This window comes from Pseudomonas sp. GOM6 (assembly GCF_029537485.1).
Classification (GTDB): Bacteria; Pseudomonadota; Gammaproteobacteria; order Pseudomonadales; family Pseudomonadaceae; genus Aquipseudomonas.
Genome location: NZ_JARPUS010000005.1, coordinates 111,862 through 167,446 on the forward strand (window position 1 = coordinate 111,862; position 55,585 = coordinate 167,446).

A 55,585-nucleotide genomic window follows, 5' to 3' on the forward strand; every position below is an offset into this window, starting at 1 on the left:
TTCCACACCGTAAAGACTGAAACCCCCGGCATCTTCCATGTCTCGTTCAAGGGCGACAAGCGCTTCCGGCATAAGCTGGAGGTTCATACCCTGGCCGACTTGGGAAATGACGCCCTCGACTATGTCGAGCTGTATGGGATCTGGTTCTACCTCATGGGTATCGAGTACGCCGGCAAGATGCGGTCGTCGAAGAATCTTCGTCTCGTCGTTTCCCGGGGCGCCATCAAGCGCCTACTGCGTGAAACCAGCTCCAAAGCTCATCTCTTTCAGTTCACCAATGCCATCAGAACTCAGTTTTTCGGAATGACCGACATCGAGGTCGACAAGAACCCAGACTGGGCTTCTGACCTGGAGCTGAACGCGTGTGTGAAGTGGGATGGCTTGCCGCCGGCGTACCCAACTGAGGTAAACCCAGTTGCTGGCCCGGTCGAGATCACCTACCACGCGCTGGAGCGTTACTACGAGAACACCAACAAGGAAGGGCGGGCTGACCTGATATTCCAAAAGGTTTGCAGGCTCGTGCGTGAGGCCTCGATCCAGACAACGCTGCCAGACAGCGTGCTACGACATAAGTCGCAAAAGTATGGCGCTCGAAACAAGAATGATTTATACCTGAACACCCGGTCAGGATGGCAGGCCGTGGTTTCTGAGTCAGAGCGTGGGGCGAAATTCGTCGCTACGGTGTATATGAGGCAGTAATGGGCTCACTGTTCAAGTACGTCGAGAAAAACCGAAGGGAGATGCTGGCCTTGATCCGGGCGGTTGATCGGCCTGCCTGGGAGGTGTTTTCGACTCTTAGTAAGACTAGCCAGGTCGCTGCGATTTCAACTCACCCGAAAGTTCGCGAATCTGCTGTAAACCATGTTCTACGGGAGATGGGCTTTGGTCCCATGGACAGCGTGCAGCACAGGTTCACTCGCAAGATGTACGTCGTAGATTACCCGTTGGTCGGGTTTTCAGATGACGGTGTTCCTTTGAGGGTAGTGTTATTTGGTCATGAGTTCACAGCCACTCATGAGGCACAGTCTCCAGGATTCATTGGTCACCTTGGTGACTTCAGTAGCCTGAGTACTGGCGCAAGCATTACGGCAGAAGAGCTGCTGATGGTGGGGTGACCCACTACAGGCTGACGCGTGTGTAATATCCGATAAACCCCAGACCCGGATATTGCGCAGAGCCCCTGCGGGGGAGCATGATATTCCCACTTTTCAATAATCATCCCGTTTTGAATCTGTAGTTCAAAAAAGGAAAAGTGGACTGCTTATGGCTCGTGTGCCCCAGCCTCTGTTTGATACGTTCAGCCGATTCCACGAGCTCAATTTCCTCAACCTTAGTGCAGAGCTCCCGTCTGTGCGCGAGTTTCTGGCCCAGTTTCCGACAGAGTGCCAAGCGGTCGACGGGTACCTGGCTGTTCGCAGCTTTCTGAAGTCCTACGGCGGCAACGAAGCAACCTTCAACTCCTACCGTACGCACGTCGAGCGCTTGCTTTTGTGGTCGTTGATGGTCGCCAAGATCCCGCTGCTTGAGATGCGCCGCAGTCACGGCGAGGCCTTCATCGAGTTCTGCCATAGCCCTGACCAAAACTGGATCGGCCCTGTCGTGAAATCCCGCTTTGTCCGGATTGGTGGCCGCAAGAAGCTTGACACGGATACCTACCAGGTAAACCCCGACTGGCGACCGTTCAACGTGACTGTTTCAAAGAGCGAACGTAAGGCCGCGACTGAGTCCGGCGCAGAGCTCCATGTTGCACCCTACAGCATGTCCCAGGGCTCGAAGAGCCAGGTATTTGCCGTTTGCGGAAGCTTCTTCCAGTACTGCATCCAAGAAGGCCTTACCGAGGTCAATCCGATCCAGTCGATCAAGCAGAAATCCAAGTACATCCAGCGAACCATTGCCGATGCCAGTGGACGTTCACTGACCCAGCTGCAGTGGGACTATGTGATTGAGACTGCCGAGCTGATGGCGGCTGAAGATCCCGGGCATGAGAGAACCCTGTTTATCCTGGTGACCATGTTCAGCATGTACCTTCGCGTGTCCGACATGGTAGGCCGTGATAACTGGGTGCCCACCATGGGCGATATTCGCCGGGACTCCAATGGGGACTGGTTTTTCCATGTGGTTGGCAAGGGCAACAAGGCCGCCAAAATCAGCGTGAAGGACGAATACATCCAGGTTTACTTGTCTCGGTACCGGCAGCACCTGAACCTGTCTCCCCTGCCCGCTCCCTTCGAGAAAACGCCTCTTGTGGCAACACTGAAGGGTCGAGCTGGCCTCTCCGATCGTCACATCCGACTTATCCTGCAGGAGGTCTTCGATCGCGCCCTGGAGCGAATGAAAGAAGAGCGTCGGACTGTGGATGAGATTGCTCAACTCCGGGCTGCATCGCTGCACTGGCTCAGGCACACTTCTGCGACCTTTGACGCCCCGTTCCGTGACATGAAAGACCTGCAGGCCGATCTCCGGCATGAGCAGATGAGCACTACGCAAAACGTCTACTACAACAGCCTCGATGAGCAGCGAGCAGGTTCGATGAAGGGCTTGAAAATCAGGAGGTAACCCTGCCTCCGGCGTCACCTGAAAGACATACCCACACAGTCTGTGGATAAGTCTGTTGACTGCTCCGTAGCGCCGGCGCCCCACCCCGCCCTCGTTAGAATGACTGTTTTTTGTACAGTTGATCTGAACCCATTTTGGGGCTGGATTAACCCCCTTTGAGGGGGTTGCATCCCTAGGATATCGCTAACAGGAAATTCACGATTAGCGATTCCGATATGACCCTAGCACTCAAAGTTCAAGACTCGGAGCCCGTTCATGCGGACATCAACAACGACACTCCAAATGGTCGTGGGGATGAGCCGCGGTGCCTGGTCACCGAGTACGGGGGCCGGATGTCGGCCAAGGACGTGGCTGGTGAGCTCGGCTACAGCTACACCTACTTCACAAAGAAGATCGGCAATGCAAAGTACCGGCACCTGGACTGGGTAAAGGTGTTGCTGCCTGCGCGAATTAAGAATGGGGCCGCTTTCGACTACAAGACTTCTGCTGTCGAAGGCCTGATGAAGGTGCGTGGCCTCCTATGAGCACCATAGCGCAGAAGTTACTTCTGTCAGCTGCAATTGCTGCTTCTGGCATGGCCATCGCTGAGCAATCGACCACTCAAGTCGCCGAAGCGCCTTCTGTCATGGCAGGCGGCTCTCAGTTCTACAAGGACAAAGCCGAAGGCTGGTTCTGGTACAAGGATCCGCCCAAGGAAGTCAAAAAGAAGGTCGAGAAGAAAAAGGAGCTTCCTCCTCCTCCACCGCCTCCTGCAGAAAAGCCTGTCGAGGTTAAAGCTGAGCCGGTGAAGCCCAAGGGCCCGCCCGTGGGAAGTGTCGCCTGGATCAAGGTGAACCTTCCCTTGTACAGGGACCGCGCTATCGATGACCCATCGGATGAGAACGTACAGGCCTACTACTACCTGCAGCGTCTGATGATGGATAAGGCGAACAAGTTCGCTGAAAGGTCTACCAGCGTAATCATGCGCGATCCGTTCCTGGATGAAGACAGCCGCCGGCCAGTAGCAACCTACGCCGCCAATACCATGAACCGTGAGTCGTCCAAGCGGAAGGAGACGGTACTCAAGGATCTGGCTGACAGGGTCGGCCTGTTCTACTTCTTCAAATCCGACTGCGCCCTCTGCGTTGAACAGGCAGGAGTGCTCCAGGGCCTGAGCTTCAAAACCGGGATACCGATCCTCCCAGTGTCTCTGGACGGGAAGCCTTTAGACCAGAACATCTATTCGGAATACCGCATTGATGATGGCCAGGCGAAGAAGCTCAAGATCTACAACGCCCCTGCCCTCGCCTTGGCGATCCCCCCGGACAAAACGGAAATTGTTGGCTACGGCGCCGTGACACAGGACGTGCTTGAGAACCGAATCCTGATGGTTGCTCGGGACAACGGGATCATCAGTCACCAGATGTTCGCCTCAACCCAGCCCTTTACGGATAACGGCCTGCTCACCATGGACGATGCCAAAGACCTGTCCGAAGAAGATTTGAAAGATCCAAACGTACTTGTCGAACATCTGCGCAACCAGCTTGCGCAAAAGACTGCGCTAGAGGGGATGTAAATGCTCAAGGTCAAATTCAAAGCTCTCGCCCTCGGTGTTGCGATCGCATGTGCTTCGCAAGTGGCGAATGCCAATATCCAATCCCAGATGGACTCGATGTTCGACGGCATGTCGAATTCCACCGATGCTGGTGCGTACGAGACTGCGACCCGGGGCGTAATTTCCGGTGGCTCGATGCGTTTCCGCAACAAAATCGTGAACGCCCCAGTAGTCGCCTTTCGTCCGCCGTCCTTCCAGGCCGGTTGCGGTGGCATCGACATGTTTGCTGGCTCGTTCAGCTTCATCAACGCTCAGCAGTTCGTGCAGTCCCTGCGTTCCATCGCTTCCAACGCGGTAGGTGTCGCCTCCGGCTATGCCTTCAAGCTGGCTCTCCAGGCAATGGGGCCAACGGTCGCAAACGTCATCAAGGACCTGCAGGAGGCCATGCAGCACATCAACGGCTTGATGTCGAACTCGTGCCAACTGGCAACGGGCCTGGTTACCGACACGTTCATGGCATTCGGTGCGAAGCTTGATGCCGCTGACAAGCAGAAGTCCTTTACCAAGGGCATCAAGGATAACTTCGGCTCCTGGTTCAATACCGAAGGCAAGTCGGCCGGCGAAGAAGTTGAGTCGAACGGCTATGCCGAGATGTGTAAGGACAAGGGCAACGTCGTCTGGTGCAACCTGCGCAGAAGCAACGCCAAAAATGCTTTCCTCTACGGCTCGCTAGAGACTGACGAGATCATGATGTCCTTCACGGGATCAATCATCCTCGGTGAGTTTGGCGACTCGGATGACGGCAAGGGGCGTCAGCGCCAAACCATCGTTCTTCCGCCCCTCAAGATTGACCTTGAGACGATGATCGAGGGCAAGAAAGGCGAGAAGGTCAGCATCTATGACTGTGGTGGCGATGAAGATACCTGCTATCCGGACAACGGCAGCAGCCTCGGTACCAAGGAGATCGAGTTCGACGGTGTTGCTGAAAAGATCGTGAAGGCCTTTATCGGCAGCCCGAACAGCATCGGCATCGTTCAAAAGTGGGCAACTAACACCGGGTCCTTCACTGAGGAAGAAAAATCGTTGCTGGCCGGCCTGCAAGCAACCGGTTTCTCCGCAATGATCCAGCGACTCTCGAAGAGCTCCCCATACCAGGCAAAGGGCTTTGTTCAAGAGCATTCCAAAATGCTGGCGCGTGACATGACCTACGTGCTCGCCCGTGGATACATCGAGGCAGTCCGTAACTCCTTGGTTGGCAACGAAATGGAAGGCGCCTTGGGCACATCGCCCAATGAATTCCTGCGCGATGCCTACACGCGACTCGACAACCAGTACCAGGCAGCAATTGCTAAGTACGGGACCCCGTCCGAAATGAACATGGCTTACAAGACGGCTATGGAGCTGTTGCCGGCTCCGGCACTCACCACCGCCTTCAGCACCAAAGTCACCACCACTGGGACCAATTAAGAATGGAATTCTCTATCTACAGCCTCGGCAGTGCTGTGTTCATGGAGGACATCCTGAACGCAGTGGCCATGATCAGCGGCAGCGGGACCATCGAAAGTCTTGCGATGATTGGGCTCCTGGTTGGTGCGTTCATTCTCGGCTTCAAAGCCGTTTATTCGAACACCGGCATCCAGTTCCAGCAGCTGCTTGTCTGCTTTGTTCTGTACCTGGCCATGTACGGTCCGACTGCAACTGCCGTGGTTGAAGACATCTACACCGGGGAAGTCGCCGTCGTCGACGGTGTTCCGATCGGGCCTCTGGCAGTAGGTTCGATTGTTTCGAACATCGGCTACCAAATCACCCAGGCAATGGAGCAAGGCTTTTCGACGCCCAGCATGACTTCCTATGGTTTTGCCGATCCGTTGAACACGCTGATTCACGTTCGGCAGATCGCATACAACGTCATCAGCCTGAGCTCGATGACCGGAAATGGCGGCAACTCTAACCTTCTCGCGTCTTGGTCCAACTACATCAAGGAATGCACGCTGGTCTCAGCAAGCAGTGATGACCGCGCTCTTCAGAACATCCTGAAGGATCCGAACGGTATCGATGCACTGGCATTCGAGTCTGACGTTTACTACACCAAGATTTACGATGGCCCTGCTGATGGCAGCACAAAGTCTTGCACGGATGCCTTTGTGAGCCTGAAGGCAATGACAGAAAGTGCCGAGTCAGACCTCCTTGGCGATATCGCAAAGGGTATGACGACTGCTGGCTCTAAGCCGGATTCGTTTGCTATTGAAGCCCGCCTAGACGACGCGCTGTCCAATATCGCAGCCGGCGCCATCGATGCCCGTAATTTCGCGATTATGTCTGCTGTGATGCCAATCCTTGAGGGGGCGCCTTCCGCTCTTGCCATTCAGGATATGCAGGGAGCTGCGGCCATCATGATGAACCAAGCCATGGCGCAGCAGGCGACGCAGTGGGCTGCTGAAGGATCGATGTTCACCCGCTACATCCGGCCCTTCATGACGTTCTTCGAAGGTTTCATCTATGCCATTACCCCGATCATGGCGTTTGTGATCGTGCTGGGTGGTTTCGGTATCAGCCTCGTCAGCAAGTACCTGATGATCTTGATCTGGATGACTCTCTGGATGCCGGTTCTGGCGATCATCAACCTTTACGCGCTCTCGACTACCCAAGCGAAGATCGAGGCGATTCTTGGAGGTTCTTTCGCCGTTGGCACCGGGCTGTCCTTCAACCAAATGCGCGACATGATGCCAATTCTTGAGGCTCAAATTGGCATTGCCGGCATGCTGGCTTCAGCTGTGCCTGCGCTGTGTATGTTCCTAGTGTACGGCACCTCCGTAGCAGCCTCCGGCCTCGCTACGAAGCTGGGCGGATCAGACACCATCAACGAGAAAATTGCTTCGCCGGATGTCGTTACACCTGGTGCTGGCCTGCAGATGACTTCGCAGGCAGTCAATGACTTCAACGGTACCCGTGCCTCTGGTTCGGAAGCCAACCTTGGCGACATGAGCATGAGCAGTGCCATGAGCAAGGCTGTCAAATCCGCTGACTCCAAAATGCACAGCGAGTCGGCAACCATGCAATCGCAGGCAATGTCCGCGTTCAGTACTGCTTACAGCAATTCGAAGTCAATCGGGGAGCAAGCCTCGGTTGGTCAAGGTGTTCAGGCTGCATTTGGCATGTCTAATGACGCGTCCATTCAGAGTGCTCTGCAGGACATGAAAAATGCTGGTTTTACCCAGACCCAGCGCGACGCTCAAATTGCTTCTTTGACTGCAGGTTGGAATGCCTCAGGCGGTGTTTCAGCCAGTAAAGGCGGCGCCTCGGCATCAGCAGGTGCCAGTGTAGGCGGCACCACTACCTCTCAGCAGACCCATGATAACGCCCAGAGTGGTGGCCGAACTGCGCAGGAAACCGCGCAAGCGAAACTGGCCGAGGCCGTTAACAACAAACTGGCGAGGACCAGCGGACGCGAAATTGCGCAGAACGTTCAATCAGGCCAAAGCCTGGGGCTCTCCTCGACGGATACAAATTCTCTGATGCAGCAGGCTGCACGAACCGAACAGTCAGCGCAGACTTATGAAAGTGCCTCGGCATTCCAGCAGCAGTACGGATACGGTGAAAACCTCAAACTACACGCCTTTGCCTCGAATTTGATGAACCAGGGGCGGGGTCAAGATGTGGTCAATACAGCTCAGAGCGTTAATGGGGAGCAGTACGACCAGAACTACAAAACCCTCGGGAATATGATGTATGACGACAGCCAGCGATCCGTTGCAGCTGCTGCTTTGACACTGGCTCAGACAAACAACTTCGATAAGATCTTTGGTGACGGCGCGATCGATGATTCTGGCCGGAATGCTGGCCTTGTTGGAGCCGATGCTAGCGGCGTTGATGCGAGTGGTGCCGGTCGAATGGTTGATGCAGGGGCGTTCAACTCCGAGTTTAATAATCAGAACGCTTCAATTCGAGGTGATCGATCTGCTGAAGGCTTGTACACGGACAAGGCAGGCACCGTACGGAACGACGCAGATGTATATCGTGGCCGTGTTGGTGCTGCGTCGGCCGGCGATGCAGAAGCTCGTATTCGTGGTAGAGAGAGGGAGGTTTCTGACGATAACGAGAGCTACAACAATTGGGTAAAAGGGGGCATGAACTACTTGGGCTCCTCAATTGGAACTCGTGGCTCTGCTTCGGATTATGAAGCTATGGGCCAGCAGATGGGGCTTAACGAGCCTCAGGCCCAACTGTTTGGCGCAATGAGCACCGGTGATATTAGCAATGGCCGTATGGCCTGGAATGAATACGCCAATAGCGTAGGCATGGACAACGAACTTCGCGATGGCATGTATAACACCATCAAGAACGCAGCATTTAATGATGAAGGTGCTGCAGCTGGGGTTCAGGACATTGTGCGTATGAATCAGGCTGGTGAGGGCTTCAACCTTTCACTCCAGTCCGACTCACTGACAGGGCGTTGATGCTCCATGAAAAAGCCCGGCAATCGCCGGGCTTTTTCTTGCTCGAACGTTAAAGAAGCTTGATCGAGCCGCCTACGTCTATCGAGTTGAACTCAAGAGTCAAAGGGTCCAGGTAGTTTCCAATAGCTGGAGGTGCTTTGTACTCATCCATTGCTGTGGCCACGTTATCCTCCGACTCGCAGAAGGTGGTGATGACAGATGCAATTGCGATCACGGTGGTGACAACCCACACGCCAGCTGCGCCACCCATGACGGTCTGTCCTTCTTGCGCTAACACCGCACCGACACCATAGCCAACCATACATGCAATGTAGCCTGCCGCCATGCCTTGGCCAGGGGACTTCTTCGAAAGGCGGCCCCCTGCAAGGCCTGCTGACAACATGGCGATGAACGTTACTACCTGGGCAACCATGGATGGCATTTGGATGGCGGCGAATGCCAATGCGACCATCATTACGTGACGCAGGAATGTGGTGAATACGCTGTCACTGAGGAAGTCCTCGATGTCGCGTGCTAACAGCAGACATTTATGCATACGAGGCTTCGAGACCGCTACGCCTAGGCTATCTGCCAAGTTCATATAGCGTGCAGCGAGCTCCTGGCTTGCGTTAGCAGGTACTGGCAAAACTTGAAGCGCCAGAACAATCCGCTTCACGTCGGCGTTGACGTTGCTGTACGACTCCGGGCGGAAAGTATCCAGCTCCAGTGCGCCATGCGGCTGGCCCACATAGTTGGCCAGCATGTTCTCTGCTCGTTGGATCTCGTCGTACATGATCTGGGTGAAGGTGTTCATCTGTAATCTCCTGGCTTCTTGATTACAGATTACCCCTCACTCCAGATATGCAACCCTTCTAAATTAAGAGCGGTTATTCCCACGGGGATGAGCTTGGGGGGGAGGCAGTAGCTCTACGTATCCGCCTGGATTGAAACTGCTGAAGTCCCCTGTGTGTGGGTCTAAATATGCACCGAGAGGGCTTTGGTACTCCGCCCCATAGTCATCGTCGTCCTGGTCACCAGCGCAATCCTTGCGATAGTCAACGAATGACCGTACCACTGTCAGAGCTGCCACCAGCATCGTATAGATCCAGAGCATTGCGATGCCGCCACGGTACGGCTCACTGGTCGCAATCACTAAGCCCACTGCAAACGCTGCGATACCGGCGCCGGCGCCGGCCAGCATGCCTAGTCCTGGCCGCGACTTCCAAAGTGACGCCCCCGACAAAGTCCCCGACGCGATTACGACTGCAGCGATCGGAAGTGCTATCGCCGGCGGGAGATTGATCCCGGCAACAGTTCCGCCGATCAGCGCCAGGTGACGCAAGCCATTGAGGAGGAAGTTCCGGTGCAAGAACCCAGCTGCTCTCACAAGCGGGTTGGTAATTGTGGCGTGAGTACTTGCAGTAACCTCGATGGCCAGCTGGTTGACCAGGCCGGTGTAGCGCTCCAGAAGTTGCTTCTGTCCATCGGCCGGCAGCACTTGGAGCGTCTTGATGATCTGCTTGGCCTTCAGGCTCAGCCGAGCATTGGCATCGGCATCGGCATTGAAGTCGTCCAGATCAATGCTGCCCATGGCCACGCCGCAGGCTTTCGCCAGTAGCGATTCAGCACGGGCAATCTGCTGGTGGATACCTTCGGAGATAGTGGTCATCTCAAACTCCTCGACGCTGCGCCTAGGTTACTACGGCGCCGGCCCATTGCTACCCGAATTACGACCCGTCGTCGGGTGGAACACCGCCCAGGTACGTTGACGGCACGGCGAGCTTGCGCCCTACCCTCGCTTTTCTCTCTGTTGGCAGGTACAGACTTTTCCTGGGCACGGCCTCTGAGGCCTTCGAACAGTCCGGTCGCTCGGCCGTCCGGTTGCTGCGGTCAAAGTCCTTCAGGTCACGCACCTCACATCCGTCCTCACTGTCGAGCACGAATACCGGCAAGTTGGCGTGGATCATCGCGTCGTAGGTGGTGGATTCGCTCAGGTAGAGCATGGCGCGTGGATGCGGCGCCACTAGCTTGCGCTTAACCAAGGACTCATCATCCGCCATACGCACGATGGACCGTAGCTCCTGGTACTCGACGGTCTGCTTGACCGGCACGCCTTCTCGGTCAGCCCGTGCGGCTGCTTCCAGTTCGAGTTGCTCGCGGACCTGGGCCACAACTTTGTACTCGGTACCGCCGGTGTGTCCCGCCCAGGTGAAGACGATAAGCCGCGGCGCTGCGTCGAAGCTTTGGATGCTGCGCAGGAGCTGGTTGGTGTTGAATTCCTTGCCCAGGGCGCGGCGCATGATCCGCGGCCGAATGGCGGGCTGTACGTTCTGCTCGATGCGGGTTTGCTCGATGGCGTCCTTCACAGCCTGCTTCAGGGCGTTGATCTGCTCGACACGCCCCAGCACGCCAGAGCTCACGAAGATCACCCCAGGCAGGCGCATGACGGTACCCGGCGCCTGGCCGACCTCGCGCTCAAACTGCAGGAAGGCCGCCTTGGCAGCCGCTATGGCCACATGGCCATCGAGGCGCTCCACGGGGATGGTGTCCGGCGTCTTGTTCTCCTGCAGCACCGGCAGGCGCCATACGACGCACCTGGTGGCCAGCTGTGGCCAATCCTCGTTGAAGTGGACGATCGCCTGGCGCAACGCTTGGTAGGCCTTCTGGATGTCTTCCTGCACGGTCTTTCCCCTTGGGATACCTGATTACGCTCTAATAATACCACCCCTGCACGGTTTGTCATTTTTGCAAGAACCCTCTCCTCCCTGCCCTACCACACCCTCTGAGTCGCCTCATCGAATCTTTCCTCTATTTTCCTCTGCTTTTCCCTCTCTTTTTCCTCACATCGCGCAAGCGCGGGTCGATCAATAGATGGGTCGCGGTATAGGGCTTTTTCGAGCTCACAGGGCCCCGCCAGGGCCAAGCGGGCACGGTCCGGGTGGGGGTTGCACGGAGGGGAGTTGGGATTAGGGCCGGTTAATAGTGCAGGGGTGGTATTATGAGCATGCAGATCGGTGCTGGTTGAGGTGCCTGTGAGGTGCACTTTTATGCACTTCTGATCGGGCTTCGTTTAGGTTCACTTTTGTGCACCTTGCCGCCGGCATTCTGGAGCGTGTTGCTACGCGAAATCTGATGCGCTTTTCGGGTTATGCCCCGTGCATTTTGCTCAGCACGCGCCCTGCCCTTGCCTGACTATTCCCTCCTGGCGGATTACCCGGCTGCTTCGAGCGGCTTCACCTGTCCGCTACCAACCTGGTCGGATCTCTTGCCGGTGCTGTCCCGATTCTCAGCGAGACTTCCTGGGTGAACGCCGACCGTTGGATCTGGCCTGCAGGTAACGCAAAACCCCCAGTGTCATCACCGAATCGGCCAGGGCACGATGGCCATCCGGGTTGGCAACGCCGCTCTCGCCGGCGGCCTCGATCAACTTGCACCAGCGCCAGGACCCTCGGCGTTTATCCCACTCGCCGTTCCAGACCGCATACATCAGCATCAAGCAGTCGGCGTCCAGTACCGGCGCGGCCAGGCCATACACCTGGTGCGTCTGCCTGATCAGCCTCGAATCGAATGTCGCGTTGTAGGCAACGACCCGGCGACCTTCAACTATCGAGGCGTATCGTTCTGCGATTTCCGGCCAGGTCGGTGCGGTGGCCACCATGTCGTTGCTGATCCCATTCACGGAACTGGCTTCAGCTGGGATTTCGCGGCTCGGTCGCACCAGGGTGTCGAGCAAGACTTGGCCGGCCGCGTCGACGATGGCGATCTCACACACCTCATCATCCCTGCCGGTACCAGTCGTTTCGACATCGAGCACCAGGCAGTCGCCGGTGATCAGCTCTGCTGCTTGCCTGGATATCTCCTGCCTACGCAGCTGAGCATCACATGGTTCCCAAACCCAAGGGACGCACTGACTGCGGTCGTAGACAAAGTACTCCCCGCGACCTTGCCAAACACTGCCGGAAGGCCGGGCACCTGGTGCAGGCATGAGGTTCTCTTTCCTCAGGTGCGTTCGGCATCGCCAGCCCTTCGATTCAGCTTCACCTGGGGTTAGGTGGATCCTCACCTTGCTCAAAGTTCTGCATCTCCTGGGTGCGAGTGAAGCTGTACACCTAGCTCGAAAAGATCCTGGATTCGCGCCGCACTGGTCTTCCCCCATGCGACCGCCCGATCTGAAGCATCGAGCACTAGAAGGTCTCCATGCCTGAACCTGAGCCCCACGGTATTGGCGACATACGCCACTGCTCCCATCAGTGAGCTCGATCGCTGAGATTCGATTTCCAGTGTTGGCCAAAGGTCGTCTGTCAGCAGCGTCTCGCTGAGTCCTCTCCCATTCACAGCGTTTCCTCGCTGTGGAAGTTGCCCGTTGCGAGCTTAGACGCCCTTCCCTTGCCCAGCATGTTTAGCCGCGGTTCGCCCTAGCGGCTATTTGCCGTCCCCAGCTGGCAGAGCCATGTCCCCGCATTGTCGCTTGTGGTGTCTTCGGCTAAACTTACAAACTAACTAACTAACTAACTAACTAACTAACTTTCCCTGCTCACCAACTGGAGTGGCCCATGCGAACCGCTGATTACACTGATGAGATGATTCTTTCGGCAGGTGCTCGTCTTCAGGAGCAGGGAGTCGAAGTGAACGGGTGGCAACTGCGCGAGGCGCTCGGTGGAGGCAATACCAAACGCCTCTTTGCCATCTGGCAGCGGCATAACCCGGTCGAAAAGGTTGTTCTGTCTGTTGCCCTCCCCGAGTCTGTCAAAGAGTCGGTAAAGGGCTTGATTACAGGCCTTGAATCACAGCTGCTGACGATGGTTGGCACCCTTTATGGTGAAATGGCTGACAAGGCCAATGCGAAGGTGGTCGAGGCGCAGAAGCTGATCGACAAGGTTCAGTCGACCGCGAACGACGAAAGTGAGCGTGCCGGCAATGAGATTGATCGCCTGGATGCGCTGCTCGAAGAGCGTGATGAGCAGATCTCTACCCTGCAGGCCAAGCAAGTCGATACTTCCCAGTCTCTCCAGGCAGCGTTGGTGGAGTTAGCCCATTTCAAAGAGAAGGCATCTTCTTCTGAGCAAGCCCTTGCCGAAGTACGCCGTGAAGCTGAAACGCTTCAGGTCGAGGTTGATAGGCTGACAGAAGTAACTTCTGAACAAGCGCGTGCCCTTTCTGCATCTCAGCAGGAAGCCACTGACCTTCGATCATTTCTGGAAACCCGCACCGCTGAACTGAACGATGCCCGGCGTGCTGAGCAAGCTGCTCGTGAGCGCGAGGCCAATGCATCTACGCAGGCTGCGACCCTTGAGAGGCTTCGCAATGAGGACCAGGTGTTGATTTCCCGGTTGCGGCTGGACTACAGCAATTCGGAGAAAGTATGCGGTGGTCTGGAGGCCAGGCTCGAAGCTGCCCTTCTGCAGGTCGACTCAACGAATGCTGCCCTGGAGCAGGTCTCCAGCGAGTTGGATTCGTACAAGGCTGCAGTGTCTGAGCTTGAGTCGCAGGGCGTAGAGGTCAAGCTCAAACCATCGGCTGCTGCATCCGGTGCCGTTCCGGGTCAATCAGTTAAATCAGGTGCGAAGCCAGCTCCTTCTAAGAAACCGTCTAAACCCTGATTCACTGAGATCCTTATCCGATGCAAAGCAAGATTGATGGCTTTCATGTCTTCGGCCGATCGTCAGCTTTCAAGTTCGAACAGATCGCTAACGCTGGAGGGACACCTGTGCTCTCCATCGATGGGGCGCCTTTGGCGAACAGTTCGGCTGATTGGCAGTTGAAGACTACCTTCCAGATCACCCCAGCAGAGCACGTCGAGTTCCTCTGTTTTCTCCTCGGGCTCACTCGATCATTCAAGGTGGGGTTTCATGGGCCCAAAAAGGACAAGTCGATCGAACTGGTCAATCAGCCTGAGCGCGGTTCGTTGTTCCTGAAGGTCTGGGAATCTGGTCGCTCCCTTGGTATCGAGCTTAAGCCTGGTGACGCTTTCCAGCTTGGGGCTTTGGCGCTCCGTGTTTTGTCCCTTCAAACGGGTTTCGACTCGCAGACAGCCCTGGCTGTCCTTCGCGGAACCGCTGGTAGGCTTTTCGCTTTTCCATCAAAAGAAAATTGAGTTTTTCTTGGTTAAAAGATGGTTAAAGAATGGTTATATATGGTTAGCGCCTGTGGATACATTGCTGCAGGCCCCGCCAGCCCTGTCTCTTAGCATTTACCCCTTCACCTCAACATGAGGTATTTCAACCTGAACATGAGGTATTGCTACCTCAACTAGAGGTATTGCCACCTGAAGTTGAGGTTGACTACCTCATAGCTAGGTCCCTGATTTCGGCCCTGAGCTTTTCCCTATGGCATTCGGACTCTTTCAGCCAGTAACCTATTGTTTCTAAACGATTTTTGTTCATTTTCTCTACCTCAAAACTAGGTCACATTACCTATTTATGAGGTAGATCCGGCCGGATTATCCGCTGATACCCACAGATGCTTGGCTTTTACTCTAGAAAAGCTGCCTAACGTCATGTTTTATAAGGGTTTAGCGCTTCGAAAATCTGTGGATAGAACCAGGCTTAGATCTTCGTTGCTCGTGAGGTTTCTACCTCAAAGCTAGGTCAAAAAAATGGACTCAGCTTAGCGTCCTGCCTTGCCCTATCTAGCTCAGTTCCGCCCCTTTTCGGGGTCACCCCCTCGTCGGATAGGCCAATTTCTTCCGCAATTTGTGCCCTTACAAGGGCCAAATCCAGTTGTTTTTCATATAGAAGCCTGATCGGAGCCCGGCGAATTCCGGCCATCTACCTCAAAGTCAGGTCACGCGCTACCTCAAAAATAGGTGCTACCTACCTCAAAGCTAGGTCAGGCTCTACCTCAAAAATAGGTGCCACCTACCTCAAAGCTAGGTCAGGCGCTACCTCAAAATAGGTGCCGCCTACCTCAAGGCTAGGTCTCGCTCTACCTCATAAATAGCTGGCAGCCTTGTTCTATGCGTGATCCTCGTGGCCACCCATGCACTGGTCTCAACTTCATAAGCAGGCCAAATAAACCGTCGTGACCTGGTTGGAAGTGGTGTTCGGACACCCCATCGCCCATGTGGCCCGGGCAAGGGTTAATAGCGAAACTGCCTCTCCCCTCCCCTGCCTCTGTTCCCTGTGGGCATAAAAAAACCGGATTACTCCGGTTTTGGGATGGCCTTTCTTGGGCGCTTAACCCTGAACTTGCCGTCTTCCGTCATCTGGTATTCCTTCAGGAATCCAACCCTGATCAGCTCCTCGTGTGCAGCGATCAGCAGCTGTTTTGCCTTGTGTTTGTTCGATACCTTGCTACCGCTGGTGGACAGCAGAAGATCTACGCTGATGTCATGAGGCTCACGATGCGATGAGTAAAATCCGTGAAGCCACTTTGCGAGCTCGCCATTAATTTCCAGGCGTTGCTCCCACTCCAACCTGGTCGAGTAGATCCCGCCTCCAAATAGCTTGGCTATGTCTGGATCGATCTCAATTACCCAGTCGTTTGAGGGTTCATTGGCATCAGAATTGCTGAACTCGAACTTGTTGATTAGGGACAGGGAAACACCCTTCCCTAGCCTTTCTGACTCGAATTTGACGGCGTTTGCCTGCAACCTCGTGAGGTTGGTCTTGAGGCGCTCCGTTGTTTTAGCGCCATAGTTCCATTTCAGAGCCTTTTTCATCTCGTTCGCACTGAAGCGAATCGGCTCGCCTAGAGGGTGTTCCCTGGCCATGTGCAATACTTGAAGCCAGACATCAAGGTCGTCCTGGCGCAACTCCTCACCGGTGTACAGGACGCGTGCATTCCCATACGCAGCTACCGAGTGGTTCTTAAAGGACTCCCGTGGTGTCTTCCTATTTCTAGGGGTGAATAAGGCGCACCGGAGAGCTTCGTTCGGTGCCTCACGCTGGTCATTGGCCCAAGGCTTTAGAGAAAGAATCAGGGTGCTTTCAACTTCGGCGTTGTCTTCTGAGTAGAAGTCAGTTTCACCCAGTTCCCGCTGAGCCTTCTTTTCCTGAGCTCGCCTGGTGAGACGCTCTAACTTGCCTTGAACAGTTTTGCTGCTCTTAGCCGCATTCGGTGTTTCACCATTGGACTCTGGCTCTGACTCAGGTTTGCTTCCCACCCCGAACAGATCGGCAATCTGGTCTTTCTTGTTAGTCATGTGCTGCTTCTCCAGGTACAGCAAGCTTGCCTATCAGGGTAGCTTTCTGAATGTTTCAGGCCAGTCGATCAGCCCAACGTAGGTCTAGAACCTAAATACTGTGAAAAACATACTCCAGAAATGGCTTTTTGCCAAACATAGGGTATAGTTTTTTCACAAATCGACCCTTGGGGGCTGCTATGAACGATGTTGTGCCTGGTTACGCTAACTTTGATGAGATTTTGTTCTCTCCAGCTTACGCTGCTGAGTGCCTTGAAATCTCCACAAGGGCATTGCGTTCCTTTGAGGATGAAGAGGGTGTCGAGGTTCGTCGTAAGAGCCGCGGTACTGTTTCCGCCCGGGTATACACTCCGGCCGATCTCTTCAAGATTGCCTCGATCCGGCGTTCGAAGGGCTTAACCAGGACTCTTCACCGTCCGTTGATCCTGAGCACCTTTATTCAGAAAGGCGGTACTGCGAAGACCACCACCTCGGTGAATTTTGCTATGTACCTTGGCTTTAAAGGGTTGCGTGTTCTTGTCGTGGACAACGACCCGCAGGGCGATGCTACTAGCATGTTTGGCTATGACCCTGACCTCACCGAAGAAGAAGTGATCGAGGCTGGCTTGTCGGCAGATCGCTTCGTAAAAGGGAGCCTGGGTAACGTCATAGGTATCTCGTCTCTGTTTCCCGCGATGCCTTTGGCCGACGTTGTCAAAAAGCCCTTTGGTGAGTTTGGCCCTCATTTGTTGCCTGCTGAGATCGGTCTGGAAGACATGGAGATTGCTCTGTCTGCAGCTAACAATGCTGACTTCCGCTATGCCCATTTCTTCAACAAGGGCCGTAAAGGGGAGCTCAAACAGGCTGACCTTTCCTGCTATGACGTAATCCTCATTGACAACGCCCCTAGCGGTTCCCTGATGACCCGTAACTCGATGGTTGCCAGTGATATGGTTCTTTGCCCGATCCGGATGGACAAGTTCTCTTGTCGTGCCCTGGAACGCCTTGCTGGTCGCTTGAACACCTTTGCCGAGGAATATCAGCGCTGCCCCCAGGTTGCCGCCATTCCGACCATGTTCGTAAAGAATCGTCCTCGGGCAATCGCTCATATCGCGAAAATCTCGGAGATGTTCCCGGGTAACGTCACCGACTCCAAACTTTTCCAGTCTGAGGATTACGGCAAAGCCCTGGAGGTAGGTCTCCCCCTCCTGGCTTGGCAGTCTGCTTCCGAAAACTCTGCAGGGGCTTTGCGCCAGGTTTTCGGTGAGCTTCTCGATCGCCTGCTTGAGATTCGTTGATTTATTTTTTTCGTGCTGGATACTCGCCAATTACGGATACCAGTTATGCCTAAAGAAGCCCGCCCTCTCGGCCAGGATCGACCATTAGCGAAAAGTAATTTTCCTGGCGTGACGCACCACAACCAGTTTCCCAAAGCCGATCTTTCTGTCGGTTTAGATCATTTGCTTTCCGGGATGGACGAGGAGGAATCCCCGTCCTCTGTGGCGCCTGCCGTCGTTGTCAGTAAAGCTCTACCCGAAGAGCCTTTAATCCCCGAAGAAGGCTTTGCTGAGCTGCCGGTTTCCTTGATCGACGCCGCTCCATGGCAGCCTCGGATCTATTTTTCCCAGGATGCTCTTGATCGATTGGTTGCTTCGATTCGCTCGGCCAACCAGGTGAACCGCCCTCTTCTTGTCCGTCGTAAAGACGATGGACGCTTCGAGCTGATTGGTGGTGAGCGTCGTTGGCGTGCGGTCCAGATCCTTGGCTGGGAGTCGCTCCATTGCCGGATTGTCTCTGCTAGCGACCTGGAAGCTAGACTCCTTGCGCTCTCTGACAATGAAGGTCAGGAAGGCCTCACCGATTATGAGCGTGGGCGTGCCTTCAAAGAGCTGCTTGCTGATGGCACTGCTGAATCTGAGCGTAAGCTGGCTGTCAAAGTCGGTGTTGGTCACATGATTGTGAATCGCTGCTTGGCACTGACGAAGCTCCCTGAAGCCTGTCTTGAGCTCCTGGAGAAGGACCCTACCCTTCTCGGCAATACTGTGGCTCCGGAGTTCTATAAGCTTTCGCAAACTTATCCAGAGCTGGCTTACCAGGCACTCCTGAAGATTGATCAGGAAGGCATGAAACAGGACCATGCTCTCAAGTGGTTTAAGGATGAAGCAAGTAAGTTGGCTGGTGTTAGCCCTAAGAAACGCACTGTTCCTGAGCGCTCCTTTAGCTTTGGTAAGGGCCTTGCCGGATCGATGGTCGTTACTAAGAAGAGCATCAAGTTGTCTGTCCCGGATGGTGTAGACATCTCAGATCTTGAAAGTCACCTGCTATCTCTCCTCCAGATAGCTGAGTAAATCCGGGCCCTCAGGGGCCCTTTTTTTTTCTTTACTTCCTGTCCTGCCCTGCCCTGCCCTGCCTCATTCTGCAAACAGGTCCCGGTTCTTCGCGCTGTCACAGCCTGTGACATGCCTTTTTTTGTCTGCTGTCACAGCCTGTGACACCCCTTTCACCGTCATCCTGTATTGCGCAGACCATTCCATTGTTGGCAGCTGTCACAGGCTGTGACACGCATACGTTATAACATGACGCACATCATCTAAATGATTTGTTGTTTGTAGATTACTCGCCCGCTATCCGCCCCTTAGCTGTACAAGGCATAGTACAAATAGCCGCCGACCTTCCGTCCTGCCTCTCATCTATTGGCTGCTGGCCTCCGATCTGACTCCTACTCCTGGGTACTCTGATTTCCTTTCCTCCGGTACTGACACACGTCATTGGCACAGGCAGTGGCATTTCTTAGGCTTCATTTCGAATGTCTGCTGTTAGCAGCATTGTGGCCACTCAAGAAGCTCTTTCGGGTTAGATGCGACCAGTGCCATTAGGTGTACCTGGCCAATATGATTAGCGCAATCCCATGTCCAACTGATCTTGTATTTAGGTTGGTTTGTTATGGCTGATGCTTGTCACAGCCTGTGACAGCAAAAGATCCATCGTGATTGTGTTGATTGTTTGAGGCTCTGCTGCACGCCAATTACACGTTCCCTTCAGTTCTTTGATTCGACTGTCACAGGCTGTGACACGGTTCTTTGAGTACGACCCGAGTCATTGTTTTAGATGGCAACAGGTCGAGGTTGTAGCAGGCGTGTAATAGCAGAGGTCCTGTCACAGGCTGTGACACCAACAGGCGGCTTGTGAAGTTGAGATGGGTTCAGGTGTTGCTGAAGCCAATTACACGTGCCGGTCAGGTTTTAGATTCGACTGTCACAGGCTGTGACACGGCTCGTTCAGTACGACCCACGTCATTGTTAATAGATGGCAACAGGTCGAGGTAGTAGCCGGCGTGTAATAACAGAGGTCCTGTCACAGGCTGTGACACCAACAGGCGGCTTATGATTTTGTTGAGAGTATTCGTGCGTTGCTGTACTGCGAATTTCACACGCACGTTAGGCCATTGATTCGCGAGTCACATCCTGTGACTCGTATCGTTCCTGATCGCCGGGTCTATCAGTTCACCAGGGGGTAAGACCCGATACTGCGCTAGTGGGGGAACTGGGAAGGTCTTGTCACAGGCTGTGACACAGAAAGGCATTCGGGGTGCGGGCGCCGCTAATTCCATATAGCAGTACGCCTCAATGCACGGGCCTGCATCTGGCGTGGATGCTACTGCCAGAAGGCATAGTGGCGGTGGAATGAAGCACAAAGCCCAAGAGGTTGATGAAACCAAAGACCCTTGGGGCTCGATAAAGAAATCCGACCATTAACGCTTTGTTAAGGCGTCTGACCCGGAAGGTGCAAGAGAGATTTCGAAGTAAAACTGGTGGGCGCGAGACCTATTTATGAGGTAGCGCCAACCTAACTTTGAGGTTGAAACAGAGGAGTGGGAAATGGTTAGAAAGCTAGCTTAAGATCCCGAATGCATCCGACCACGCATGGAAAGTTGAGTAAGTGGATCAAAAGCTGGGCTAAACAGCGTCAAGAATTGCAGCTCAGGCCATATTTAGACCGAAAACCAGCCAGTCAGTCATAAAACCCAGGGTGCAAATGTTAGGTTGTAACAAATGATCAGGGGCCTAACTTTGAGGTAGAACGCACTTTCTATCAGACGGGACCGACCTGACTTTGAGGTAGATATCCTGAAGTAACTGCCTCCGCACGATGCGTATATGCTTGATTTCTAAGGACTTTACTTCCGATAGGGCTAACACCCCACGAGCTGGCTTGGGCCGAGTCATTTCCTAACCTGAGTCGGATAGAGCCGGGTTTAAAGACTGAAAATAGGGGAGAACCACGCAGGGCAAGGTTGGAAAATGTGAACCTATTGCAAAGCTGGAGGGTGGAAAGTGCATAAAAGTGAACCTGCCGATCTACTAGGCGCAAACGAGGCTTCGAGGAGGTGCACAAATGTGAACCTAAAGCCATTGAGGCCATGGGGCACAGAAAAAAAGGTGCAAAAAAGTGAACCGCCCCGTCGATGACGCACTTGATCTAAAGAGCAAAAAAACCGCCATGGGGTACCCAGTGGCGGCCTAGGAAAAAGGGAAGGGTGGTCAACGAATGATGTCGTTGAGCGATTCTGACTGAGACTCAAGCTTGAACATTGTGCGAGTTGTAGCGACGTAGAGAAGGTTCAGCTCTTCGTCCCCTTGTGGACTCATGGACTGGCCATTGATAAGAAGGCCATCAAGCCGAGAGTCGAAGTCGTTCGAGATAAGCACGTTCCGCCATTCGCAGCCTTTTGCTCTATGGGCTGTGATAAGCGTAATGAGGCCCCGCGGATTCTTGGCCTTACAGAGCCTTACCAGGCTGTCGACCCTGCGAGCATTGTTCTTCACCAGGCTTCCGATCTGAGACACCTCTGAGTCCTGGTTCCGATACATCCACCCTTCAAACTCATCCCAGCTACGGAACTGTTGATAGGCCGGATGCCGAATGTCACGTGTAGCCCCGCGAAGTAGGGCATAGGCACCCTCAATCTTAGATTGCAGCTCAGCCATGTCTCCAACAATGTCGATAGAAGCCCCTAAATCGCTCAATGTGAGGGCTCCAGCAAGAAGGCCGGCATTGGTACGGAAAATTCGCGTATGAGGCTCCTGCTTCGAAATAGGGCCTATAGAGGCGGGGTTGCTAGATAGGCCCTTGAGGCCTAACTCGGCCTTGGAGGCTTTTGATCGAATGATGCTGTTGGCGGCATCAGCTATTTCCTGGCCAAACCTGAATGAAAGGGACAATGGAAAAGCCTGCCCAGGCACCTTCAGCATGGCGTCCTGAGCGCCCTTAAAGCCAAAGATCTGCTGAGCTGCATCACCTACGTAGCACGCACGTTTTGCGTACGCCAAACAGCCAAAAAGAACGCCGGATAAGTCTTGAGCTTCGTCCAGGAAAACGAAGTCGTATGCACTCAACCCCGGGCATCCTCGTAAAGCCCAGCTCTTAAGATACAGGTCGTGCGGGAGCGGTAGGGAAGTGTTCACGCCCGGTAAGAGACCTTTGAAGAGCACCTCGGCGTACTTCAAAGCTAGGCCGGCTGTAACAGGGTCCTTTACCCAGGATGGAATGTGACTTGGCCCCATCTCTACTGAACTGCTTTGGCAGTAAGAAGTGACAATGGCCAAGATAATCCTGGCGAAGGTTGTTGCCTGGGTGGGCAATCGCTTGGCATTGAGGCCGAAGGCGTCGATTACCTGGGCGGGGTAGACCTGGGTTGTAGGCCTTCCTGTAGCGCCTGCAGCCGTGCCCTCATACGCCATAGCGTTGAACGTACGAACTGCAGCTATGTTACGGAATGAAGCTTCGCCGGCCTGCACAAGGGGCTTGCTGAAGGCCAAATACAAAAGCCGGCTTCCGCCGGCTTTCTTGCATTCAGAGGCTGATCCTACAAGTGTCGTCGTCTTGCCGCATCCGGCGCCTGCTACGACCTTAATGATGCCTCGGGGCTTCGAGAGCAGATCTACAGAAGCCTTATGGACAACAGCTTGTTCTGAGGTTGGCGTATGCATTTACGCGACCATGAACTGTAGGGAGCCATGCTCCTGCAAGGCTTGGATTGCCGCTGAGGTGCTGGCTTCGCTGGCAACAAGGGCACGGAGCTCACGCGGGGACAGGGTAGTAAGAGCCTTGGCAACGGTGAGCTCTGAAAGGCTGATCCCCATTTCAGAACACAGCTCCTCGTCGTTGCTACCCCAGTTAAGGGCTTTGCTAACTGAGCTGCTCAGTTCGGCCAGCTCGGAGAGAGGCCTAGGTTCCCCTTCAGTGGGGATTTCAACCGTAATGCCACTGCAGAGAGGGCAATTGAAACGACGGCAAACAGAGCTCGCCACAAACTCTGTATGGCAGCTATTACAGGATCTCATGCTGACATTCATTGCCCGATAGTCCCGGGCAATTACCCAGGCGCGATCGAGGTCAAGGTAGACATCCTGGTCAACAGCACCCCCACGAAGGGACCCATGACACTCAAGGTAATGAGCGTGCGCCGATATGACTGCCAGATTGTCGATGGCTTCGGCAGGATTTTGGGCAATAAGCAGGTAGGCGTTCATGAAGAGCGTCGCTTCCAGGATCATCTCGCGACTGCTCAAAATCGTTTCGGAGTGGGGGAGGGGGCCTGAATCTGCGCTGCCCCTCAAGCCAAGTTGCTTGCGTATTGCTGTGATCTGCTTACGTTTCATGCTCGTTTGGCTGACGAGTATGATCGTGCGAAGTCCTGATTTGACGAGCTTTTCGTTGATGCTTTTCTCGTCCATGTCGTAAGTCATCATATTGGTCAGCTCGCTTTCCGTGGGCTTGAGATAACACGGAGCAGTGCAGCCATTTTCGCGGTTGGGTTTTGGACCCCAGCGCTCAGATGCTTGGTTTCACAACGCAGACTAAAGGAGATGGAACCCTTCATTGCAAGACGTAGCCGCTCTTGAATGGAGCTTTCCGCCAGCCACATGGCCTTGTCATAGCTGGTGATACCCCAGTTGATCATGCCAATTCGCAGATCCTGCTTTAGGTCGTCTGCGATTGAAGTGAGGATGGTGGTCACAAGTCCTACGCTGGCCGAAGGAATCGTCTTGGAAACGGCATCCAACCCGCCCTGGAGAATTTCAAATGAAATCTGGAAGGGAGAGGTAGCCATCTCGCAAAGGTCAGAGACAAGCTCTTCTGACGCGGCCACGAGCCATTTCTGGTCATTCAGACTCAGATCGAAGAAACGAGAAAAGCTGACCTGGTCATTGGCGGCCCACTCTCGGGCGGCGCGGACAGCAATGGAAAGTCCAAACGTATTCATCACACATCCCCCAGCAAAATAAGCCGACGCCAAATCTTGATTACGTTTTCCCCGTACCCGCGAGCGATGTGCTCAAGCTTTGGGTTTGGGGTGTGATACCGACCGATAGCAAGGGGCAAGTCGCCCTCGTTGCCGGCGATCATCTCGCAAAGAATCTGTGTTCCAATCAGGACGTTCTTCCGCAGATCGAGGAGATCGCGAGGGTTGTTCACTCGTGACCCGTTCCAACGAATGGAAACCTGCATAGCGCCGACAGCAATGTGCTTTGTGTTGGCCAGTCCCTCCTTCAGCAGCTGCTCAGCTGCATGGCGCGTGGAGGGGTGGTATCCCTTATCCGAGATGTTCAGTGCATAAGGGTTTGGAGCCACCATGCGCCCACCTGCGTACTTCTTCGACTCCTGCAGTGCCACTGCATAGAGGAGCTTCGGATCAACGTGGCAGGTTTGCGCTGACGCCTCTTCCCAGACAGTCCCCTTTAGGCTGAAGGCATGGGCCTGGTCAGCGAAAGCGGAGCTTGCAAGAACAGTAAGACCAAAAAGTAGGGGGGTGGCTCGGTTCATGGGTCACACTGCTGTGGTGTAATTTCTTCCGTGTTGGCCCGGCGCATTCTATAGATGTTTCGCCATGGTTCAATATGTTTCAGGTGTGAAATACACGATTACAGTGTAAAAAATGGCCAAATCCGACCAGTGGGAGCTGAGGTTTGGGTGATTTTTGACATCTGTTTGTGATTCTTTACACGTTTTAAAGGCTCTATGTGTCTTGATTCAAACAGGGCAGTGTAGGAAAAGGCTTGCGCGGAGTAAGTGTGGTTGTGGTGCTGACATGGTCGGTCGCTACCCTTCGGCAGTGTAAAATCCGGTTAGTAAGCTATATTTCTCTGGAAGGGATCGAACTAGCAGTCGCTGCCGCTAGCTTCCATTACACTGTAGGAAAAGGACGCTTTGGGCGTCCCATGGTTTTACGCAGTGGGGTTCTCGCTGCGCTGAAGGCAGATATGTATTACCAAAAAGACCTGACAACCCACGCCTCTTTTGTTGAGCGGGTTACCGAGAGAATGAAAGTACTCGGGCTTTCAATTCCTCAGGTAGCTCAGCTATCAGACATCAAAGAGGCGACCCTTAAGAACATCCTCTACAAGGACGTAGAGATCAGCCGGACTGCGCTTGTTAGTCTGGCTTTCGCTCTCGAAACCACTGTTGAGTATCTGGCAGCAGGTGCCCGTACTGCGGATGCTGCAGACGCTTCTGACTCAGTCACCCTCGCGGTTCAAGCCCCTGAATGCCTAGGGTTCGTGGAGGGCTTCATTAATACAGAGCCGAGGTCCTCTGACCTGGTGAAGGCTGCCAGGACCATCCCAATCCCAAGGAAGAGCCTTATCAATGAGGGAGTAGATCCAGCTCACGTCCGAGCTGTGGAGGTAAAGAACGATCGTCTGAAGCCTGACCTTGATGACGGCGATGTAGCCCTGGTGGACATCAGTAACCGGGTACTAGCGGAAGGCTTCTTTGTTGTCGCTATCCGTGACGCTGTCGTTCTGCGGTTCGCATCGCCTTCTGTGCGGGGCTTCCTTCTGCAGGCATTCAGTCACCACGTTGGTGGCACACTCGTGAACATGCAGGCTGATGGCACCTTCTCTGATCCCGAGATCAAAGTGATCGGGCGAATCTTCAGTCGAATATCAGTTCAGTCCCTGTAAAAAAGAACCCGCCAATGGCGGGTTTATTTTTAATCTGTCATTTGTGGGGGCTTCCTAATCGAACGCCTGGGAGCTGTGGGTGCCGGCGCAGCAACTGGTGGTGTTGCGGGAGCGGGGACCTGTACCTGAGCGGGCTCCAGCGGAGCCGCCTGTGTGACTGGACGGCTCTCCATCACTGGCTCGACTGCACCCTTAGCCGCCAATGTGGGCTGCACCTGGAGTTCTGCAGGCTCGATCTCCTGCTGGGGGAGGGGGGCAGCGTTTTCCGCGGCCGGCGTTGCTGGTTGAGCAGCTGCAGCCGGTGTCACTGATGGAATTGGCGCAGGCTTCATTTGTGCAGGTTTGCTTGGTCGGGGTGCTACTTCAGTGGCACCTGCATTGAAGCGGGCGTACATCAATCCCAGGTTGGCCAGCTGCAGCATCCTCTTAGTCCACTGATTTTCAGGGTACTGCAGGAGCTCCTCTCGGAGCTCCGGCATATAAGAGGGCACCTTGAGAACGATACGTCGACCAAATGGTTCGTTGTCGTCAGTGCTGCTCATCATCAGTCCTCTCAGACGTTTCCGTACAGCCAGAAGCCGACAGCATTGGATACCACTGGGTTTGCAGAGGTAAGAACCTGTGCGTCCGGGTAGTGGCGCATTACCGCAGCCTTGTAGTACTCGCTACCCCCGCCGCCGAGGAAGATGAAGTCCAGCGGCTGGCTCTCGTGTTGGAAGCGCATGGATTGCAGGGTGTCCTTGAGAGCCTCGTTGGCGATGATCTCTTGGGCGCGTTCCACATAAGGCGCCAGGGGGACGCGAGCGCCGCGTACCACAACGTTATCGCGGCCGGCCTGCAGAGACATCTCGATCTTCTCAACGCCAGGCGAAACGGCGTGCTCCAAGCCGATTTGGCGGTTGATCTCGCCAATCATCGCGGACATGGCTTCCAGCGCTGTACCAGAAGCATCTTTCACAACGTGGCCTTTGTTGTAATTCACCCAATCAACCGAGTAAAAGCCGGGATCGACGACCAGGATGTGGGATTCATCCAGCAGCTCTGGATCGCTGTAGCTGCTGTAGATGTCGTTCAGGATCCCTGCGGGCTGGGGGACAACCAGAACTTCTTTTACTTCGACCACAACGGAAGGCGCTACCTGATGCTTACCTTTAAGGCGTTTGGTCAGTGCCTCGATCAGGGCCGGATCACGCGACTGGGAGGTCGGCAGGCCGGTAATCAGATTGTCGATTACGGACTGGCCGTCCTCGGTGGCAGCAACGAGCGCGCCAAGGAAGAGGGCGTAATAGAGATCGGTCGAAGGATAGTTGGCGTGCAGCTCACGCTTGATGTCGGCCCGAGCAGGGCTGATCAGGGAGAGCCAGCGCTCATCTTTCACGGTTACAAAGAACTCGCCAGGGCCGGCAGTGTGCTCACCATTTACAGCCGAAATAGGCGCCGCATGAGCGGGGCGCACGAGAGTTTTTGGCTCGCCTTGGGAGGGGTAGCCGAAGGCAATCTTGACGTTCGAGTAACCGATATCCAGACCAACAACGAAAGGACCGGTAGCGTTTTTTGGGGCTTTGCTGGACATAGAGGTTCCTTACCACTGGTGTTTTTAGGTGTAAGAAAGTGCACCTCTCGATCACCGTCCCAGGCTCCCACCTGAGTAAGTGATGCGTTTTTGGTTCACATTTGTGAACCTTGCAAGCCAGGCCAAGGTTCACAAAAGTGCACCGTGGGAGCACCTTTTGAACTCAGCTTGCCATCGATTTTGGATATGCAACCCCTCAATTAGGGCCTGATTTAGGCCCTGGTCTTGTGATTTTCCATGGGCGAGCCTCGGTCTAGCTGTCGTAACAGAAGAGACACGTCCAAACCTGCTGAAGGTTTTCCATGCGATAACGGCTGTAGCCCTTACTCTGCCTGGGGTGTAGTTGCTATGCGCGCAATGAATGTGGGGTAGAGCAGGGGAAAACAATGACTTCTGGCCGTTCGGCTTACCTTGATGCGGCTTTCAAGGCATTTGCCGAAATTTATGGCGAAGAGCTAGGGCTAGTTGTTCGCAAGCCATTTCGGCGCTAGCCCATGTGCTGCGGGGTGTTCGCGTTGCACGTTGGCTAAAAGTATTGCCCACGTTTTGCGCCAAATTCCGGCCTATTGGAGGCTGTGGGTATTCGCTGCCCAGGGTTTTCAAAATAGCGGGGGCCAAACGGCGTCTAATTTGGCGGAAGGTGTTATCTCGGAATCCCAGCATTTACGGGGGTTTATACGAGGTGATTGGCCATGAATGTTCCAAAGGAACAGGTCAGTTCGACCGAGACCATCTGAACGGCAATCCTTCCGGGTTAGCGAGAGTCCATGGAAAAACCGGCGATGAGGATTCCATCAACCGAATCTGTGAACCCCCCGCCGGGAGAGGGTTTCAGCAGGAGCATGCATCATCATTGCCCGCAGAGCATAAAATGCGAAAAGCTAGATTTCAGGAAAAACAGCTTTTCCCCTAGATCAAAGCCCTCTGGAAGCCACGCGTGACGCGGGGTGCCCCTGAATTGGGGTCAAATTGCTCATTGATTAGGCCAAAAAAATGGGAACTTGGCCGAAAACCTGAACTAGGAAGGAAGGGATATAAATGTGGAAAACTGTTGAACAGATCGATGAGGAAATGGCGAGGCTTGATGCGTTCGATGAGTCACTCAAGCAGATGACTCTGGACCTCAATGAGGAGATCTGGGCTCAGGCCAGGCGCGAGAAGTTTGTCCTGGTGAGGGCTGTGCAGATTCGCGAGAACACCGACAACTTCCGAATTGAATGGTGCCGCCTCAAACATGTCAAGCAGGATGGGACTACGGTTGTTAAGCCCAATCGCATGTCGCTCAATAATTCCAAGAGCAAGCGTTCCTTCAGGCAGAATATGGTCATCATGGGGCGGCTCGACCAGAACCACCTGGCCATTGTTCGCCGGTACGACGAAAAGTTTGCTGCCATTCGTGAGCTGGCTGAAGGCAACGGCGAATACCGTAAGGTGCTGAAGCGCATGCGGGTCATCATGGGAGCGGTTGGTCTCTAGCGGGGTTGCATATTTGGTGGGGTTGGTACGCTGACCCCATCAATCGCCCGAGGAGGCACCCCATGGAAACTGTCCCGCGCATCACCCCTCTCATGTCCAACGCTGAACTCGACAACTGGGCCGACATCTACGCTCAGGCTCGTATCGGTGAAGTGGTCAGCATTACCTTCAGCGAGTTCATCCAGTCTCCCTGGGCGCATCTCGCTAGCGCCGGCCAGGAAACTGCCCCCGAATGCATCGAGAACGGATTCCTGCCTCTGCTGCCCGCGCAAGCTGAAGCTTCGCGCCGAATCCAGGGCGACTGGAATGCGCAATCGAGAAAAGGCGCCGGCTCCAAGTCGCACCTGGTACTGGTAGCCAGCAACTGAGCCCCCCTGCTAACTCCGAACTCACAGGCCCCGGCGGCATGGGATTGGGAATAGGCGACTGGAAGCCTGAATCTGACCCGGTGCTGAAGGCCTGAGGGGGATGGGGATCAGAAAACGACAGGCAGATTCGAGATGTCTGTCGTACTCGAACCGCTAAGCATGTCAGCCCGCGGTTTCCACTTATCGGACGCAAGGGATCGGGCGACAGCCAGTGAACCTCGTCCGAAACGGTCGTTGATGCTCGCAATGAGTGTCGCAACACGACAGCCATCCACATCGTGAGATTCGAACAGCGACTGCTGAGGCATAGAGCTTGGCTCGATGATGTCCATGAGGCTGATGCCAGCTTTCGCGTATGAAACCCCCTGCCTGAATATGCGCATGGAGGCCTGAACGGACGCAGAGGCAAGAATGCGGGGGTCCCGAGTCCGAACAGGAAGCGAGACAGTGGTGGCGGCTGAGCGTACGTACGATGTCGATACCGGACGCAGATACACGCGAATGACGCCGCAGACGGACTGTTGCCTGTTGAGCTTCTCGGAGGCGGCGGATGCGAACGAAACGATGGCGGCAGCAAGGTCGCGCTCGCAGGAGAGACTTTGTCCGAATGTGCGGCTGACGTTGATCATCTGCCTGGGTACGTCTGGCTCAGCGATGTCGATAGAGACGTGCCCCTGAAGCTCGGCCTGAGTGCGACGAACACCGATAGGGAAGTTGGAGGCGATCAGCCCCACAGGAGCGTTGGCGAGCTGTAGCGCATTGGTGATACCAAGCCCGACAAGCTTCTCGGCGAACGCAGGGCCGATCCCCCAGACCTCGGCGATAGGTGTTGCCTCAAGAGCGGGCAGGCGCTGGTCGTCGGCCAAGATGGAGCAAGCCCCAGTGCGCAGAACACGCTTGCCGAGGTAGGAGGCGACCTTGGCGAGTGTAGGGGTGAGGCCGATGCCGGCGCCGATAGGTAGGCCGGTCCACTGCAGCACCTTATGGCGGACCTCGGAGGAAAGCGTGTCGAGCTGAGCTGGTGACATCCCTGGGCACCTGGCAAACACCTCGTCCACGCTGTACTGGGTCAAAGCGGGGACCATGGAGGCAATTACCGACACCATGCGTGCGGACATGTCGCCATACAGCGGGAAGTTCGCGGAGAAAAACTTGACGTTGTGCGGCCAGAGCTCCTGCCGGTTGCGGACGAAGTGAGCCGGCTCTCCCATCTTGATGCCAATGTCCTTGGCCTGCTGTGAGCGAGAGATGACGCACCCGTCATTGGAGCCGATGACGACGACGGGGTGATTGGCGTACTGGGGCTTTAGGACCAGCTCGGCCGAGACGTAGAAGTTATTCGCGTCGAACAGGATGAAGGCCATGGCTAGCAGGCCGACAGTCGGTGCAGGTTGAACGTGCAGACGCCCCAGACGAAGAAACCGTGCTCTTCGGAAATGACGATATCCGCGTAGGAGGGGTTCTCGGCCCGAAGGATGATCTGGCCGCGTGAGCGCAGGAACCGCTTGCAGGTGAACTCGCCGTGCACAACGGCCAGGACGATGTCGCGGTTCTTTGCCGTCTTAGAGCGATCGACCACGATGATGTCGCGAGGGTAGATGCCGGCGCCGACCATGGAATCGCCACCGGCGCGGACGAGAAAGGTCGCGGCGGGCGCAGAGATGGCGATGTCGTCGAGACTTGCCAGCTCCTCCGAAAACTCTTCGGCCGGACTCGGGAACCCGCAGGCGACCTCGGAAAACATGGGAATGGGAGGCTTTTGGGGGGAGGGGGCTAGAAGGCCAATGATCTGGATTTTGTGGGAGTCCATAACGCACCTGTATAAATATCCAGTATCAATAATACAGGCACGCTCCCTATGGCGCATGAGGTCCGACGAAAAGCCTGACCCTGAAATGGGGCCGAACTTGGCGAAAAGAGGCGAGCGGCGTCCGTAGGATGCGCATTGAGAAAAACCGCCACTGACAGCGTTCGCAGATGACAAGCTTCCCCACTACATCGCCAGTACCGCCATCGAAGACCGATGGAGAACTGCGTGCGCGTCAGGAAAGCACGCTGAAATACTGGAAGGCCCTGGAGATGATCCAAGGCCAGAGCCTACCCAGAGGGGAGCATGGCCAGCACGATGGCGCGAGAGTGACGGGGCTTGTTGAGGGCGTGCACGAGAAGTACCCCTGGCTCCAGTTCGAGGCTGGCGTCGACCATCACGTCTACGTAGGGGTTGTCTCCACCCACGACGCTTTCGAAGCTGTGTCTGGCGCAGCCCTTCATGACGAGCTGGACGGCCAGGGCCGATCGAGCATGGCGCTTGGTATCCTGACCCTGAGGGGTGGGCGGTATGTGAGGGGTTCGTTCCGGGTTTCCACTGGAAAGTGGGCGCTGTCCAGGCTTCGAGCGGGTCAACCGCTGCCTGATGGGTACGATGAGTCCTGCCAGGGTGTTTGCGAAGAGGTTGATGAGCTGCTTGAAGGGACAGAAGTAACTTCTGCGACTCTGCGCGTCCTATGCGAACTGGTTTCAACGAGACTGGGCCTGTCTGACCTGTACGCAGGTCGCGAGCTCCGTCACCGGGTGCTGACAAAAGCTACTTCTGAGTCAGGCTTGAACAGCTATGGCGCACTCAACGGGTTCTACCTGTCCGATATCAACAAGACCCTCAAGCGAGTTCGATCTGGACGCCTAACTCCAGCCCTGAGCGCTTATCTCGGGGGAGCCCCCGGCCAGAGGACGGATGTAGGGAGTGAGCGCGGGCAACGTGAGTGCGTTGAGCTGATGCTGCCGTACGCGGCGGTGGCGGCGGCCTGGCCGACAGATGATTCGCTGAGTGCATCTGAGCAGTTAGTGTCGAACGCACTGCGACAGCAACTGGAAACGAATGGTGGGCTGCAGGCGGTTTGCTTGCCCCATGGCGCGAGCGGGCACCGGATAGCGCGGGACCTGTTGCTTGAGGCGCTGAATCACCGGGCCGCGGCAATGGCGGCGTTTCCCCGTACACGGATGATGTTCGGTCGTACGCGCAGCCATGTGGCAGCGGATGAACGGTTTGCGACCGTAAACGAGACCTTGTTGGACTGTGGCGTTGCAGTTATCCAGCCGAGGAACGCCGGCATTGAAGATCTAAGCCGGCAGCTGAGCGCCGGTTTGACGGTGACTGAAGAAAGGGACCCCCTGGTCGCTGCGCTGATGCGCAAGGGTGTTCTGTGTCTTGATGCCAGCACCAGGGAGTCGCGCAGCCGGTTTGTCACGGACCAGCTCGAAGGCGAGGGCGGCATATACGAACTGTTGCGGGCGGCAGCGAACAAAAAGCAGCCCCGCGAGGAAGAGTTTTCCCAGTGGCGCCAGGCCTGCAGCCGGTACAGAGAGGCGGTGCACGTGGTGCAGACAATGAGCGAGGTGGCGGAGGCAGCACCTGAGGTGATCCGCCGGGTAGTCGAGTTGCGTCGCTGCATCCATGCCTTGATCGTCGACCTGGAGCGCTTCAAGTCCAGACGGCAGCTACGCACCGAGAAGATATTGTCCTCTGCCGACACAGAACTCCGAACCATTGAGCATGAGCTCGATAGGGCGAAGAAGGCCATGAGCGCGACTCCCCGCAGCCTGTTTCAGACGATACGGGTTTTTGTCGGCCGGCGTCGTGTGGTGGCTGAGGATCATGAGGCTGCAGTGCGGGGAGCTGAGCAAAGGCTGAACGTCCGTTCCGCACAGCTGGAGCGCGACCTATCAACCCTGTCAGAAGCTGACGACGTAATCGCGCAGAGCAATCGCGAGCTCGCAGCCGCCGAGGCAGCCCTGGTGACCAGTATCGAACAGCTACAGAGGGTCTGTGTCGAGCAGCACCTGGTGCACCTGGGGCAATGGCTGTCGACCGGCCGCATTGACGACCCGGCTACCGAGTTCCAGTCACCCTGGTACCAGAGCGGATTGGCGGAGGCGAGGGCTCGCTTGTTCTACGAGTGCGTCCGCATCAACGCTGTATTCTTGCGCCAGCAGGCCAAGCGCGTGCTTGGCAACCTGCAAATAGCCCAGTGCTTGCTCGCTGGCGGCCCGACGCGAGGATTGAGCTCGGCTGAAAGCCCGTCGCTGTGGGCGACAGTCCACCTGGTGGCGCCGGCGGCGGTGATGAATAACGCCAATGTCGGCTCAGTGTTCCGGAAGGTGAAATCTGAGGGATTCCGCTGGGTAGTACAGATGAGTGCCGGCCAGATCAGTCCCTGGCGAATGCTTGCGGCGGTCACGCGGGGCAGAGGGGTGGTGCTGCTCGGTGAGAAGAATGATTTTCTGAACTCCCTACAGGTTCCGGACGTGCTGAGGCAGCAGATTGCGCTCGCCACCGGGATGGATCCGGCCGCTGCAGTTAGCCTGACATCGGCACTTCACGTCGCGGATGCCGCGTCGAGATGGCGCGGCCTGGCCGTGCGCAGTGTCGAGTGCAGCGCTGAGCCGATGCTCAGCATCCTCAGGGCGGCGGCCTATGGCGACTACCTGGTGCCGCGCCGGGTAACCGAGGGTGTTGATGGGTTTGACTCAGGCTGGATCGACATCCGCGGGAATGCCAACAGCACCTGGGTACCGAACGAAGGCCGTGCGCTGCTGCGAGTCCTGGATTCATTGTGGTGCCAGGGCGTAGCTCATGAGCAGGTCGCGATTGTTTCGCTATCGAGTCGGGTTCGCAGTGAAGTGCAGAAGCTGATTCCCTCTACCAGTGGATTCCACGTGCTGGCGCCGCAGGAACTGAGTGGCCGGTCTTACTCCTACGTGATCCTGATGCTGGGGAGTGGCAGCACCAGCTGGCGCCGGGCGATGAGCTCCAATCCGGCGATTCTGGCTGCACCAGCGGGCGCGGCCAGGCGCGGCCTGTATGTGATTGGCGACCGGGCGGAGTGGTCCCGCCGGGGTGTGCTGTCTGTTGCGGACGATTATCTGCCCCGGGTATGCGTCGACGCCGTGGTTGACCTGGGCGGCGAGGTGTACCGAAGCAACGGCCAGATACTGACTAGCGTGAGGTAACGACCGGCACCTGGTGGTGGCCAACTCACTCGCTGTTCAGCTGCAGAACGAACTTCGCCGCCAGATGGGTATCCATGCACAGCAAAGCGGGCATCCAGTACGGACGGAGAACGCCGGCATCGGCATCGGCCGCGACGATCACGTTTCGATCGGGCAATGCGGCCCAGGTCCATGCCGGGAAAAGTCGCGACAGCACCAGCAGCTCATCCAGGTCAGCCCTGATCATCGTCATTCCCTTCCTGCCGCTCCATCCACTCGGCCGCCAGCCACAGGCCGGTACCCATGGCCAACAGCAGCAGAATGGCCCACAGCGGAATGAGGTGATACGAGCCCAGCCAGAAGCCGGCACCAGCAAACGCGATCGTCACCAGGATTTTTCCCATTCGGAGCACCTCCATCAGTTGAGTGCTGACAACGCTACCCGGGGGAGGGCATGTGTCAGCGACTGAGGGAGAAAAATCGTCGGCTCCGAGAATGGGAGCTGAGGGGGAGGAGGGCTAGGGCATCAGAGCCCAGAGAGTTGGTTGCTCAGGCCGCGAAGAGGGTGGGCAGTCCTGATCATCTCACGATGATCATTGATGAGGTGGATCAGGAGCGTGACTTGGCGGCCAATCAGTTCGCAGTGAGCCTTTTGTTGGGCTTCGAGCCAGGGGGCACCAGGCATGAACGCCATAATGTTTCGTTGTGATCCCTGAAGATACTGCCAGCGCGGCATTGGGCTATAGAGAGAGCCAAAAAACTTAGCCGACAGATCATTGGCGAGGTAGTCAATTCGCTGCTCCAGCTCACGGAACTCTCGTAGGAATGGGTATGAAGCCAGATGCCCGCCTAGTCGATCCTTGATTTTGGTTCGAGCTCTGACGAACTCCCGCACTGACTCGCAGTAGTCCACCTCAAGGTACCTCTGGATCGGCTCACGCATGACATTCGCATACGGATAGCGGATGCTTTGAACCAAATGCTCAAAACTAAGAGCTATCGCGTACTCATCTCGATAGACCGAAATCTGCCCCTCCGGAAGTTGATCATCCAGCCAGTAGCGAACGAACTCGTAGGTCGTTTCGACCTGCAGCGGACGCTGTTCAATCAAGAAGCCCAACAAGTCCTCTTGCGTGATGACGCTTAGATTGACCCCTGGAGAGTCGAAGTCAGGGGCAGGGTGGCTGGATGCAGTAGGAAACAGGAAGATCAGATTGTCGTAATCGGCCTGAAGTCCGTGCTTGAGGAACTTCGCATAGGTCTGCTTTATTTTCTGGTTCAGGTTCTCGCGCTGAAAGCTGACCTGGACGGCCTTTCGGTTTGTCTTATCGCCCAAATCGATTGCAGGGTAGTTGATGCTCCCTGGTGAAAGGTCATCGGGGATATCCTCTAGGGGGCTACACCCCAGACTGTTCATGTTATCGAACTGGAACCCCAGGCAGTTGAACAGGTGCTTGTAGAAGGTCTCGGCTTTCTTGGCGTCGTCATTGAAGCCCATGGCGCACTGCTGACTGACCTGCTCGGCGTACTGAGGCAGGCGTTTGCGCAGGTAGTCGATCATCATGTCGACGTAGGTTAGAGACATTCCTGAATCCTTTGAGTTAAGGCATGCCCCGAGGCTACTAGGGGGTTGAGGCGGCGTGCAATACCCGGCTTTCGTCGACACCATCGTCACGGCGGCTTAGCTCGACAGCCCGGAGGTGCCATCGCCATTCCACAGGCGGTGGGCAACACAGCGGATCAGGTTCAGGTCGGCCTGTTTGGCGTTCTGATTCTCGATGCCGCCCAGAAACGCTTTCTGAGCCACTTCGCGGCAGAAGTCCGCGGTGCTGAAGCCGGACTTGGCGAGCTTGCGGTATACCTCGTCGCCCAGGACGCGGCGCAAAGCATCTTCGAACTGGGCTTTGGTGGCGAAGTAGGTGCCCGGCGGGGCCACGCGGTCCTCACGGGACAAGATGGCAAGGATGGCCGTGGCCATGCCGCCCAGGTACTCGCCGCGGCGGAACATGGTTTCGTCGATGACGGAGGCGTCGTTGATTGCCGGGTCGATGCTCTGCAGGTCGTCGTGCTGCGGTACCAGCTCGCGGGCCTTCTCGATAAAGCGCTGTGCCAAAGTCATGGGTGGTTCCTGTTCCATTTCTTGTTCGGGTCGTCTAGTCGATCTGTGTCAGGGCGCGGGGAAGAGGGCGCTCCTCGTTATCCAGGCGCATGGCTTCCAGCAGGTTGTTCAGTGCCTCTACGGTGCGGGGACTGCGCTGGCAGTGGCAAACGAACTCGATCGAGGGCGCGTAGTCGTCCTGGCGCTCCATCGGCGGGATAACCCGCACGTGGATGTCGCCTTCGCTATCCCTGAAGAGGGAGAGACGCCCATCCGGGCTCATGTCCTCAGGTCTTTCGATCAGCATTTTATCGGCACCTGCTCCACGGGATTGGATGAAGCCATGCTTGCACGGGGCTGAGTGAATGCAAGCAGGGCGGTCTATACCTAGGCTGATTCTCTTGCCTGGGCCAGGGCATCCTGATTGACGCTGGCGTTGATGCGCTGGCTGATCCGCTGGAGTTCCAAGTGCACGATTTCCATTTCGGCGTCGGTCAGGGTGGTGCCGGCCTGCTGGAAGATCGACTCGGCATTACTCAACAGGCCGGAGGCGAAATTTCGTGCAAAGGCCACTGCCACGCGCACTCTCGGTTTTGTTGCAGCCATGCTGGTGCTCCTTGATCTGCTAACCGATGAAATCGACATACTTGAAGCGGCCTAGGGTCCTGGCCAGCTTGGCGCCGGCGGCTTTGACCTTTTCCAGGTCGCTCCCGAACACCTGCACGCCTTCCCACTGGCAGCGAAGCTGGCAGTCCTCACGCACATCAAACTGATCGCGAGCCTCGTCAAGGGCACGCTGCATCGCAGCATTGACCTTGTCGTGATACCCGGAGTCATGGACATAACCCTCCTTCCAGAACCACTGGATCAAGGCGAAGTGTTCGGTTCGGACTTCGACGATGGGGCGCTGGGAAATCATGGGTCAAGCCTCTTAGGCGGCGAGGGTGGCGCAGGCGCGGACCGAGTGGTGCGCATCGTTGAGCAGCGCCTGGCGGGCGGACTCGTCACAGATTCCCCAGTGCTCGTTTGCCACCTTGCAGCGGCCCAGGCGATCGAGGTCGGCGAGGCTCGCAGCGACAATTGTTCCCTTGCCGGCCAGCGCCAGCACCGCGGCTTCGCGCTCGGCATAGAGCACTTCCAGTTGCTGCGGGCTCGGGTACTTGGGGGCGCTCATGACAGGTTTCCTAGGCTGGTTGCGATGGGATTACCGTCTCACGAGAAACCTGAAGTGCAAGCGGCCTGAAGGCGACGACTGGTACGGATCGGGGCCACCCAGGCGCCGGCGGCGCACTATCTTTAGGTGTTAGCCAAACGTGTTGCGCGAGGGCTCTGATCATGGCCAGTCTGATTTTCCATACCGCAAGGGTTGGTGGGCGAATCCTGGAAGCGTTCATCACCTCAGAAGGTCCGTTGCTGACAATCAAGGGAAGTCCCTTCAGTCAGGCGGAGCTTGGAGTTTCAGTTCTTCGGTATGCCGACCATGCTGAAGGCTATTTTGGCCCTCCGGGGACTGGGTGGTGGATTGCTAAGTACGGCAATGACTACCGGATTCATCTGCCGGGCATAGGGCAGGCTGAGGCTGAGCAGATAGCCCAGGAGTTCGGTGTGCCAATCTGGATGCCGACAGCATCGCCTCACAGCGCAATGACCGAGTTCTACCGAAGCAGAGCCTGGGATGGGCTGAAGTTATGGATACGGAAGAACACGATAGTGGCCCGCAGACTGAGCCGCGGGCACCCTCACTACCTGCCGCAGTGGTATGAAGCTGCTGCTGAAGATGGTCAGGCACTCAATTTGACGTGCCCCAGGTAGCGACGAACTCCCCAAGTCCTCAACTGGTACGGATTTAACTTCCCGGTTTGCCAGCCTTCTGCTTATCATCTGGGCGGGTGTTGTCGCACGCCTTCCGCCCGCACCGGAAAAACAGCCATAGCGACGACTTAGTTTCTGCTCCACCTCAAAACATTCGTTCTCTGACCGGCGAATGAACCAGCGGGTAGTTCTGCATGCCGTATGGAGAATCGTATGCGCACCACAACCACGCCTTTTGAAGACCCAGAGTGGCTGTCTGATCGGTTTTATTACCCTGCCATGTATGCCTGGGCGCGAATCCGCCCGCACGGAGTTGCATCATCCCTTACGGATCGCATCAAGCATGCGGGAAAGCTGTATTCGACAGTCACTGGCCTGCAAAGAACGAGGGCTCTTGAGCACCTTGCGGCTGCGTTTCGGTTTGAAAATTGGCACCAATTGCGGCAGCACCTGGAGCATCCCATCGTTAGTGAGTCTGGTCAGGCAGCAGACCAGTGGGTGGACCGCTTAAAGCTGCTGCTGGTACTGCTGGAGGATACGGATCCAGAAGTACCTTTTGCCGACGAGTACGCACAGGCGATGGAGTTAATAGGCTCTCGATTGTCTCAGTTAGCGGGAGTGCCACTGGAAAAGGTGTTGGATGGCGTCTGTGCAAAATTGGCCATGGCTGACAACTGGAAGTCGGGGCTTGAGCGGTCACCCCTTGATGCCAAAGCCCCTCTCTACACCGCGTCGATCAAAGATGAATTGCTTTGGATCGAGCCATCCATGGCCTGCGTTGAGCTTATAGACCTTCTTTACAATCGCTTACCGGAGAATCCCACTAAGGATCAGGTCAGGAAGAACATCGTCTGGCTTAAAGCGGTCCTAAAGAAGCAGCCAGGCTTTCTTGATGGTTTGCTTGCGCTGGCGCTTGACGAGCAATTCTTAGGCAATACCCGGGAATCGCTGGAAGTCGTAGAGGCTGCCCTGAAAACGACTGAAACGCAGCTTCTGCAGGGCTATAAAGGCCGCATTGAGTGGGGAGTTACAAGCAACAGGGTATACCTTCGCATGCTGTGGCTTAGGATGGAGATCTACCAGGAGTTAGGCGAGCCGAAAAAATGCCTGGCAGCCGCAAGGCGAATTCTGAGACTCAACCCAAGAGACAACCAGGGCGCAAGATTCGTGGTGCCACTGCTTCAGATCCAACTCGGTGAGTTCGATAAGGCTCTCGTTTCAAGTCGAGCACGGAGGGATGAGTTCATTGATGCCTGTCAGTATCTAACTAGGGCATTTGCTCAGTTCGGGGCAGGCAATCACAAAGCGTTTATCCGTGACCTTTTGGCGGCCCTTTTCGACTTTCCCTGGCTCAGGTGTTTCCTGCTGAACGATGAGCAGGCTCTGGCGAAAGGCGAGTCTGGTATTCGATCTGTCGAGCCAGACGTTGATATGTTCTGTGATTTCGGTTGGCCGGCGTATCAAGCTGTTCCCGGTCTCAATGCAACCTGTTGGATCATCCTTAACAAACCCGCAGTCATCAAGGCCGAGCAGGAGCTCCGCATGTACTGGAACGGTTTCTGGGGTGTCCGTGATTCCACTCGTGTGGGGAACCATGAAGGATGGGAGGACCTGAAGAATCGGCTGATTGATCAGCTGGAGGAAGTGATTGGGCCGAAGGTAGTTTGGTAACGATTTCTCAAGGACTCTCTATGTCTACAACCGTTCTGATCGACAACTGCGTTTGGGACCTCCTATGGAGCCGGGGCGTGCAGCTCCGTGATGAGCAGGGAGGCGATCTGACCTTCACAGTCAGTCCATACGGGACACAAGAGATACCGCCGGCGGATCATCCCAACACGAAGGCTCGGGCGGTTGGCGACTACGCCAGGGAGCAGCTGGCCGAGCCGCAGGCCCAGGAAGCCACCTGGTTCTGCTTTGGGGACCTGGACGACCCTACAGCTGGTTCAGGCGGCTTCGGAGACCTGCAGGATGACGGTACCGTGGTCGGGGGTGGTTTCTTGACCTCGGCCGAGGGCCAGGACTTCCGTAATGCCAACCAGCACCGCATTGGCGGGGACTCGGGCACCAAGGTCACGAAGAGCGGATTGCTGAAGAATCAGACAGATGTCGACTATGGCGAGTGGTCGTTTGGCCTGCCAGTGGTGACGCTCAATGCCAAGGACTACAAGGGCGCCGGCCAGGTGATTGATCTGAGCAGCTGGTCAACGGGTAGCTTTGGCGACTTCATTCGCTCGCACCTCGCGGCGCCGGCCGCTACCTAGCCGGGCCGCCGAGCCTTAGGAGCGCCCAACAGAGCGGGGCATTGAGGGCTTCAAATGGCCGGCAGTACTTGGTCGAATGGGGTGCCTAGGTGCGACATTTCGCTAGACAGGTTGGGCCGAACCAAGCGCACTCTTCTGGCAAAGACGTTGAATCGCTTTCCGTACCGGTCGAACCTGACAATGTCGTTGGTCGACAAGGAAATCCCCCTTGGGCGGACATCCCTCGATCGGAAGTTAACGCGCTTTCCCATGTGGGTGACTATCTGACCGAATCCCTCTACAGGGCGGTAGTAGAGAACAGTCCCCTTCATCCCCTTGATGCAGAACATGCCTAGCAGCCTCCTCGATAACCAGTTCCCGATGCAGTCATGCTGTCATAAGCTGAATTTCTAAACGGCTTGGGTTTAGGCCCGAATCTGGCCCCGGCCGAGCAACCGGGATCTACCGCAATCCGGATGTCAGGTTGCATATTCAGAGCTGTTGGCATGATGGCGGCATCTGATGCGGAGATGCCCCATGAATACTGAGCATGCGAACCTGGTGATGTGCCCTGAGAACCTTCTGCCATGGGCGGTGATTAGTGAGGATCATCCAATGCTGGCGCTGCCTGAGGACGAATCTGTGGCAGCGCTGCGGGTCGGTATGACACCGGAGCAGCTGCAGGCGCAGATCAACAGGATCTTCAGCCTCGCTGAGCAGCGGCTTGAGTTCGGGATATGGGGGTTGCTGGGGTTGAAGACTCTCGATGGTGGCTATCCCTGCATCGACAGTGCAGCCGGTTCGGATGTGAGGCGCTGGATGCACGGGCACGAGCAAACCATGGTGCAAAGGCTGCAGCTGGCGCTTCCCTCCCAGGGAGAGCTGATTGATGCGGCGCGACAGCGCATTCAGGCGCGGATTTCAGCCAGAAAGCAGCGCAGGGCTATGAACGACTCGCCGGCGCCGGCTGGTTGCTGATGTAATGCCACGGCCAGGCCGGAATATGCCGTTGCGTTCCTCGCGCTCCGTGAGACGCTGCTCTCAGTACGTTTTCAAGGAACGCTGAGATGGGCAAGCACATTAGCAGCACCAAACTCACCGAGACACTGACACTCTCGGAGTGCAGCGACGGATTCTGGCTGTATGACGAGACTCGGGGCATGAATCTGAGCATGCGTGCCAAAACCCCACAGGACGCCTTCGTAGAGTGCATTTCCTACTATCAAGGTCGCCTTTCCAAAGTGGAAAATGAACATCGTGAACTGACTGCCAAGGTCGACGCCTTTGTGAGCCAGTTTGTCGAAGGCGGAGACGACTAGCGGCAGCGCCAGCAACGCCCGCAATTACTCTAGGCTGGGCGAGGCTGGCCGCATGAAGGAAAACGCAATGGATACGAGACTTTGGACAGTCGTCCGGTTCCCGGCAGGCGTATGGAGCGGCGGCGGAAGCCGGACCGACCCGGACTACTCGGGGTGTGAGGTTTACCTGATCACGGCTGAGAGTCTGGAAAAGGCCAAGAAGAAGGCCCAGGCTGTCCGCGCACGACTCGTGAAGAAGGGCAGTGACCTCCCAACCCAAGCCTCTCCCTACCAAGCAAGCTGATCTATGGAACCAACGATGACCGCTGAGGCTGATATTGATGTCACCCTGTTCGATCAGCCTTCGGGCAATGTTCGTGGCATGGTGACCGCTTTCGTGCCGATCAAGGGCAAGCAAAAGCGTATTGCGCACGCCACCCTCCTGGTCGGCAAGGCTCCGACTGTTTCTCTGGAAGTCCCGACAAAATTGCCCTTAGATCAGGTCGAGGCCGTAGCTATCGGTCTCACTGCCTTCGCCGCGAAGGTGATCGAGCTGACCCAAGAAAACTGATCAGAGATCTGAGCATGAGCCAATCCGCAAACCCGCGACTGTTCGTCGTAGCAAAGACCATCGGCGGCTACACCCGCGATAGCAAGGATGAAATTGAGGTCATCGGTGTCTTCGATGACGAAGAGGTCGCGGCCAAGGTCCGGCTCGCTTCTTCCGCCCAGATGTTTGAGATAGGCCTAAACACCCTGGCGGCAGGGCTGCTGGCGAATGCCGGCGAGCTGTTCGGCAAAGACAGCAAGGGCTTCCAGTACATGGCGTCGAAACTGACAGCTATAGAACCGGCAGCCCAAGACAAGATCGTCTAGAAAGCATCATACAGATTGATCGCCCGAATATGGTGTACCGCAACGGGCTGCTGGCTGAGCAGCATCGTGAGCGCGTGAACACCGTTCCGGTGCGCTACAAGCGCACATGGACTGTTCGCCGGGTGATCGAGCTGGAGGCGGGTCAGGTTGGCCTGTTCGACCAGCACTGCGTCATAACTGATGACGCGGGCAAGCGAGTCATTTACACCCACGCTGAAGAGCTCGGCGCGGGCCTGACAAAACACAAGGTCATTGCCATATTGGGGCAATGATCGAATCAAGGAAAACTCCGTCATGACGCAATTCATCGCAACCGATCACAAACTGGCACGCCTATGGGTCGATGCCTGCGGCAAGAGCCTGGGCATCGAGCGTGCCGAGGCCGCTGCGATGTATGCAAACATGTGTGGTTTTCGAACCTGGGATGCGGTTACGAATGCGATAGGGAGCAGGCAGCCCAGTGTTCCAGACGAACAGCTAGAAGTCCCAGAGTTGATGGCTCGACGGGAGAGCTACATCGCAGTGATGGTTGATGTATTTGCGCTCAACCCATCGATGGCTATCCATCTGGCCGCGAACCTCAGCCCTTCTAGCGGCATGGTGCCTAAGGCAATATCCATTGACCGGAGCGCCGTTCATTCTCCGTCCGAAGACGATGATATGAGCCTGTATATGCCGGGTATTGATGATCCCCGGGTAACCGACGCCATGCTCAAGGATTTGCTCAGTGGTATGCCAGGCCTCGAAGGCATCGATTTGGAAAACTTAACCGACCGGATGCGCATATCTCATCCGGTTGAGCAGGGGATTTTCTGGGACTACTACAGCGATATGGGCTTCGATCTGGACGAGGAGACCTATGTCGAAGAGTATGAATACGGATTTCCATCGTTCTTCATGCCGTGTAGCCCTGAAATATCCGAGCACGAAGAGGTGCCAGTCTTCCTGACCAGCCTTACCTATACGCCTCTAGATCACCGTGATCAGATGGCAGATGAGGTCCGTCGAGTGATGCTGGAGAGCGCCCTAGAGCATACTGGTCAGGATACCCTGCTCCTTTGCTGGGGGCAGATGCAGCAAAAGGAAATTGGGGGCAAACGTTTTACCTACGCTGGCCAGATTCATCATAAGGGGGCGTGGCACGATCTGCTCCTAAACCGATCGCTGGACTCCTTCGACAAGTTGCTGCACGCAGCAACGACTCTTCAAGACATAAACGAGCCTGGGCCAGAGCTTCAGGACAAGGGCTCGGAATGCGCGATTCGCTTCTTTATGGTGCAAACCCAATGCTCGAACAGCGCTGAGTTCTTCAAGGAATACACGGTGAACAGCATCGGGGGGCCCAGCGGATGGTCAGTGATGCTTCTTGGTAGCAAGTCCAAGTAAGCAGCATAGGCGCCGATGCTGAAGGCGGATGGCTCGTTGGGACCAATTACCCTGCAATCCTATGCAGGGCCCGCCTTCAGGCACCAGCACCAGCGTGCATTGTCCTCTGCTGCCAGGCATAAGCAACCGCGCTGCATGCCTGTTGCTGGCGCTGCCACGCCATTTCCGAACGGTTTGATCATCCTCAACAGCATCTGCCGTGCTCGGGTTGATACCGAAGTAGGCGATCACCTTGCTGTCCTCGAAAGGCCTGGTGCACTCGCGCTCCAGGCGATATCGGTCCGGGTAATCCGGTGAGAGATCCGGCCTGCTTGTCCTATGCGGACTCTACAACAGCCAGCAGAAGACCGCCGAGGCTGCTACCGAGCACCCTGGTGGACATTCTTGCTGGCCAGCAGGCGAGCAAACCGCTCAATCTCTACCAGGTCCTGGTCATCGAGCGATCCCGCCCGGTGAAGTTGATTGATGGAGAGCAAGGGCAAAGCAACTTCGTTGGTCTTTGCGGCCTCCATGGCTTCGACCGTCTCGCCGAACAGCAGGTATGCCACGGTCACACCCCACGCCGCTGCGATCTTCTCAGCGTTGCGCCTGGAGGGCTCAGATTCGCCGGTCACCCACTTATGCGCGGCGTGATCCGTGACGGCGCACAGGGCTGCAAGGCGTCGGGTCAGTCCACGACGAGGGATGCCACGTGCCTGGGCGGTTTCAATAAGCCTGATGGATACATCCGAAGGTTCTGAGATCGACACGAGCGCTCCAGTGGCCGGGTTCTGTTTCAGTGTTCTATGGGGTATCGCTGGATGAGGGGCGTGGCTCAATGCTGCGATTCTTGAGGATCACCGAGGGTATATCGGTTGAAGGGCGCCAGTTCTTTGCGCCAGGCCAGCGCCAGAAGGCATCAAACCGGTCTGCGATCTTGATCCAGACCACACGCTCGCTTCCTGGGTTACGGATCACGTGTGTTGTCCCCTCCGGAGCCTGTGACCAATCGGCCTCAGGCTTCGGGTGCCGGCGGTACTCTGTCCGCGCAGAGGGATGACCGTCGACGATCTGGAGGTCGACGACACGGCGCTGCAGCATGCCGGCGGCCTCCAACCGTGCACAACGGTAGGAGGGGCGTGCTATGGGAGCGTGCGCAACGTTGAACCACCCCGAGTCCGGAAGATCGTCCAGGGCGGCTCTATCGGCGTCTGTGAGTGGTTTTCTGGGTTGCATGGATGTCCCTATGGCCTACTCCGGCGTGTCCAATGCGGAATCTACAGCACCAGGTGGCGGAGCTAATAGAGCCGGGCCGCTGCCGGCAATGGCGGCCAGGACATTGGCCTCATCTCCGAAGAAAGCCTTGAAGCGCCGCCCCATCTCACACATGGCCATCATGCTCCCGTAGAAGAACTTCGAGGCCTCTTCGGTATAGGGCATCTGCCGGAGGTACTCAGGTGCCTTCGGCGCCGACAGGCCCGTGATGCCCGAAAGCTTCAATCCCCACTCACCCAGTGCCTGCTCCTGCTCGAACTGCGAGATGCGGCTCCAGACGACGGTGGCGCCACTTGGGCGGGTGTAGGTGATGCGCCGGTGGATCGCGGCATACATCCCAACAGAGAAGTGCTGGGCGGTTTGGGTCGCGCTGATGGTGGTTCCGCTTTTCAGCTTGTGATCATCCCAGTTGCCGCCAGCCCCATTCGGGAGGCGCTCAGCGGCATCGGGCATGGCGCCGTTAGCGGTAATGGTGCCGTCCGGGTTGAGCCAATAGCTGACCTCGGAAAACCAGTCGTAGCAGATGACCAGTTCGGTGGTCACCACGGCCTTGTGGTGCTGCTTGTGCGCCTCGTCGACGAAGCGCAGCAGCTCGGCAAGGGACGGGGCATAGGCGCGGTGGTTGACCTTCAGTTTGTGGACGTACAGCGAAGGGCTGGCCTTTCCGCCTTCCGTGCTGACCGTTCTCAGAGCATCGAGGAGAAAGTCCGGAACGGTGCAGCTGAACTCGCCGTCAGTACTGACGTGAATTTCACTCTCGAACTGGTGCGGGTGCCCATCTTCGGTGCGGGTCGAGAACGTGTGGTTTCTCAGTTTCGGCATGGCTTTGACCTCAGACAGAGCAGTTGAGGCCGCACACCATCAGGCGGGCCTCCTTATCACGTGCGGCCTGCAGGGCCTGCTCATGGTCGCTGTAGCTAACTTCCCCCACTGGGGAAACGTTGCCTGCGCCATCGCTAACGTAGGCCCACCAACAGCCATCAACGTTGACCGCAATCGGTGTGCCAGCATCGAGATCCAGCAGCTCTTTGCTGTCTTGGTGCTCGCTGAGAACAACTCCATTTTTCATGCTCGTTTTCCCTCAACCTGCCAGTGGCAGGCGGTTGTTCAATTCAAGCAGCTTCTGATCGTAATCCTCGACCAGCTCGCTGTACTCCTTCGACTCCCAGCTTTCGAGACCACCTGCACCCAGCACCGCAAGGCAATGATCTTTCTGGCCCTGAACCGAGAGGATTTCGTCAGCGATAAGCTGCTGGTAGTGGTTCATGGCTTTAACCTTGATCAGATGAAGGTGACGGTCAAACTCAGCAATGAACCCAGCGCCCTGCGATGTTCTGCACAACCACAAAGGTGCTAAAGGGCTTCAATGCCGCCACCGCTTCGTCGCGGGTTGGAAAACCGCTACTGGCAAGCAGGTCAACCTGGCCGCTCGCGATGGTGTCGGCAATCATTGCTGCAGTTTCGGCATTCGCTTCGTTGAGCATCCGTTGCAGCGCCGGGTGAATGTTCATTTGTAGACTTCTCGGTGATTCGATATGGGCTCAGCGTCTCACGGGTCGCCGGAAGCGCAAGCCCTGCTGTAAAGGGCGTTCTTCGCCTCAAGCAGTTCATGCCCGTTGCCGTCCGAGGCCTCATAAAGCGCAGAAAGTAAGCCCGCCGCATTGCCCAGGGTATCCAGCTCGTCGGCGCTGATATGGACGGATGCGCCTTTCTCGCGCTTCGCGGTGTTCATTGGCGATTTACCTTCGGGTCTGGCGACGGAAAGGTCTCAAGGGTGACCGGCTCGCCTGGGGTTCTGAGAAGCCGTACTGGGAGGCCTCGCGCCGCATCGGCATAGCCAAGGCGGGCGATGCGCTGTGCTCGATACACAAGACCCATAGGATTGGGCCAGCATCGACCGGCCTCATAGCGCTTCCGTCCGGCCATGTAGGGGACTTCGATGTGCAGTGAGTCCAGGCCGGCGTTCTCTGCGCGGAGGCGGGCGATGTAGCGCTCTAGTAGGTCGGCACGCATGGTGTGTCTCTGGTACTGAATGCCTGCAGAGTCGCACGAAGGTGATGAACCGCAACCCGTGATTAGGGGCCAGCTGAGGGGCGGAACTGAATAGGGATGCTCCAACCAAAAGTTGATTAAGGCTCTATAGTCGGAAAGTGGATTAAATGTATCCTACAGATTGTGGTGCGGCGACTGACCGCTCGCTGTAATTTTTATGTATAAATTTCGGGGCGTTGATGAATATGAGAAGGCCGTTGCCGCTATCTACAGATGATTTTAAATCAGGTCGATTCGAAGCGCTTGCTGATCATGTTAGAGCTGAGTGGCCGTTTAACAATCGTCCAACCCGCGAGTCAGTGTTAGATATTGTTGCTTATTGCTTGGGTTACAGCGACTACTCTGATGCTAGGAGTCAAGCAACTGAAGTGGCTGTGGTTAGTAATGATTATGTCATTGATGAGCTTGATATTTCGAATCGATTTGAGAGTCTTGGATTTGCACCTAAAGAGCCCGAGCTCGGTAGTCCAGAGCGGCCATATAGCATGGACGAATTCTTCTCTTGCAGATTTATGAGAACGAACATTGCCTCCGATAAATTTGTTGAGTCATGGCCAATAAATATGGTGGGGAGGTGGAATTATAGTGGGTCCCCAGTTGACTTCGATCGCGATTTCATTGCTGATCATGAGGAGTTGTTTTCGAGGCTGTGGATGTTTGATTCCAGGGAGTATTCCGGGTTCCAGGAAGTGACGAAGAATAATAAGTCAGCGGCATCGGTTGCTGCTTCTTTGATAGTTGGCTTGTCCGTCGAGACTATCAGCGGGATGAAAATTTCAGACGTTATTGACGCTGAAATTGCTGAGGCTCTTTTTCAGGATGTCATGCCACTTTTGATAGGCGGGATCTTCACTGTCAGCATTAATGACATTGTTGTATTAACCAATCAAACCGGTAACAGCATGCGCGACCTCTGGGAGATGCCAAGGAATGAAGCTAGTTTCCCCTCCCTATATCAGCACATGCGCAAAGTGATGACTGAATGCTTGCTGGAACGCAGGCTGTTGGATTTGTTCATGGTTTCACGGGAAGAGAACGGTTGGTACACAGAGATGCGCGGGTTTAATTCAGCGCTGCCTTGCATGGAAGTTGAAGTTCCGGAAGGCAAGTTTCTGATGCAGGTAGATCGAAATTATCTTGAGTGTGAATATTTTCGAAGCTATATGTGCCTGGCACAACTTCAAGATACAACTGGTAAGGTTATCGCTAGGTTCGGAGGGACATATTTGGCCGGACCAGCAAATAAAGATATTGCAGGCTTTGATATGATATCTGCGCTCGATGAAGTCTGCGACGATGATGTCGAGGTTGGCGATATGGTTCTGTCGCTGATTCAGATGGACCTTATGTCAGACGTAGATGATGAGTTTTTCGATGATGAGGAAGTTGAGCTAATAGAGAAAAGCTCTATAAATGCAAACCTTATTTTTTGTGACGGAAACCTGCTAATTGTTAGTGCTTGGGAGCGCTCTCCTGAGTCGGAAAAAGGGTGTGGAATTATTCTCCTGAATTATTGCGTTCATGCTCTTAAAAAGAAATTCAGGAGAAATATGAGTGTTGCGTGCATCCTTGACCCTGCACAGTACGGTCTGAGCAGTCAAAAGGTTGAAGTGTTAGAAGAGCAGCGGCGGAAGGACATGGGCAAAATCCACGCACACTTGATGAATCTTGAATTTACCGATTTTGTTCCCCGTGTTTATGCAGCAGGGAGAGTGCACAGCGATGGGCCTTCTACCTTTTCCAAGTATTGCGGCGAAGCCTACATCGGTGACGAGAGCTGTAGGTAAGCCATCCGCTACGGACATTCTGGACACAGTGCCGTCTTCGGCCGGCGCCATTTCCGCCCCGTTGCGGTAGCAGAGTGTCCGCACTCCAGGGCGCACAGCCAGCCTTGCTTGCTGTGGTCACCCACCGGTAGAGGGGTGCCGAGCACTTTCCGGCGTTTGCGTGGTTTGGTGGCGCAGTCCATGGCGATTCTCCTGCCGGCGGTGCCGGACTTGTGAAGGGTAGGGTAAGCATCAAGGTCGCCTAAGGCGCCCTATATGCAACCTCCTGGGAGGCTACCCAACGAGCCACGCAGTCGCTAAACTGGGGCCAGTCTCCTCATTCATCACTCATGGTTGACCATGAGTGTGATACCCAGCTGGTGGTCACCAGCACTTCCAAACCCTCGCGGGCCAATCCCGTCTGGGATTGCTCCGCGGTCAAAAACCCAAGGAGCACACCATGTTTAATCGCACCATCACCATTTCCCTGACTGGTCAAACAGAGTCTGACGTTGATGACGCTTTCGAAGAAGCGATTACTCGACTGAAGGCAGGTAATGTCAGCGGCAGTGATCAAAACAAGACTTCGAGCTTTTCCTTTGAGAACGTTCCTACCGAAGAGGTTTCCTCTAAAGCGGATGAAGTTTCCGAAGGTGCACAACTGCTCGTAAGTCTCGACGGTGGCCAGACCTTCCAGCCGGCGCCCTCCGGTGTGCGTCTGATCTTCCCTGATGTCGAAGTGGACGATGAAGACGGTCCGACCGAGTTGCACCTCAATGCAACTCAAGAAGGCCTGATCAGCGATCTCTACACCACTCGGGGCGAGCACCTGGATCACATCATCGGCACCGACTCCCAGTTGGTCTCCGATATCGTTGAACGCCTGGTTACCCTCGGCGCTTAAACCACACCTTAAAACCCCATGCGGGGCAATCTCCGCACGGGGATTGCTCCGCGCACACTATGCAAAGGAGTACACCATGAATAACGCAGCTATCGGCTTCATCCGCTTTCCTGAAGGCCAAGTCTTCATGATCAATGACCAGAAGGTATTCAGTGGCACCGTAGTTGTACCCAATTACGAGGGCTTCGATTCTGAGTCCCGCTTGGACGCAATCGCTGAAGCTGTATCTCCGGGCTTTGTCGGTCTGAGTAGCTTCTCTTTCCGCTACCTGGGTGATGACCATGTGTCAGTAACCTGTGTTGCGGGCGAGCTACCGGACGATCCGGAAGAGTGGGGGGAAGAGGGCTGTGAGCTGCTCACCGCTGATTCCCCCGCGTTGCGCGAGTTGCTGAAGGCGCAATATGGCCTCAGTGACCTCGAAGTCGATCACGCGCTCGCCAGTCTCGGGAACGAGTATGGTGATGAGTGTGTGAATCAAAACGTTGGTTCTGCCCGCCAGGTCCGAACCCCGGCCCATCCCTGCGAGTGCGAATATGTTCGCGTCGTTGTGGATGGTCTGGAGATCGCCTATTGGGTCTCTGACGAATGGGCTGATGATCCAGAGAACGTGATGGGTGCGATTTTTGGCGCTTTCCATGGAGGCGCCCGGAAATGAACCCTGAACCTAAGTTGCAGATCGCAAAGTACTTCGCCTGCGGCGCTGTAGCTGTATTTGTCCCCGATTGCGGCGGCTCATACGACCTCTATGCGAACGACGACTGCGAAGAACACCTGGGCAATGTTTGCTCTCTGTCTGAGGCAGAGCGCTTTCTGGCCGAGCTGTAATTTCCCGACTGTTTCATAAGCCACACCCACCCTCGCGGGCCAATCCCGCCAGGGGTTGCTCCGCGATCACTATCTAGGAGCAACACATGAAAACTCGCATTCTCTTCAGCTTCACCGAGTCCGTTATTCCGCCGCGTTGCCGCAAGTCGCGGCTCGTGACGCGTAACGACGGCGAGGTGGATGTAGAGATCACCGAACTGAGCAGTGAACAGGCGCCCGTAGCGATCCGCGCAAGCGGTACCACCCTCACTCGCGATCTGGCTTTTGCCTACGATCTGCGCTGGTGGGGTGGTCAGCTCTGGACTCCTGTGTCCCTGGACTCGAATGGTGAGCCCCGTGGCCGCACCTCTGGCCAAGACAACTGCGATTGGCCGGCTCTGCCGGAGGTCCTCGATCTTCGGCAAGGTGGACGTAACCAGTGCTACACGTACGAGTTCTACAGCACGTTCGGTAGCAATCCCCGTGAAGAGGTTGAGGCTGAGATTCAGGCCTTCGCCAAGCGGCATGTTGTCATCGACGGCATTCCTCATCGTGTCGCGCCTGAACCACGCTATGTGGTGATGACCTTCGGGCTTGGCTCGAACCACGGTGGAACTGCAGTGATGGTCGACAGCCACTTCAACTCCAACATCCGGACCGAAAGCTACTTCGGTTTGCTGGAGCTGGAGGCGGCCCTGGCCTACGCAACGAAAATTGCGGAAGAGCGGCGCGATACCAAGAACCTTCCCATGCAGTACCACGGGACGAAGTTCGATGTGCTCATGCCCGAGGTGGTGACGGTTCGCAATCCTCTGGTGCAGAAGTCGCAGCTGTTTTGCGAGTTCGGTACCGCGCCTGAACAGGCGCTTGCAGGCTATCGCCTGACAGGCACTGTGGTTGGGACTGAGGAGGAACTGCTGCAGCGCTACGAGTCGAAGGACGTTCGTCTTGTTCGAAGCCCTGGTGGCCCCGACGAGGACGGCAAGCATCAGTTCGGCTTGATGGTCATGCAGCCTGTCCGCCAGATGCGCTGTGCCTGTTGTGGCGGCTCTACTCGCGGCCGGCAGTGGCACAACCAGGACACTGGTTGGGGTCTTTGCACTTCCTGCGTCGACTACTGCAAACCGCGCTTCCAGAACGGTGAGTTCGAAAGGACTTACGGTGCACGAGGCGTTCACTTCGACATCCCGGCGTAACTGCTGGGCTGTCATGCCATAAGCAACATCAACCCGCCTGGGCTCCCATCCCAGGTGGGGTGGGGTCTGGGCTAATGCTTGGAGTCCACTATGCATGTAGCAACACAGCAAATGGTTGCCAACCCCTGCCGCCACGAGATCCACCTCAATGGTGAACGTCTCACCGGCGGTGATCAGAAGTCGGTAGCCGTTGTATGGAACAACCTCACTGGAAAGAACCTTCTGACGCTGGTGCCCAAGGATGATGAGTCGCAAGACCATCACCTGCAGTACCTGAAGATGATCGAAAGGCTCTGGTCGTGCTCGATCACCAATGGCTCTGTCATCACCTTGTGTGATGAGCAAACAGGCCATGTGCTCGACAAGGCCACCATCCAGTTCTCGTAGTTAAGAAACCCGGCTTCGGCCGGGTTTTTTTATGCCTGGTGATTTGATGAGTCGCCGAAGAAGGCAGTTCGACCCATTTATGGGGGCCGAATTGACCTCAGTGCAGGCAACGCTGGCCGTACTGTTGGAGTGAAGAAACTCATATCGAAGGCCAGCGGGGCCCGGGGGAAGCCGAAATGAATGACATGACTCATCCTGCCAGTAACCAGTCGCTCTCGCGTGTAGACGGGGTTATTCAGGGAGACAGTACAAAGTTGCTTTCCTTCTCGTATCCGCTGTCCTTCACGGCGAAGGAAACAGGCTCAGCAGCATGGGCAGCCTGGTATGGCTCCAACCAAAAGGTTGCGAGCATTGTTGAGCTCCTAGCTAAGGCTCGGATTTCAGCTCTCGGTGATTCGCGCTCCTTTGGTCAGCTGCAACCGTGGCAACTGCTTTCTAGTTGGTTCAGCAATCCAGTCTGTGTAGAGGCGATAACCAAGGCCGTGCCGGAGGCGGATTCAAAAGTTTTCCCCCAGGGCCGCATTCATAACCATCTGCAGCACCTTGTAGGTGACAAGCTGATAGGTATTAAGGCTCTAGTCGAAGAGAAGCCGATAACGGACGTTGCCAATGCAGTCATCGCGGCTTTGCCAGTCGGACGTACCTATATCGACCAAGGGATCATTGATCGAGATGAGGCCGCTTCAATTTTGATTTTGTTGGCGCTGGCGGGTCATAGAGAAACCTTGCCCCTTGGTTCTCCAGACCGATTCCGCTGCGATATGGCTATGGAATGTTTTCTGACTCGCTTGGAAGATAGTCCATGGATCCTCCTGTTCTCCAAAGAGCTCCATGAGTGCGCAGGAGCTCGGGTTGAAGAGGGTGATGTAGAGCCGAAATTGCCGAGATATTGTGAACAGGCCGATGAACTCCCGAAGAAACTGATTGCCCTCGAACGAAGCCTTCTCGTAGCGCGTCCGGACTCCCATGCGCTCTCTAATCTTGCCTGGGCTTACATTGAGAATTCAGCCTCCGTGAAGTGGGAGCGACTGATTGAAGCGCTGACTGCCCACTCCGTTACCGTTGAGATGGAGATTGATAGCCGAGCACTGCCGCGTGACCTATTTGCTGTGAAGTTACCAGCGCTTCAGCCCACCGCGGAGGGTGCGCAGCTACTGCGCGATATCATCTCCCGCTCTTGCCTTCAGACTGAACCTGATGCATTTGATGGGCGGGCGCAGAAGCGCTTGGCGGGAGTCCGCGGGGTCCAGATGCAGATCCAGCGCATTGGGAACGAGCTCACCGCAGGCGGCATGCTAAAGCTGGCAGAGCTCGCCGAACGTGGACGGGATGAGATCCTGGCGAGCAGAGAGTGGTTTGCTCAAGAGCTGAAGACCTACGAGGCCGAGGCTCAGCTTTGGAAGCAGTTCTTTGCTGACTGGTCGGCGCTTAGCCGAACTGAGGCCGCAGGCCGCAAGAATGCACGTGAACCGGAGAACGTGCAGAAGGTTGAAGCCCCTTCTTCAGATTCGAAGCTACTTGATGACTTGCGTGGCGAGCTGGCGAAGGCCGTGGAGCGCAACGACGTAGTCAGCGAGGAACTGAAGGTCGCACGAGCTGAGGTGCACCGTCTGAAGTTGGCGCTGGAGTCCAAGCAGGCTTTACAAAGCCCCACGAACTCGCCGGCGGTAGATACGGCGCTTCTACACCGAGTAGTGACCCGCAAGGGGTTGTCGCCCACTGACGTGCTCGCCTATATCGAGCATGCATCGCCAGACCGTGTCGAGATCTTGGATTCGGCTTGGAAGTCTGCCAAAGCTGCTGAGCACTATGCCTATCCGGAGCGGATGCTTGAACTGCTCGACATCCTGGTCAATCCCTACTTTGAGTCTCTGGCTGCAGGAAAACCGGATGCGGTAGCACGGGAAGTTTTCGGTAATGCCTACTCGGCGAAGGAGTCGAAGACTACCCTCGCCACCCACCGGCTGCGGGCAAAACGCGAATTCGACTACCGCGGGAAGAGGATGGTGTTCGAGAAGCACCTGCGGGTAGGTGGCGGCGTTGGTGCACGCGAATGCATGCGAATCTACTTCCAGATCATCGACGGCAAGGTAGTCATCGCCTACGCCGGTGAGCATCTGGAGGTCATTACGACTAACTGATGAGGCTGTCGAGAAGGCCCCTCAGACAAGTAGTTGACATCCTCCCCCACCTTCGCGGTGTCCGCTCAGGAAGGGGATTCCTTTACAGGCGTTAGCCGATTGCTCGGCTAACAGGTTCCTGCTGCTGACGGCATTACCGCACCGTTCACTTCACAGGCGAACCGGGCTAAGTCCAGCCCTTCGTTGCTCAGGTGTGCCTCGCCACGGCGCAGGGCGTGCGCAGGGAGTGGGCCGGCATCGGTGGCACGCTCGATGGCCTCCGATTTGGACTGGATGCGTGCAGCACGCAGGACGCTTACCCATTCGCGCAGCTGGCGCCGGCGGTAGGCGACAATCCGCAAATGGGCGGAATTGCCAATCGCTATCTAACCGGCCCTATCAGGCCTCCAAGACTTCAGCGCTAGGAATGCCATCTGCCTGCAGGCCACAGCCCTCCAGCGCCAGCTGCTCAAGCAATAGATCCTCTGCTGCCGGTAAGTCGCTTTTGAAGGCGTTGAGTCGGCGCTGGATGCGCTGAAGGGCGCGGAAGTGGTCATCGCCCTTCAGTTCCCAGCCGAGAAGGCGGACCAGGGCGTGGATGACCTGCTGCTCCAACGCCTTACGTTCTGTCCGGAACCGGCCGATCGAGGTGGGCGTCACCGGTGCCAGAGGGCCGACCAGGCGCCAGCCACCTGTCTCCACCTGCCGGGCCGAGACGCCGGCCCGTACCTCGGCCAGAACCCTCTCCACACGGTGAGGGTCGACGAAGTGCTCATGAGGCATATTTAGACTCGCTTTTAGGCTAGGACATCAGACCTAGCCCCTACACATTGATCGAAATCACCCCCGCATACGCGGGGAATACGAAGACAGCCTTGCAACCTGCGATGAAGTTTGCCGTTCACCCCCGCCTCCGCGGGGAATACCCTATGTCCGCAAACATCCTGTATGTCGTTGCCCGTTCACCCCCGCCTACGTGGGGAATACTAATGGCCATTGAAGCGTGACAGCAGAAGTAACCGTTCACCCCCGCTTGCGCGGGGAATACGGCAGAGCAGAAATACAGCAAGAGTTTTTCGGCCGTTCACCCCCGCATGCGCGGGGAATACGTACTGCAGCGCCGTCAACAGTTCACAGAAGTACCGTTCACCCCCGCCTACGCGGGGAATACGCGCATTTACGGTTGAAGAGTTGGTCGCAGAGCCGTTCACCCCCGCCTAAGCGGGGAATACATGCGATGCCGGTTTTGATTTCACAGAAGTAACCGTTCACCCCCGCCTACGCGGGGAATACGCAACTCACCCAGTTCGCCCATACAGAAGTTACCGTTCACCCCCGCATGCGCGGGGAATACACATAGATCTAGGGTGTC

Annotated in this window: 60 protein-coding genes (1 of these 60 cut by a window edge); 31 read left to right on the forward strand and 29 right to left on the reverse strand. The window is 56.0% G+C overall.

Annotated elements, in window-relative coordinates; all coding sequences use genetic code 11:
- From P7A97_RS07840 to P7A97_RS07870, 7 genes are all read left to right on the forward strand, one after another.
- Nucleotides 1-699 carry the 3' portion of a hypothetical protein gene (locus tag P7A97_RS07840; protein ID WP_277689370.1) on the forward strand. 21 nt of this gene lie to the left of the window's left edge, so 699 of the gene's 720 nt are visible here — the last part of the coding sequence; its start codon lies off the left edge, out of view; its stop codon occupies nt 697-699.
- A complete protein-coding gene (locus P7A97_RS07845) occupies nt 699-1,115 on the forward strand; it encodes a hypothetical protein (protein WP_277689371.1) in 417 nt (138 codons plus the stop codon). Before P7A97_RS07840 ends, P7A97_RS07845 begins: the two co-directional genes overlap by 1 nt.
- 148 nt (nt 1,116-1,263) lie before the next feature.
- On the forward strand, nt 1,264-2,556 hold the full coding sequence (locus P7A97_RS07850; RefSeq protein ID WP_277689372.1) for a site-specific integrase: 1,293 nt from the start codon (nt 1,264-1,266) through the stop codon (nt 2,554-2,556).
- Nucleotides 2,557-2,771: 215 nt separating this feature from the next.
- The gene (locus P7A97_RS07855; protein ID WP_277689373.1) at nt 2,772-3,080 is read left to right on the forward strand and encodes a hypothetical protein; all 309 of its coding nucleotides are present in this window, start codon (nt 2,772-2,774) and stop codon (nt 3,078-3,080) included.
- Complete coding sequence (traF, locus tag P7A97_RS07860) at nt 3,077-4,111, forward strand: conjugal transfer protein TraF (protein WP_277689374.1); 1,035 nt, start codon at nt 3,077-3,079, stop codon at nt 4,109-4,111. The genes P7A97_RS07855 and traF overlap by 4 nt, the downstream gene beginning before the upstream one ends.
- Nucleotides 4,112-5,557, forward strand: a complete 1,446-nt coding sequence (locus P7A97_RS07865; protein WP_277689375.1) for a conjugal transfer protein TraH — start codon at nt 4,112-4,114, stop codon at nt 5,555-5,557.
- 2 nt (nt 5,558-5,559) lie between these two features.
- Nucleotides 5,560-8,547 carry a conjugal transfer protein TraG N-terminal domain-containing protein gene (locus P7A97_RS07870; protein ID WP_277689376.1) on the forward strand — a complete coding sequence of 996 codons (2,988 nt, stop codon included), beginning with the start codon at nt 5,560-5,562 and terminating at the stop codon, nt 8,545-8,547.
- A gap of 49 nt (nt 8,548-8,596) precedes the next feature.
- Here the strand turns inward: P7A97_RS07870 and P7A97_RS07875 are convergent, their stop codons facing one another.
- From P7A97_RS07875 to P7A97_RS07890, 4 genes are all read right to left on the reverse strand, one after another.
- The gene (locus tag P7A97_RS07875) at nt 8,597-9,340 is read right to left on the reverse strand and encodes a hypothetical protein (protein ID WP_277689377.1); all 744 of its coding nucleotides are present in this window, start codon (nt 9,338-9,340) and stop codon (nt 8,597-8,599) included.
- Between the two features lie 63 nt (nt 9,341-9,403).
- Nucleotides 9,404-10,195, reverse strand: a complete 792-nt coding sequence (locus tag P7A97_RS07880; protein ID WP_277689378.1) for a hypothetical protein — start codon at nt 10,193-10,195, stop codon at nt 9,404-9,406.
- Between the two features lie 58 nt (nt 10,196-10,253).
- A complete protein-coding gene (locus P7A97_RS07885) occupies nt 10,254-11,207 on the reverse strand; it encodes a DNA replication terminus site-binding protein (protein WP_277689379.1) in 954 nt (317 codons plus the stop codon).
- Between the two features lie 605 nt (nt 11,208-11,812).
- A complete protein-coding gene (locus P7A97_RS07890; protein ID WP_277689380.1) occupies nt 11,813-12,340 on the reverse strand; it encodes a 3'-5' exonuclease in 528 nt (175 codons plus the stop codon).
- A gap of 739 nt (nt 12,341-13,079) precedes the next feature.
- On the opposite strand from P7A97_RS07890, the gene P7A97_RS07895 reads away from it, so the two are divergent.
- Together P7A97_RS07895 and P7A97_RS07900 are read left to right on the forward strand one after the other, a co-directional pair.
- A complete protein-coding gene (locus tag P7A97_RS07895) occupies nt 13,080-14,126 on the forward strand; it encodes a DNA-binding protein (RefSeq protein WP_277689381.1) in 1,047 nt (348 codons plus the stop codon).
- Between the two features lie 20 nt (nt 14,127-14,146).
- On the forward strand, nt 14,147-14,620 hold the full coding sequence (locus tag P7A97_RS07900; protein ID WP_277689382.1) for a hypothetical protein: 474 nt from the start codon (nt 14,147-14,149) through the stop codon (nt 14,618-14,620).
- A 1,047-nt stretch (nt 14,621-15,667) separates the two neighbouring features.
- Here the strand turns inward: P7A97_RS07900 and trfA are convergent.
- Nucleotides 15,668-16,669 (reverse strand): plasmid replication initiator TrfA, encoded by a 1,002-nt coding sequence (trfA, locus tag P7A97_RS07905; protein WP_277689383.1) that lies wholly within the window; start codon nt 16,667-16,669, stop codon nt 15,668-15,670.
- A 179-nt stretch (nt 16,670-16,848) separates the two neighbouring features.
- Between trfA and P7A97_RS07910 the strand changes: the two genes are divergently transcribed.
- Both P7A97_RS07910 and P7A97_RS07915 read left to right on the forward strand, forming a co-directional pair.
- Nucleotides 16,849-17,946 (forward strand): AAA family ATPase, encoded by a 1,098-nt coding sequence (locus P7A97_RS07910; protein ID WP_277689384.1) that lies wholly within the window; start codon nt 16,849-16,851, stop codon nt 17,944-17,946.
- A gap of 45 nt (nt 17,947-17,991) precedes the next feature.
- Nucleotides 17,992-18,996: a ParB/RepB/Spo0J family partition protein gene (locus P7A97_RS07915; RefSeq protein WP_277689385.1), complete on the forward strand. Its 1,005-nt coding sequence runs from the start codon at nt 17,992-17,994 to the stop codon at nt 18,994-18,996.
- Nucleotides 18,997-21,189: 2,193 nt separating this feature from the next.
- On the opposite strand, the gene P7A97_RS07920 is transcribed toward P7A97_RS07915, so the two are convergent.
- From P7A97_RS07920 to P7A97_RS07935, 4 genes are read right to left on the reverse strand one after another with little or no spacing between them, the layout of a single operon-like run.
- Entirely contained in the window at nt 21,190-22,638 is a 1,449-nt protein-coding gene (locus tag P7A97_RS07920) for a 3'-5' exonuclease (protein WP_277689386.1), read from the reverse strand.
- On the reverse strand, nt 22,639-23,400 hold the full coding sequence (locus tag P7A97_RS07925) for a FlhC family transcriptional regulator (protein ID WP_277689387.1): 762 nt from the start codon (nt 23,398-23,400) through the stop codon (nt 22,639-22,641). It abuts the gene before it with no gap.
- Nucleotides 23,401-23,405: 5 nt separating this feature from the next.
- Complete coding sequence (locus tag P7A97_RS07930) at nt 23,406-23,915, reverse strand: hypothetical protein (protein WP_277689388.1); 510 nt, start codon at nt 23,913-23,915, stop codon at nt 23,406-23,408.
- Entirely contained in the window at nt 23,915-24,475 is a 561-nt protein-coding gene (locus P7A97_RS07935) for a transglycosylase SLT domain-containing protein (RefSeq protein ID WP_277689389.1), read from the reverse strand. Before P7A97_RS07935 ends, P7A97_RS07930 begins: the two co-directional genes overlap by 1 nt.
- Nucleotides 24,476-24,870: 395 nt before the next feature.
- On the opposite strand from P7A97_RS07935, the gene P7A97_RS07940 reads away from it, so the two are divergent.
- Nucleotides 24,871-25,614 carry a helix-turn-helix transcriptional regulator gene (locus tag P7A97_RS07940; RefSeq protein WP_277689390.1) on the forward strand — a complete coding sequence of 248 codons (744 nt, stop codon included), beginning with the start codon at nt 24,871-24,873 and terminating at the stop codon, nt 25,612-25,614.
- Nucleotides 25,615-26,167: 553 nt separating this feature from the next.
- On the opposite strand, the gene P7A97_RS07945 is transcribed toward P7A97_RS07940, so the two are convergent.
- Nucleotides 26,168-27,187, reverse strand: a complete 1,020-nt coding sequence (locus tag P7A97_RS07945; protein ID WP_277689391.1) for a ParM/StbA family protein — start codon at nt 27,185-27,187, stop codon at nt 26,168-26,170.
- A gap of 1,038 nt (nt 27,188-28,225) precedes the next feature.
- Between P7A97_RS07945 and P7A97_RS07950 the strand changes: the two genes are divergently transcribed.
- Together P7A97_RS07950 and P7A97_RS07955 are read left to right on the forward strand one after the other, a co-directional pair.
- Complete coding sequence (locus P7A97_RS07950; protein ID WP_277689392.1) at nt 28,226-28,663, forward strand: conjugative transfer protein MobI(A/C); 438 nt, start codon at nt 28,226-28,228, stop codon at nt 28,661-28,663.
- 62 nt (nt 28,664-28,725) lie between these two features.
- Entirely contained in the window at nt 28,726-29,031 is a 306-nt protein-coding gene (locus P7A97_RS07955; protein WP_277689393.1) for a hypothetical protein, read from the forward strand.
- 107 nt (nt 29,032-29,138) lie between these two features.
- Here the strand turns inward: P7A97_RS07955 and P7A97_RS07960 are convergent, their stop codons facing one another.
- The 3 genes from P7A97_RS07960 to P7A97_RS07970 all read right to left on the reverse strand — a co-directional run bounded on the left by P7A97_RS07960 (nt 29,139) and on the right by P7A97_RS07970 (nt 31,266).
- Nucleotides 29,139-30,395 carry a Y-family DNA polymerase gene (locus P7A97_RS07960; RefSeq protein WP_277689394.1) on the reverse strand — a complete coding sequence of 419 codons (1,257 nt, stop codon included), beginning with the start codon at nt 30,393-30,395 and terminating at the stop codon, nt 29,139-29,141.
- A gap of 2 nt (nt 30,396-30,397) precedes the next feature.
- A complete protein-coding gene (gene umuD / locus P7A97_RS07965; protein WP_277689395.1) occupies nt 30,398-30,841 on the reverse strand; it encodes a translesion error-prone DNA polymerase V autoproteolytic subunit in 444 nt (147 codons plus the stop codon).
- 287 nt (nt 30,842-31,128) lie between these two features.
- Nucleotides 31,129-31,266, reverse strand: a complete 138-nt coding sequence (locus tag P7A97_RS07970) for a hypothetical protein (RefSeq protein ID WP_277689396.1) — start codon at nt 31,264-31,266, stop codon at nt 31,129-31,131.
- Between the two features lie 366 nt (nt 31,267-31,632).
- On the opposite strand from P7A97_RS07970, the gene P7A97_RS07975 reads away from it, so the two are divergent.
- Nucleotides 31,633-34,038, forward strand: a complete 2,406-nt coding sequence (locus tag P7A97_RS07975) for a hypothetical protein (protein WP_277689397.1) — start codon at nt 31,633-31,635, stop codon at nt 34,036-34,038.
- A gap of 25 nt (nt 34,039-34,063) precedes the next feature.
- On the opposite strand, the gene P7A97_RS07980 is transcribed toward P7A97_RS07975, so the two are convergent.
- The 8 genes from P7A97_RS07980 to P7A97_RS08015 form a co-directional block, all read right to left on the reverse strand.
- Complete coding sequence (locus P7A97_RS07980) at nt 34,064-34,264, reverse strand: hypothetical protein (protein ID WP_277689398.1); 201 nt, start codon at nt 34,262-34,264, stop codon at nt 34,064-34,066.
- On the reverse strand, nt 34,251-34,421 hold the full coding sequence (locus P7A97_RS07985) for a hypothetical protein (protein ID WP_277689399.1): 171 nt from the start codon (nt 34,419-34,421) through the stop codon (nt 34,251-34,253). The genes P7A97_RS07980 and P7A97_RS07985 overlap by 14 nt, the downstream gene beginning before the upstream one ends.
- Before the next feature lie 122 nt (nt 34,422-34,543).
- Complete coding sequence (locus tag P7A97_RS07990) at nt 34,544-35,602, reverse strand: hypothetical protein (protein ID WP_277689400.1); 1,059 nt, start codon at nt 35,600-35,602, stop codon at nt 34,544-34,546.
- A 96-nt stretch (nt 35,603-35,698) separates the two neighbouring features.
- Nucleotides 35,699-36,136 (reverse strand): hypothetical protein, encoded by a 438-nt coding sequence (locus tag P7A97_RS07995; RefSeq protein ID WP_277689401.1) that lies wholly within the window; start codon nt 36,134-36,136, stop codon nt 35,699-35,701.
- Between the two features lie 34 nt (nt 36,137-36,170).
- On the reverse strand, nt 36,171-36,422 hold the full coding sequence (locus P7A97_RS08000; RefSeq protein ID WP_277689402.1) for a hypothetical protein: 252 nt from the start codon (nt 36,420-36,422) through the stop codon (nt 36,171-36,173).
- 80 nt (nt 36,423-36,502) lie between these two features.
- Nucleotides 36,503-36,721 carry a hypothetical protein gene (locus tag P7A97_RS08005; protein ID WP_277689403.1) on the reverse strand — a complete coding sequence of 73 codons (219 nt, stop codon included), beginning with the start codon at nt 36,719-36,721 and terminating at the stop codon, nt 36,503-36,505.
- A gap of 19 nt (nt 36,722-36,740) precedes the next feature.
- On the reverse strand, nt 36,741-37,034 hold the full coding sequence (locus tag P7A97_RS08010) for a hypothetical protein (protein WP_277689404.1): 294 nt from the start codon (nt 37,032-37,034) through the stop codon (nt 36,741-36,743).
- Between the two features lie 12 nt (nt 37,035-37,046).
- A complete protein-coding gene (locus P7A97_RS08015; protein WP_277689405.1) occupies nt 37,047-37,289 on the reverse strand; it encodes a hypothetical protein in 243 nt (80 codons plus the stop codon).
- 161 nt (nt 37,290-37,450) lie between these two features.
- On the opposite strand from P7A97_RS08015, the gene P7A97_RS08020 reads away from it, so the two are divergent.
- From P7A97_RS08020 to P7A97_RS08060, 9 genes are all read left to right on the forward strand, one after another.
- Nucleotides 37,451-37,927: a hypothetical protein gene (locus P7A97_RS08020; protein WP_277689406.1), complete on the forward strand. Its 477-nt coding sequence runs from the start codon at nt 37,451-37,453 to the stop codon at nt 37,925-37,927.
- A 213-nt stretch (nt 37,928-38,140) separates the two neighbouring features.
- Nucleotides 38,141-39,598 carry a hypothetical protein gene (locus P7A97_RS08025; protein WP_277689407.1) on the forward strand — a complete coding sequence of 486 codons (1,458 nt, stop codon included), beginning with the start codon at nt 38,141-38,143 and terminating at the stop codon, nt 39,596-39,598.
- 77 nt (nt 39,599-39,675) lie between these two features.
- Nucleotides 39,676-40,191, forward strand: a complete 516-nt coding sequence (locus P7A97_RS08030; protein ID WP_277689408.1) for a hypothetical protein — start codon at nt 39,676-39,678, stop codon at nt 40,189-40,191.
- 516 nt (nt 40,192-40,707) lie between these two features.
- Complete coding sequence (locus P7A97_RS08035) at nt 40,708-41,148, forward strand: hypothetical protein (protein WP_277689409.1); 441 nt, start codon at nt 40,708-40,710, stop codon at nt 41,146-41,148.
- A gap of 89 nt (nt 41,149-41,237) precedes the next feature.
- Nucleotides 41,238-41,489, forward strand: a complete 252-nt coding sequence (locus P7A97_RS08040) for a hypothetical protein (RefSeq protein WP_277689410.1) — start codon at nt 41,238-41,240, stop codon at nt 41,487-41,489.
- A 298-nt stretch (nt 41,490-41,787) separates the two neighbouring features.
- On the forward strand, nt 41,788-42,039 hold the full coding sequence (locus P7A97_RS08045; protein WP_277689411.1) for a hypothetical protein: 252 nt from the start codon (nt 41,788-41,790) through the stop codon (nt 42,037-42,039).
- Nucleotides 42,040-42,053: 14 nt separating this feature from the next.
- Entirely contained in the window at nt 42,054-42,344 is a 291-nt protein-coding gene (locus tag P7A97_RS08050; RefSeq protein ID WP_277689412.1) for a hypothetical protein, read from the forward strand.
- Nucleotides 42,345-42,373: 29 nt separating this feature from the next.
- Entirely contained in the window at nt 42,374-42,616 is a 243-nt protein-coding gene (locus P7A97_RS08055; protein ID WP_277689413.1) for a hypothetical protein, read from the forward strand.
- Between the two features lie 22 nt (nt 42,617-42,638).
- Nucleotides 42,639-43,730: a hypothetical protein gene (locus P7A97_RS08060; protein WP_277689414.1), complete on the forward strand. Its 1,092-nt coding sequence runs from the start codon at nt 42,639-42,641 to the stop codon at nt 43,728-43,730.
- Here P7A97_RS08060 and P7A97_RS08065 read toward each other — a convergent pair.
- From P7A97_RS08065 to P7A97_RS08095, 7 genes are all read right to left on the reverse strand, one after another.
- On the reverse strand, nt 43,698-44,000 hold the full coding sequence (locus tag P7A97_RS08065; protein ID WP_277689541.1) for a DUF1643 domain-containing protein: 303 nt from the start codon (nt 43,998-44,000) through the stop codon (nt 43,698-43,700). The genes P7A97_RS08060 and P7A97_RS08065 overlap by 33 nt on opposite strands.
- 89 nt (nt 44,001-44,089) lie before the next feature.
- Nucleotides 44,090-44,479 (reverse strand): helix-turn-helix transcriptional regulator, encoded by a 390-nt coding sequence (locus P7A97_RS08070; protein ID WP_277689415.1) that lies wholly within the window; start codon nt 44,477-44,479, stop codon nt 44,090-44,092.
- A 481-nt stretch (nt 44,480-44,960) separates the two neighbouring features.
- The gene (locus P7A97_RS08075; protein ID WP_277689416.1) at nt 44,961-45,806 is read right to left on the reverse strand and encodes a hypothetical protein; all 846 of its coding nucleotides are present in this window, start codon (nt 45,804-45,806) and stop codon (nt 44,961-44,963) included.
- A gap of 10 nt (nt 45,807-45,816) precedes the next feature.
- Nucleotides 45,817-46,053 carry a hypothetical protein gene (locus tag P7A97_RS08080; protein WP_277689417.1) on the reverse strand — a complete coding sequence of 79 codons (237 nt, stop codon included), beginning with the start codon at nt 46,051-46,053 and terminating at the stop codon, nt 45,817-45,819.
- A gap of 12 nt (nt 46,054-46,065) precedes the next feature.
- Complete coding sequence (locus P7A97_RS08085) at nt 46,066-46,251, reverse strand: hypothetical protein (protein ID WP_277689418.1); 186 nt, start codon at nt 46,249-46,251, stop codon at nt 46,066-46,068.
- A 37-nt stretch (nt 46,252-46,288) separates the two neighbouring features.
- Nucleotides 46,289-46,495 carry a hypothetical protein gene (locus P7A97_RS08090; protein ID WP_277689419.1) on the reverse strand — a complete coding sequence of 69 codons (207 nt, stop codon included), beginning with the start codon at nt 46,493-46,495 and terminating at the stop codon, nt 46,289-46,291.
- A 38-nt stretch (nt 46,496-46,533) separates the two neighbouring features.
- Nucleotides 46,534-46,716, reverse strand: coding sequence for a hypothetical protein (locus P7A97_RS08095; RefSeq protein ID WP_277689420.1), 183 nt, complete (start codon nt 46,714-46,716; stop codon nt 46,534-46,536).
- A 517-nt stretch (nt 46,717-47,233) separates the two neighbouring features.
- Between P7A97_RS08095 and P7A97_RS08100 the strand changes: the two genes are divergently transcribed.
- From P7A97_RS08100 to P7A97_RS08130, 7 genes are all read left to right on the forward strand, one after another.
- Nucleotides 47,234-48,823: a hypothetical protein gene (locus P7A97_RS08100; protein WP_277689421.1), complete on the forward strand. Its 1,590-nt coding sequence runs from the start codon at nt 47,234-47,236 to the stop codon at nt 48,821-48,823.
- Nucleotides 48,824-49,262: 439 nt separating this feature from the next.
- Nucleotides 49,263-49,706, forward strand: a complete 444-nt coding sequence (locus P7A97_RS08105; protein ID WP_277689422.1) for a hypothetical protein — start codon at nt 49,263-49,265, stop codon at nt 49,704-49,706.
- Nucleotides 49,707-49,782: 76 nt separating this feature from the next.
- Complete coding sequence (locus P7A97_RS08110) at nt 49,783-50,361, forward strand: hypothetical protein (RefSeq protein ID WP_277689423.1); 579 nt, start codon at nt 49,783-49,785, stop codon at nt 50,359-50,361.
- Complete coding sequence (locus tag P7A97_RS08115; protein ID WP_277689424.1) at nt 50,358-50,531, forward strand: hypothetical protein; 174 nt, start codon at nt 50,358-50,360, stop codon at nt 50,529-50,531. Before P7A97_RS08110 ends, P7A97_RS08115 begins: the two co-directional genes overlap by 4 nt.
- Before the next feature lie 86 nt (nt 50,532-50,617).
- On the forward strand, nt 50,618-51,706 hold the full coding sequence (locus P7A97_RS08120; protein WP_277689425.1) for a hypothetical protein: 1,089 nt from the start codon (nt 50,618-50,620) through the stop codon (nt 51,704-51,706).
- Nucleotides 51,707-51,796: 90 nt separating this feature from the next.
- Nucleotides 51,797-52,093 carry a hypothetical protein gene (locus tag P7A97_RS08125; RefSeq protein ID WP_277689426.1) on the forward strand — a complete coding sequence of 99 codons (297 nt, stop codon included), beginning with the start codon at nt 51,797-51,799 and terminating at the stop codon, nt 52,091-52,093.
- Nucleotides 52,094-52,269: 176 nt separating this feature from the next.
- Nucleotides 52,270-54,234: a hypothetical protein gene (locus P7A97_RS08130; RefSeq protein ID WP_277689427.1), complete on the forward strand. Its 1,965-nt coding sequence runs from the start codon at nt 52,270-52,272 to the stop codon at nt 54,232-54,234.
- A gap of 378 nt (nt 54,235-54,612) precedes the next feature.
- Here P7A97_RS08130 and P7A97_RS08135 read toward each other — a convergent pair whose 3' ends face one another.
- A complete protein-coding gene (locus tag P7A97_RS08135) occupies nt 54,613-54,996 on the reverse strand; it encodes a hypothetical protein (RefSeq protein ID WP_277689428.1) in 384 nt (127 codons plus the stop codon).
- Between the last annotated feature and the right edge of the window lie 589 nt (nt 54,997-55,585).

What these genes read in the sequence shown, in the direction of transcription:
- P7A97_RS07845 (WP_277689371.1), top strand. Translation starts at nt 699, where the DNA reads ATGGGCTCACTGTTCAAGTACGTCGAGAAAAACCGAAGGGAGATGCTG.
- P7A97_RS07850 (WP_277689372.1), top strand. Translation starts at nt 1,264, where the DNA reads ATGGCTCGTGTGCCCCAGCCTCTGTTTGATACGTTCAGCCGATTCCAC.
- P7A97_RS07855 (WP_277689373.1), top strand. Translation starts at nt 2,772, where the DNA reads ATGACCCTAGCACTCAAAGTTCAAGACTCGGAGCCCGTTCATGCGGAC.
- traF (WP_277689374.1), top strand. Translation starts at nt 3,077, where the DNA reads ATGAGCACCATAGCGCAGAAGTTACTTCTGTCAGCTGCAATTGCTGCT.
- P7A97_RS07865 (WP_277689375.1), top strand. Translation starts at nt 4,112, where the DNA reads ATGCTCAAGGTCAAATTCAAAGCTCTCGCCCTCGGTGTTGCGATCGCA.
- P7A97_RS07870 (WP_277689376.1), top strand. Translation starts at nt 5,560, where the DNA reads ATGGAATTCTCTATCTACAGCCTCGGCAGTGCTGTGTTCATGGAGGAC.
- P7A97_RS07875 (WP_277689377.1), bottom strand. Translation starts at nt 9,340, where the DNA reads ATGAACACCTTCACCCAGATCATGTACGACGAGATCCAACGAGCAGAG.
- P7A97_RS07880 (WP_277689378.1), bottom strand. Translation starts at nt 10,195, where the DNA reads ATGACCACTATCTCCGAAGGTATCCACCAGCAGATTGCCCGTGCTGAA.
- P7A97_RS07895 (WP_277689381.1), top strand. Translation starts at nt 13,080, where the DNA reads ATGCGAACCGCTGATTACACTGATGAGATGATTCTTTCGGCAGGTGCT.
- P7A97_RS07900 (WP_277689382.1), top strand. Translation starts at nt 14,147, where the DNA reads ATGCAAAGCAAGATTGATGGCTTTCATGTCTTCGGCCGATCGTCAGCT.
- trfA (WP_277689383.1), bottom strand. Translation starts at nt 16,669, where the DNA reads ATGACTAACAAGAAAGACCAGATTGCCGATCTGTTCGGGGTGGGAAGC.
- P7A97_RS07910 (WP_277689384.1), top strand. Translation starts at nt 16,849, where the DNA reads ATGAACGATGTTGTGCCTGGTTACGCTAACTTTGATGAGATTTTGTTC.
- P7A97_RS07915 (WP_277689385.1), top strand. Translation starts at nt 17,992, where the DNA reads ATGCCTAAAGAAGCCCGCCCTCTCGGCCAGGATCGACCATTAGCGAAA.
- P7A97_RS07920 (WP_277689386.1), bottom strand. Translation starts at nt 22,638, where the DNA reads ATGCATACGCCAACCTCAGAACAAGCTGTTGTCCATAAGGCTTCTGTA.
- P7A97_RS07925 (WP_277689387.1), bottom strand. Translation starts at nt 23,400, where the DNA reads ATGATGACTTACGACATGGACGAGAAAAGCATCAACGAAAAGCTCGTC.
- P7A97_RS07930 (WP_277689388.1), bottom strand. Translation starts at nt 23,915, where the DNA reads ATGAATACGTTTGGACTTTCCATTGCTGTCCGCGCCGCCCGAGAGTGG.
- P7A97_RS07935 (WP_277689389.1), bottom strand. Translation starts at nt 24,475, where the DNA reads ATGAACCGAGCCACCCCCCTACTTTTTGGTCTTACTGTTCTTGCAAGC.
- P7A97_RS07940 (WP_277689390.1), top strand. Translation starts at nt 24,871, where the DNA reads ATGGTTTTACGCAGTGGGGTTCTCGCTGCGCTGAAGGCAGATATGTAT.
- P7A97_RS07945 (WP_277689391.1), bottom strand. Translation starts at nt 27,187, where the DNA reads ATGTCCAGCAAAGCCCCAAAAAACGCTACCGGTCCTTTCGTTGTTGGT.
- P7A97_RS07950 (WP_277689392.1), top strand. Translation starts at nt 28,226, where the DNA reads ATGTGGAAAACTGTTGAACAGATCGATGAGGAAATGGCGAGGCTTGAT.
- P7A97_RS07955 (WP_277689393.1), top strand. Translation starts at nt 28,726, where the DNA reads ATGGAAACTGTCCCGCGCATCACCCCTCTCATGTCCAACGCTGAACTC.
- P7A97_RS07960 (WP_277689394.1), bottom strand. Translation starts at nt 30,395, where the DNA reads ATGGCCTTCATCCTGTTCGACGCGAATAACTTCTACGTCTCGGCCGAG.
- umuD (WP_277689395.1), bottom strand. Translation starts at nt 30,841, where the DNA reads ATGGACTCCCACAAAATCCAGATCATTGGCCTTCTAGCCCCCTCCCCC.
- P7A97_RS07980 (WP_277689398.1), bottom strand. Translation starts at nt 34,264, where the DNA reads ATGATCAGGGCTGACCTGGATGAGCTGCTGGTGCTGTCGCGACTTTTC.
- P7A97_RS07985 (WP_277689399.1), bottom strand. Translation starts at nt 34,421, where the DNA reads ATGGGAAAAATCCTGGTGACGATCGCGTTTGCTGGTGCCGGCTTCTGG.
- P7A97_RS07990 (WP_277689400.1), bottom strand. Translation starts at nt 35,602, where the DNA reads ATGTCTCTAACCTACGTCGACATGATGATCGACTACCTGCGCAAACGC.
- P7A97_RS07995 (WP_277689401.1), bottom strand. Translation starts at nt 36,136, where the DNA reads ATGACTTTGGCACAGCGCTTTATCGAGAAGGCCCGCGAGCTGGTACCG.
- P7A97_RS08000 (WP_277689402.1), bottom strand. Translation starts at nt 36,422, where the DNA reads ATGCTGATCGAAAGACCTGAGGACATGAGCCCGGATGGGCGTCTCTCC.
- P7A97_RS08005 (WP_277689403.1), bottom strand. Translation starts at nt 36,721, where the DNA reads ATGGCTGCAACAAAACCGAGAGTGCGCGTGGCAGTGGCCTTTGCACGA.
- P7A97_RS08010 (WP_277689404.1), bottom strand. Translation starts at nt 37,034, where the DNA reads ATGATTTCCCAGCGCCCCATCGTCGAAGTCCGAACCGAACACTTCGCC.
- P7A97_RS08015 (WP_277689405.1), bottom strand. Translation starts at nt 37,289, where the DNA reads ATGAGCGCCCCCAAGTACCCGAGCCCGCAGCAACTGGAAGTGCTCTAT.
- P7A97_RS08020 (WP_277689406.1), top strand. Translation starts at nt 37,451, where the DNA reads ATGGCCAGTCTGATTTTCCATACCGCAAGGGTTGGTGGGCGAATCCTG.
- P7A97_RS08025 (WP_277689407.1), top strand. Translation starts at nt 38,141, where the DNA reads ATGCGCACCACAACCACGCCTTTTGAAGACCCAGAGTGGCTGTCTGAT.
- P7A97_RS08035 (WP_277689409.1), top strand. Translation starts at nt 40,708, where the DNA reads ATGAATACTGAGCATGCGAACCTGGTGATGTGCCCTGAGAACCTTCTG.
- P7A97_RS08040 (WP_277689410.1), top strand. Translation starts at nt 41,238, where the DNA reads ATGGGCAAGCACATTAGCAGCACCAAACTCACCGAGACACTGACACTC.
- P7A97_RS08045 (WP_277689411.1), top strand. Translation starts at nt 41,788, where the DNA reads ATGACCGCTGAGGCTGATATTGATGTCACCCTGTTCGATCAGCCTTCG.
- P7A97_RS08050 (WP_277689412.1), top strand. Translation starts at nt 42,054, where the DNA reads ATGAGCCAATCCGCAAACCCGCGACTGTTCGTCGTAGCAAAGACCATC.
- P7A97_RS08055 (WP_277689413.1), top strand. Translation starts at nt 42,374, where the DNA reads ATGGTGTACCGCAACGGGCTGCTGGCTGAGCAGCATCGTGAGCGCGTG.
- P7A97_RS08060 (WP_277689414.1), top strand. Translation starts at nt 42,639, where the DNA reads ATGACGCAATTCATCGCAACCGATCACAAACTGGCACGCCTATGGGTC.
- P7A97_RS08075 (WP_277689416.1), bottom strand. Translation starts at nt 45,806, where the DNA reads ATGCCGAAACTGAGAAACCACACGTTCTCGACCCGCACCGAAGATGGG.
- P7A97_RS08080 (WP_277689417.1), bottom strand. Translation starts at nt 46,053, where the DNA reads ATGAAAAATGGAGTTGTTCTCAGCGAGCACCAAGACAGCAAAGAGCTG.
- P7A97_RS08085 (WP_277689418.1), bottom strand. Translation starts at nt 46,251, where the DNA reads ATGAACCACTACCAGCAGCTTATCGCTGACGAAATCCTCTCGGTTCAG.
- P7A97_RS08090 (WP_277689419.1), bottom strand. Translation starts at nt 46,495, where the DNA reads ATGAACATTCACCCGGCGCTGCAACGGATGCTCAACGAAGCGAATGCC.
- P7A97_RS08095 (WP_277689420.1), bottom strand. Translation starts at nt 46,716, where the DNA reads ATGAACACCGCGAAGCGCGAGAAAGGCGCATCCGTCCATATCAGCGCC.
- P7A97_RS08105 (WP_277689422.1), top strand. Translation starts at nt 49,263, where the DNA reads ATGTTTAATCGCACCATCACCATTTCCCTGACTGGTCAAACAGAGTCT.
- P7A97_RS08110 (WP_277689423.1), top strand. Translation starts at nt 49,783, where the DNA reads ATGAATAACGCAGCTATCGGCTTCATCCGCTTTCCTGAAGGCCAAGTC.
- P7A97_RS08115 (WP_277689424.1), top strand. Translation starts at nt 50,358, where the DNA reads ATGAACCCTGAACCTAAGTTGCAGATCGCAAAGTACTTCGCCTGCGGC.
- P7A97_RS08120 (WP_277689425.1), top strand. Translation starts at nt 50,618, where the DNA reads ATGAAAACTCGCATTCTCTTCAGCTTCACCGAGTCCGTTATTCCGCCG.
- P7A97_RS08125 (WP_277689426.1), top strand. Translation starts at nt 51,797, where the DNA reads ATGCATGTAGCAACACAGCAAATGGTTGCCAACCCCTGCCGCCACGAG.
- P7A97_RS08130 (WP_277689427.1), top strand. Translation starts at nt 52,270, where the DNA reads ATGAATGACATGACTCATCCTGCCAGTAACCAGTCGCTCTCGCGTGTA.
- P7A97_RS08135 (WP_277689428.1), bottom strand. Translation starts at nt 54,996, where the DNA reads ATGCCTCATGAGCACTTCGTCGACCCTCACCGTGTGGAGAGGGTTCTG.